Annotated in this window: 67 protein-coding genes and 2 tRNA genes (2 of these 69 cut by a window edge); 34 read left to right on the forward strand and 35 right to left on the reverse strand. The window is 59.8% G+C overall.

The window, feature by feature from the left end:
* A protein-coding gene (gene rpsD / locus HQL44_13245; GenBank protein MBF0269545.1) for a 30S ribosomal protein S4 crosses the window boundary here: on the forward strand, window positions 1-204 show its 3' end. 411 nt of this gene lie to the left of the window's left edge; only the last 204 of its 615 coding nucleotides appear in the window; its start codon lies off the left edge, out of view; its stop codon occupies window positions 202-204.
* Between the two features lie 513 nt (window positions 205-717).
* Here rpsD and HQL44_13250 read toward each other — a convergent pair.
* The 7 genes from HQL44_13250 to HQL44_13280 form a co-directional block, all read right to left on the reverse strand.
* Window positions 718-1,077 (reverse strand): DUF86 domain-containing protein, encoded by a 360-nt coding sequence (locus tag HQL44_13250; GenBank protein MBF0269546.1) that lies wholly within the window; start codon window positions 1,075-1,077, stop codon window positions 718-720.
* Window positions 1,067-1,363: a nucleotidyltransferase domain-containing protein gene (locus tag HQL44_13255; GenBank protein ID MBF0269547.1), complete on the reverse strand. Its 297-nt coding sequence runs from the start codon at window positions 1,361-1,363 to the stop codon at window positions 1,067-1,069. The genes HQL44_13250 and HQL44_13255 overlap by 11 nt, the downstream gene beginning before the upstream one ends.
* An 83-nt stretch (window positions 1,364-1,446) precedes the next feature.
* Window positions 1,447-1,779 (reverse strand): Grx4 family monothiol glutaredoxin, encoded by a 333-nt coding sequence (gene grxD / locus HQL44_13260; GenBank protein MBF0269548.1) that lies wholly within the window; start codon window positions 1,777-1,779, stop codon window positions 1,447-1,449.
* A gap of 211 nt (window positions 1,780-1,990) precedes the next feature.
* Window positions 1,991-2,875 carry an EamA family transporter RarD gene (gene rarD, locus HQL44_13265; protein MBF0269549.1) on the reverse strand — a complete coding sequence of 295 codons (885 nt, stop codon included), beginning with the start codon at window positions 2,873-2,875 and terminating at the stop codon, window positions 1,991-1,993.
* Entirely contained in the window at window positions 2,872-3,111 is a 240-nt protein-coding gene (locus tag HQL44_13270) for a BolA family transcriptional regulator (protein ID MBF0269550.1), read from the reverse strand. The genes rarD and HQL44_13270 overlap by 4 nt, the downstream gene beginning before the upstream one ends.
* Window positions 3,112-3,124: 13 nt before the next feature.
* Window positions 3,125-4,300, reverse strand: a complete 1,176-nt coding sequence (locus HQL44_13275) for a DUF1501 domain-containing protein (GenBank protein ID MBF0269551.1) — start codon at window positions 4,298-4,300, stop codon at window positions 3,125-3,127.
* Between the two features lies 1 nt (window position 4,301).
* Window positions 4,302-5,732, reverse strand: coding sequence for a DUF1800 domain-containing protein (locus HQL44_13280; GenBank protein ID MBF0269552.1), 1,431 nt, complete (start codon window positions 5,730-5,732; stop codon window positions 4,302-4,304).
* Between the two features lie 187 nt (window positions 5,733-5,919).
* On the opposite strand from HQL44_13280, the gene guaB reads away from it, so the two are divergent.
* Genes guaB through HQL44_13315 form a run of 7 tightly spaced genes read left to right on the forward strand, consistent with a single transcriptional unit; the run spans window position 5,920 to window position 11,445 of the window.
* Window positions 5,920-7,383 (forward strand): IMP dehydrogenase, encoded by a 1,464-nt coding sequence (gene guaB / locus HQL44_13285; GenBank protein ID MBF0269553.1) that lies wholly within the window; start codon window positions 5,920-5,922, stop codon window positions 7,381-7,383.
* 4 nt (window positions 7,384-7,387) lie between these two features.
* Entirely contained in the window at window positions 7,388-8,659 is a 1,272-nt protein-coding gene (locus HQL44_13290) for an RsmB/NOP family class I SAM-dependent RNA methyltransferase (protein ID MBF0269554.1), read from the forward strand.
* A 39-nt stretch (window positions 8,660-8,698) separates the two neighbouring features.
* Window positions 8,699-8,977: a type II toxin-antitoxin system RelE/ParE family toxin gene (locus HQL44_13295; GenBank protein MBF0269555.1), complete on the forward strand. Its 279-nt coding sequence runs from the start codon at window positions 8,699-8,701 to the stop codon at window positions 8,975-8,977.
* Between the two features lie 10 nt (window positions 8,978-8,987).
* The gene (locus tag HQL44_13300; protein ID MBF0269556.1) at window positions 8,988-9,275 is read left to right on the forward strand and encodes a HigA family addiction module antidote protein; all 288 of its coding nucleotides are present in this window, start codon (window positions 8,988-8,990) and stop codon (window positions 9,273-9,275) included.
* 12 nt (window positions 9,276-9,287) lie between these two features.
* Window positions 9,288-10,841, forward strand: coding sequence for a glutamine-hydrolyzing GMP synthase (gene guaA / locus HQL44_13305; GenBank protein MBF0269557.1), 1,554 nt, complete (start codon window positions 9,288-9,290; stop codon window positions 10,839-10,841).
* A 7-nt stretch (window positions 10,842-10,848) separates the two neighbouring features.
* On the forward strand, window positions 10,849-11,094 hold the full coding sequence (locus HQL44_13310) for a hypothetical protein (protein ID MBF0269558.1): 246 nt from the start codon (window positions 10,849-10,851) through the stop codon (window positions 11,092-11,094).
* Window positions 11,095-11,445 (forward strand): ArsC family reductase, encoded by a 351-nt coding sequence (locus HQL44_13315; GenBank protein MBF0269559.1) that lies wholly within the window; start codon window positions 11,095-11,097, stop codon window positions 11,443-11,445. It abuts the gene before it with no gap.
* On the opposite strand, the gene HQL44_13320 is transcribed toward HQL44_13315, so the two are convergent.
* Window positions 11,435-11,809, reverse strand: coding sequence for a DUF423 domain-containing protein (locus tag HQL44_13320; GenBank protein ID MBF0269560.1), 375 nt, complete (start codon window positions 11,807-11,809; stop codon window positions 11,435-11,437). The two genes, HQL44_13315 and HQL44_13320, sit on opposite strands and share 11 nt — an antisense overlap.
* Before the next feature lie 3 nt (window positions 11,810-11,812).
* Window positions 11,813-13,126 (reverse strand): DUF1566 domain-containing protein, encoded by a 1,314-nt coding sequence (locus tag HQL44_13325; protein MBF0269561.1) that lies wholly within the window; start codon window positions 13,124-13,126, stop codon window positions 11,813-11,815.
* Window positions 13,127-13,267: 141 nt separating this feature from the next.
* On the opposite strand from HQL44_13325, the gene HQL44_13330 reads away from it, so the two are divergent.
* Window positions 13,268-13,343 (forward strand) — tRNA-Ala (locus tag HQL44_13330).
* Between the two features lie 345 nt (window positions 13,344-13,688).
* On the opposite strand, the gene HQL44_13335 is transcribed toward HQL44_13330, so the two are convergent.
* Complete coding sequence (locus tag HQL44_13335) at window positions 13,689-14,171, reverse strand: hypothetical protein (protein ID MBF0269562.1); 483 nt, start codon at window positions 14,169-14,171, stop codon at window positions 13,689-13,691.
* 75 nt (window positions 14,172-14,246) lie between these two features.
* Between HQL44_13335 and HQL44_13340 the strand changes: the two genes are divergently transcribed.
* The gene (locus HQL44_13340; GenBank protein ID MBF0269563.1) at window positions 14,247-15,770 is read left to right on the forward strand and encodes a 5'-nucleotidase C-terminal domain-containing protein; all 1,524 of its coding nucleotides are present in this window, start codon (window positions 14,247-14,249) and stop codon (window positions 15,768-15,770) included.
* 17 nt (window positions 15,771-15,787) lie between these two features.
* Here the strand turns inward: HQL44_13340 and HQL44_13345 are convergent, their stop codons facing one another.
* Both HQL44_13345 and HQL44_13350 read right to left on the reverse strand, forming a co-directional pair.
* Window positions 15,788-16,249, reverse strand: a complete 462-nt coding sequence (locus HQL44_13345; protein MBF0269564.1) for a DUF3592 domain-containing protein — start codon at window positions 16,247-16,249, stop codon at window positions 15,788-15,790.
* 70 nt (window positions 16,250-16,319) lie between these two features.
* Entirely contained in the window at window positions 16,320-16,736 is a 417-nt protein-coding gene (locus HQL44_13350) for a hypothetical protein (protein MBF0269565.1), read from the reverse strand.
* 200 nt (window positions 16,737-16,936) lie between these two features.
* On the opposite strand from HQL44_13350, the gene HQL44_13355 reads away from it, so the two are divergent.
* Both HQL44_13355 and HQL44_13360 read left to right on the forward strand, forming a co-directional pair.
* On the forward strand, window positions 16,937-17,353 hold the full coding sequence (locus HQL44_13355) for a hypothetical protein (GenBank protein ID MBF0269566.1): 417 nt from the start codon (window positions 16,937-16,939) through the stop codon (window positions 17,351-17,353).
* A 230-nt stretch (window positions 17,354-17,583) separates the two neighbouring features.
* Window positions 17,584-18,300, forward strand: coding sequence for a helix-turn-helix transcriptional regulator (locus HQL44_13360; GenBank protein ID MBF0269567.1), 717 nt, complete (start codon window positions 17,584-17,586; stop codon window positions 18,298-18,300).
* Between the two features lie 596 nt (window positions 18,301-18,896).
* Here HQL44_13360 and HQL44_13365 read toward each other — a convergent pair.
* The gene (locus HQL44_13365) at window positions 18,897-19,508 is read right to left on the reverse strand and encodes an RICIN domain-containing protein (protein MBF0269568.1); all 612 of its coding nucleotides are present in this window, start codon (window positions 19,506-19,508) and stop codon (window positions 18,897-18,899) included.
* A gap of 147 nt (window positions 19,509-19,655) precedes the next feature.
* Here HQL44_13365 and HQL44_13370 point away from each other — a divergent pair, with 147 nt between their 5' ends.
* The 3 genes from HQL44_13370 (at window position 19,656) to HQL44_13380 (ending at window position 20,914) form a co-directional block, all read left to right on the forward strand.
* Window positions 19,656-20,069 (forward strand): hypothetical protein, encoded by a 414-nt coding sequence (locus HQL44_13370; protein ID MBF0269569.1) that lies wholly within the window; start codon window positions 19,656-19,658, stop codon window positions 20,067-20,069.
* Window positions 20,070-20,270: 201 nt separating this feature from the next.
* Window positions 20,271-20,705, forward strand: coding sequence for a CBS domain-containing protein (locus HQL44_13375; GenBank protein ID MBF0269570.1), 435 nt, complete (start codon window positions 20,271-20,273; stop codon window positions 20,703-20,705).
* Between the two features lie 119 nt (window positions 20,706-20,824).
* Window positions 20,825-20,914, forward strand: a tRNA-Ser gene (locus HQL44_13380).
* A 4-nt stretch (window positions 20,915-20,918) separates the two neighbouring features.
* Here the strand turns inward: HQL44_13380 and HQL44_13385 are convergent.
* A complete protein-coding gene (locus HQL44_13385) occupies window positions 20,919-21,104 on the reverse strand; it encodes a hypothetical protein (protein MBF0269571.1) in 186 nt (61 codons plus the stop codon).
* 229 nt (window positions 21,105-21,333) lie between these two features.
* Here HQL44_13385 and HQL44_13390 point away from each other — a divergent pair, with 229 nt between their 5' ends.
* The 6 genes from HQL44_13390 (at window position 21,334) to HQL44_13415 (ending at window position 26,049) form a co-directional block, all read left to right on the forward strand.
* A complete protein-coding gene (locus tag HQL44_13390; GenBank protein ID MBF0269572.1) occupies window positions 21,334-23,379 on the forward strand; it encodes a PAS domain S-box protein in 2,046 nt (681 codons plus the stop codon).
* Window positions 23,372-24,199: a bifunctional DNA-formamidopyrimidine glycosylase/DNA-(apurinic or apyrimidinic site) lyase gene (gene mutM / locus HQL44_13395; protein ID MBF0269573.1), complete on the forward strand. Its 828-nt coding sequence runs from the start codon at window positions 23,372-23,374 to the stop codon at window positions 24,197-24,199. Before HQL44_13390 ends, mutM begins: the two co-directional genes overlap by 8 nt.
* Before the next feature lie 14 nt (window positions 24,200-24,213).
* Window positions 24,214-24,573, forward strand: a complete 360-nt coding sequence (locus HQL44_13400; GenBank protein ID MBF0269574.1) for a hypothetical protein — start codon at window positions 24,214-24,216, stop codon at window positions 24,571-24,573.
* 20 nt (window positions 24,574-24,593) lie between these two features.
* A complete protein-coding gene (locus tag HQL44_13405) occupies window positions 24,594-25,370 on the forward strand; it encodes an enoyl-CoA hydratase (protein ID MBF0269575.1) in 777 nt (258 codons plus the stop codon).
* Window positions 25,371-25,454: 84 nt separating this feature from the next.
* Complete coding sequence (locus tag HQL44_13410) at window positions 25,455-25,754, forward strand: YggT family protein (GenBank protein ID MBF0269576.1); 300 nt, start codon at window positions 25,455-25,457, stop codon at window positions 25,752-25,754.
* Between the two features lie 4 nt (window positions 25,755-25,758).
* The gene (locus HQL44_13415) at window positions 25,759-26,049 is read left to right on the forward strand and encodes a DUF167 domain-containing protein (GenBank protein ID MBF0269577.1); all 291 of its coding nucleotides are present in this window, start codon (window positions 25,759-25,761) and stop codon (window positions 26,047-26,049) included.
* A 110-nt stretch (window positions 26,050-26,159) separates the two neighbouring features.
* Here the strand turns inward: HQL44_13415 and HQL44_13420 are convergent, their stop codons facing one another.
* On the reverse strand, window positions 26,160-26,588 hold the full coding sequence (locus tag HQL44_13420) for a hypothetical protein (GenBank protein MBF0269578.1): 429 nt from the start codon (window positions 26,586-26,588) through the stop codon (window positions 26,160-26,162).
* Between the two features lie 120 nt (window positions 26,589-26,708).
* Window positions 26,709-26,891: a hypothetical protein gene (locus HQL44_13425; GenBank protein MBF0269579.1), complete on the reverse strand. Its 183-nt coding sequence runs from the start codon at window positions 26,889-26,891 to the stop codon at window positions 26,709-26,711.
* 250 nt (window positions 26,892-27,141) lie between these two features.
* On the opposite strand from HQL44_13425, the gene HQL44_13430 reads away from it, so the two are divergent.
* Window positions 27,142-27,759 (forward strand): NnrU family protein, encoded by a 618-nt coding sequence (locus HQL44_13430; GenBank protein MBF0269580.1) that lies wholly within the window; start codon window positions 27,142-27,144, stop codon window positions 27,757-27,759.
* A gap of 181 nt (window positions 27,760-27,940) precedes the next feature.
* On the opposite strand, the gene HQL44_13435 is transcribed toward HQL44_13430, so the two are convergent.
* Genes HQL44_13435 through HQL44_13445 form a run of 3 tightly spaced genes read right to left on the reverse strand, consistent with a single transcriptional unit; the run spans window position 27,941 to window position 31,697 of the window.
* The gene (locus tag HQL44_13435; protein MBF0269581.1) at window positions 27,941-28,783 is read right to left on the reverse strand and encodes a fumarylacetoacetate hydrolase family protein; all 843 of its coding nucleotides are present in this window, start codon (window positions 28,781-28,783) and stop codon (window positions 27,941-27,943) included.
* The gene (locus HQL44_13440; protein ID MBF0269582.1) at window positions 28,780-31,305 is read right to left on the reverse strand and encodes an EAL domain-containing protein; all 2,526 of its coding nucleotides are present in this window, start codon (window positions 31,303-31,305) and stop codon (window positions 28,780-28,782) included. The genes HQL44_13435 and HQL44_13440 overlap by 4 nt, the downstream gene beginning before the upstream one ends.
* Window positions 31,275-31,697, reverse strand: coding sequence for a response regulator (locus tag HQL44_13445; GenBank protein ID MBF0269583.1), 423 nt, complete (start codon window positions 31,695-31,697; stop codon window positions 31,275-31,277). Before HQL44_13445 ends, HQL44_13440 begins: the two co-directional genes overlap by 31 nt.
* A gap of 325 nt (window positions 31,698-32,022) precedes the next feature.
* Between HQL44_13445 and HQL44_13450 the strand changes: the two genes are divergently transcribed.
* Genes HQL44_13450 through HQL44_13460 form a run of 3 tightly spaced genes read left to right on the forward strand, consistent with a single transcriptional unit; the run spans window position 32,023 to window position 34,193 of the window.
* Complete coding sequence (locus HQL44_13450; GenBank protein ID MBF0269584.1) at window positions 32,023-32,286, forward strand: hypothetical protein; 264 nt, start codon at window positions 32,023-32,025, stop codon at window positions 32,284-32,286.
* 29 nt (window positions 32,287-32,315) lie between these two features.
* Entirely contained in the window at window positions 32,316-33,329 is a 1,014-nt protein-coding gene (locus HQL44_13455) for a sulfite exporter TauE/SafE family protein (protein MBF0269585.1), read from the forward strand.
* Between the two features lie 12 nt (window positions 33,330-33,341).
* Entirely contained in the window at window positions 33,342-34,193 is an 852-nt protein-coding gene (locus tag HQL44_13460; GenBank protein MBF0269586.1) for a universal stress protein, read from the forward strand.
* A gap of 33 nt (window positions 34,194-34,226) precedes the next feature.
* Here HQL44_13460 and HQL44_13465 read toward each other — a convergent pair whose 3' ends face one another.
* The 12 genes from HQL44_13465 to HQL44_13520 all read right to left on the reverse strand — a co-directional run bounded on the left by HQL44_13465 (window position 34,227) and on the right by HQL44_13520 (window position 42,264).
* A complete protein-coding gene (locus HQL44_13465; protein ID MBF0269587.1) occupies window positions 34,227-34,502 on the reverse strand; it encodes a hypothetical protein in 276 nt (91 codons plus the stop codon).
* Window positions 34,499-34,765, reverse strand: a complete 267-nt coding sequence (locus HQL44_13470; protein ID MBF0269588.1) for a BrnA antitoxin family protein — start codon at window positions 34,763-34,765, stop codon at window positions 34,499-34,501. Before HQL44_13470 ends, HQL44_13465 begins: the two co-directional genes overlap by 4 nt.
* A complete protein-coding gene (locus HQL44_13475) occupies window positions 34,749-35,051 on the reverse strand; it encodes a BrnT family toxin (protein ID MBF0269589.1) in 303 nt (100 codons plus the stop codon). Before HQL44_13475 ends, HQL44_13470 begins: the two co-directional genes overlap by 17 nt.
* 31 nt (window positions 35,052-35,082) lie before the next feature.
* Window positions 35,083-36,345 (reverse strand): adenosylmethionine--8-amino-7-oxononanoate transaminase, encoded by a 1,263-nt coding sequence (locus HQL44_13480; GenBank protein ID MBF0269590.1) that lies wholly within the window; start codon window positions 36,343-36,345, stop codon window positions 35,083-35,085.
* Window positions 36,342-36,950 carry an ATP-dependent dethiobiotin synthetase BioD gene (bioD, locus tag HQL44_13485; GenBank protein MBF0269591.1) on the reverse strand — a complete coding sequence of 203 codons (609 nt, stop codon included), beginning with the start codon at window positions 36,948-36,950 and terminating at the stop codon, window positions 36,342-36,344. The genes HQL44_13480 and bioD overlap by 4 nt, the downstream gene beginning before the upstream one ends.
* Window positions 36,947-38,059, reverse strand: coding sequence for an 8-amino-7-oxononanoate synthase (locus HQL44_13490; protein ID MBF0269592.1), 1,113 nt, complete (start codon window positions 38,057-38,059; stop codon window positions 36,947-36,949). Before HQL44_13490 ends, bioD begins: the two co-directional genes overlap by 4 nt.
* A gap of 38 nt (window positions 38,060-38,097) precedes the next feature.
* A complete protein-coding gene (locus HQL44_13495; protein MBF0269593.1) occupies window positions 38,098-38,466 on the reverse strand; it encodes a rhodanese-like domain-containing protein in 369 nt (122 codons plus the stop codon).
* A 159-nt stretch (window positions 38,467-38,625) separates the two neighbouring features.
* Window positions 38,626-39,147: a translation initiation factor IF-3 gene (locus tag HQL44_13500; GenBank protein MBF0269594.1), complete on the reverse strand. Its 522-nt coding sequence runs from the start codon at window positions 39,145-39,147 to the stop codon at window positions 38,626-38,628.
* Between the two features lie 60 nt (window positions 39,148-39,207).
* On the reverse strand, window positions 39,208-41,151 hold the full coding sequence (thrS, locus tag HQL44_13505) for a threonine--tRNA ligase (protein ID MBF0269595.1): 1,944 nt from the start codon (window positions 41,149-41,151) through the stop codon (window positions 39,208-39,210).
* Between the two features lie 85 nt (window positions 41,152-41,236).
* Window positions 41,237-41,518 (reverse strand): DUF2442 domain-containing protein, encoded by a 282-nt coding sequence (locus HQL44_13510; protein ID MBF0269596.1) that lies wholly within the window; start codon window positions 41,516-41,518, stop codon window positions 41,237-41,239.
* A gap of 10 nt (window positions 41,519-41,528) precedes the next feature.
* Window positions 41,529-41,777: a DUF4160 domain-containing protein gene (locus HQL44_13515; GenBank protein MBF0269597.1), complete on the reverse strand. Its 249-nt coding sequence runs from the start codon at window positions 41,775-41,777 to the stop codon at window positions 41,529-41,531.
* Between the two features lie 154 nt (window positions 41,778-41,931).
* Window positions 41,932-42,264: a DUF1491 family protein gene (locus HQL44_13520; GenBank protein ID MBF0269598.1), complete on the reverse strand. Its 333-nt coding sequence runs from the start codon at window positions 42,262-42,264 to the stop codon at window positions 41,932-41,934.
* Between the two features lie 96 nt (window positions 42,265-42,360).
* Here HQL44_13520 and HQL44_13525 point away from each other — a divergent pair, with 96 nt between their 5' ends.
* From HQL44_13525 to HQL44_13535, 3 genes are read left to right on the forward strand one after another with little or no spacing between them, the layout of a single operon-like run.
* A complete protein-coding gene (locus HQL44_13525; GenBank protein MBF0269599.1) occupies window positions 42,361-43,383 on the forward strand; it encodes a response regulator transcription factor in 1,023 nt (340 codons plus the stop codon).
* A complete protein-coding gene (locus HQL44_13530) occupies window positions 43,380-43,787 on the forward strand; it encodes an HIT domain-containing protein (GenBank protein MBF0269600.1) in 408 nt (135 codons plus the stop codon). Before HQL44_13525 ends, HQL44_13530 begins: the two co-directional genes overlap by 4 nt.
* Window positions 43,784-44,335, forward strand: a complete 552-nt coding sequence (locus tag HQL44_13535) for a hypothetical protein (GenBank protein ID MBF0269601.1) — start codon at window positions 43,784-43,786, stop codon at window positions 44,333-44,335. Before HQL44_13530 ends, HQL44_13535 begins: the two co-directional genes overlap by 4 nt.
* A gap of 8 nt (window positions 44,336-44,343) precedes the next feature.
* Here the strand turns inward: HQL44_13535 and HQL44_13540 are convergent, their stop codons facing one another.
* Entirely contained in the window at window positions 44,344-47,361 is a 3,018-nt protein-coding gene (locus HQL44_13540; GenBank protein ID MBF0269602.1) for a hypothetical protein, read from the reverse strand.
* Window positions 47,362-47,567: 206 nt separating this feature from the next.
* Between HQL44_13540 and HQL44_13545 the strand changes: the two genes are divergently transcribed.
* The 5 genes from HQL44_13545 (at window position 47,568) to HQL44_13565 (ending at window position 50,666) form a co-directional block, all read left to right on the forward strand.
* Window positions 47,568-48,098, forward strand: a complete 531-nt coding sequence (locus HQL44_13545) for a DUF1285 domain-containing protein (GenBank protein ID MBF0269603.1) — start codon at window positions 47,568-47,570, stop codon at window positions 48,096-48,098.
* Entirely contained in the window at window positions 48,050-48,727 is a 678-nt protein-coding gene (locus HQL44_13550) for a CoA pyrophosphatase (protein ID MBF0269604.1), read from the forward strand. The genes HQL44_13545 and HQL44_13550 overlap by 49 nt, the downstream gene beginning before the upstream one ends.
* Window positions 48,724-49,476 carry a TlyA family RNA methyltransferase gene (locus tag HQL44_13555; GenBank protein ID MBF0269605.1) on the forward strand — a complete coding sequence of 251 codons (753 nt, stop codon included), beginning with the start codon at window positions 48,724-48,726 and terminating at the stop codon, window positions 49,474-49,476. The genes HQL44_13550 and HQL44_13555 overlap by 4 nt, the downstream gene beginning before the upstream one ends.
* A 35-nt stretch (window positions 49,477-49,511) precedes the next feature.
* On the forward strand, window positions 49,512-50,084 hold the full coding sequence (locus HQL44_13560) for a peroxidase-related enzyme (protein MBF0269606.1): 573 nt from the start codon (window positions 49,512-49,514) through the stop codon (window positions 50,082-50,084).
* Window positions 50,085-50,321: 237 nt separating this feature from the next.
* Window positions 50,322-50,666, forward strand: coding sequence for a hypothetical protein (locus tag HQL44_13565; protein MBF0269607.1), 345 nt, complete (start codon window positions 50,322-50,324; stop codon window positions 50,664-50,666).
* 13 nt (window positions 50,667-50,679) lie between these two features.
* On the opposite strand, the gene HQL44_13570 is transcribed toward HQL44_13565, so the two are convergent.
* Genes HQL44_13570 through HQL44_13580 form a run of 3 tightly spaced genes read right to left on the reverse strand, consistent with a single transcriptional unit; the run spans window position 50,680 to window position 53,302 of the window.
* Window positions 50,680-51,477, reverse strand: a complete 798-nt coding sequence (locus tag HQL44_13570) for an ABC transporter ATP-binding protein (GenBank protein MBF0269608.1) — start codon at window positions 51,475-51,477, stop codon at window positions 50,680-50,682.
* Window positions 51,474-52,289 carry a cobalt ECF transporter T component CbiQ gene (gene cbiQ, locus HQL44_13575; GenBank protein ID MBF0269609.1) on the reverse strand — a complete coding sequence of 272 codons (816 nt, stop codon included), beginning with the start codon at window positions 52,287-52,289 and terminating at the stop codon, window positions 51,474-51,476. Before cbiQ ends, HQL44_13570 begins: the two co-directional genes overlap by 4 nt.
* Window positions 52,289-53,302, reverse strand: a complete 1,014-nt coding sequence (locus HQL44_13580) for an energy-coupling factor ABC transporter permease (GenBank protein MBF0269610.1) — start codon at window positions 53,300-53,302, stop codon at window positions 52,289-52,291. Before HQL44_13580 ends, cbiQ begins: the two co-directional genes overlap by 1 nt.
* Before the next feature lie 197 nt (window positions 53,303-53,499).
* On the opposite strand from HQL44_13580, the gene HQL44_13585 reads away from it, so the two are divergent.
* Window positions 53,500-53,509 carry the 5' portion of a response regulator gene (locus tag HQL44_13585; GenBank protein ID MBF0269611.1) on the forward strand. The gene runs 2,687 nt beyond the window's last position, so the window shows 10 of its 2,697 coding nt (coding positions 1-10); it begins with the start codon at window positions 53,500-53,502; its stop codon lies beyond the right edge, outside the window.

Raw genomic sequence — 53,509 nt, forward strand, 5'->3', positions numbered from 1 at the left:
GACGAAATCTCGGCTCGCAAGAAGGCCAAGGAAATGGCGCTGATCATGGGCTCGCTGGACAGCAACGAGCGCGACGTGCCCGACTATCTGGAAATGGACAACAGGGAAATGAAGGGCAAGTTCATCCGCGCCCCCAAGCTCTCCGACGTGCCTTATCCGGTGCAGATGGAACCCAATCTGGTCATCGAATATTATTCGCGCTGATCCGGTTTAGGTTTTTTGGAATGCCAAGGCCCGGCCAAAAGCCGGGCCTTGTTGTTTTTTGGAAAGCCGTAAATGCAAACGAAAAGGGCGGCCCGTTGGGACCGCCCTTCTGTTTAGTTGACCAAGGCAACGAAGCCAAGAACGAGCCATTTGACAAGTTCGGCAACGTCTACCCTGACACTCACGTCGACCTTCATGGCCGAAGCCTTTCAGATCGCGACGCGCCGCGAACCTAAGAGGGGTTCGTGGAAAAGATCTCCTGTTCAACGAAACAAGCCTCGTTGAGGGCAATGGCCACCGCTTCGAACATCTAGAACATCCTCGGCGGCCACCGGCTGACTTCAGACTCCTCTGCCTTGTGGGGCGAGGCTACCTGTCCGGTGCTTTGCAACTTGTCTTTAGGTGTATCGGTTGTCAGCCGACTCCATCAAGGGTTGCAAGTTTGCCCAACATATAGACAGCCCGACAGAATGTCAACACCATATGTAGGCACCCTATCCGCGGCGGCCTAACCTAATTTTCCGTCTGGATTAGCGCCTGTTTGGCAGCCTCACGCAGCACTGGGAAATCGGTTTCCCACGTATCCCAAACGATGGCGTGATCGACACGGTCATAGCCGTGACGCAGTCGGTTGGCCATGGCGTACAAAGACCGCCACGGCGCATCCGGCGACATCGTTTCCAAATCCTCGAAACCGATTTTAGCCGCCGCCTCGGCAATGCGCAGAATATTGCGCTCAAGGATATCCTGGGCTTTGGTGTCGGACAGATAGGTCGTGTAATCGCCGACATCCAATTCGACGAATGAAACTTCTACCCGCTCAATGAAGGACAGGATTTCCTTGAACCGCTCGGTCTTGCGTTCAGAAGGCACGCACGCTCTCGCGTTCGATGCTTGAAGCGAAGTCCTCGGGCAGCGACAGGTCGGAAACGATATCCGCCCGGCAGCCCAACGCGCTTTCAATGGCCTCGCACAAGGGAATGAAGCGGCTGGCTGGCATCGGGCGCTCGACCGTGATGGCGACGTCCACGTCCGAGCCTTCATCTGCCTGCCCACGGGCCACCGATCCGAAGATAGCGGCATGGCGAACCCCCAGCGCATTCAATCTGCGCTGATTCTTCTGAAGCCGTCCAAGAGCATCCGCCAATGAAATCGCCATACGGGCAGTCTACCCCGAACCGGACCAAACGAAAAGGGCGGCCACAAAGGACCGCCCTTCCAAAACGTTAAGACCTGCCGTCCCTACTTATGCTCGACGCCCTTTTCGTCGAGCAAACGGGCCAGTTCGCCGGTCTGATTCATCTCGCGCACGATGTCGCAGCCGCCCACGAATTCGCCCTTCACGTAAAGCTGCGGGATGGTCGGCCAGTTGGTGAATTCCTTGATCCCGTCGCGCAGGCCCGGATCGGACAGCACGTCGACGCCCTTGAACTTGACGCCCCGCTCGCCCAGCACCTGAACCACGGCGGCCGAAAAGCCGCACTGGGGAAACATCGGCGTTCCCTTCATGTACAGCACCACCGGATTTTCAGTGATATCCTGCTTGATGCGGGCGAAAACCGGGTTCTCGTTCATGAAGGAAGGCTCCTGTTGGTGACGATGAATATTCATGACCGATATGGGGGTTCTGGGCGGCCCTGTCAACCCGGCCCCTTCTTCTGCCTTTTTGCATTAATCGCAACCGATTAATGCAAGCCTCAAGCGCCGGGCGGGATGCTCCGCATCCCTTGGCTCCCGCGCCTTCGGGCGCGCGCGGGCCTTGCCCGCGTCCAAGCGGCAATGAGATTTATTCCTTCTGCCGCTTGGTATTCCAAGCCCCCCAGGAATAAAGCGCCAGCGCCGTCCAGATGAAGGCGAAAGCCAAGCCATGAGCCTTGGTGAAAAGCTCGTCATACAAGAAAACGGCAATCACGAACTGCAATGTCGGATTCACGTAGAACAGCAGCCCCAGCGTGGTCAGGGTGAGCTTGCGGGCTGCACGGGCGAACAGCATCAAGGGAATGGCCGTCACCACGCCGCCCAGCAGCAACAGCGCGTCCAGGCCAAGAGACTGATGCAGGAAGGCGGCCTGACCGCTTATCTGCAGCCACAGGATATAACCCAACGCCAGAGGGGCCAGCAGCAGGGTTTCGGCCAGCAGGCCCAGCAGGGATTCAGCAGGGGCCTGCTTGCGCACCAATCCGTAAAGGGCGAAAGACAGGGCCAGGACCAGCGAGATCCAGGGCACCTGCCCCAGGGCCAGGATCAGAACCCCCACCCCAATCGCCGCCAGCCCAATGGCCAACCATTGGCGGGTCGAGGGGCGCTCCTTCAGCAGCACCGCCCCCAGCGCCACCGAAACCAGGGGAAAAATGTAATAGCCCAGCCCCGATTGCAAAATTTGGCCGTTGGTGGCCGCCCAGATGAAGCCGCCCCAATTGACGGCGATCAGCAAGCCCGAGGCCAAAAACCAGCGCAGACGCCTAGCGTCCTTCACCAGGGCCAGCCCATCGGCCAGCTTGCCCATCAGGGCCACCGCCAAGGCCACGAACAGAAGCGACCACAAGGCGCGGTGCGCCAGCACTTCCAGCGCCGAGACGCCTGTGAACTGGTGGAAATAGACGGGGAAAAATCCCCAGATCAGATTGGCGGCGGTGGCGTAGATCCCGGCTTGGCGGTGGGTGATGCTCACGCGCCCTCGGGCGTTTCCGTCGTGAGGGCCAGGGCGTGCAATTCGCCCCCCATGCGCCCACCCAGCGCCGCATATACCATTTGGTGCTGGGCGACGCGGCTTTTGCCCTTAAAGGCCGCCGAGACGATACGGGCCTGATAATGGTCGCCGTCGCCCGCTGTGTCCTCGATGCTGATCTGGGCATCGGGCAGGGCTTCCTTGATCAGGGCGACGATGGCGTCAGCGGCCATGGGCATGCTGTATTCCTTTCTATCCCAGTGGGCCGGACAGGGGCTTGAAGCCGGGAATGCCCGGCACGCGCCACCAATGTTCGGCGATTGCATTGTAATACGACCTGAAATCCGTGGTGAAAACGAGGTCGTTGTCCTTGGCCTGGGAAAGTGGGGGCTGTACGCCGTAAAGTCCACCCCTGACCTGACCGCCGATCATGAAATGCGGGGCCGCCGTGCCGTGATCGGTTCCCTGGCTGGCATTTTCCTTGGCCCGGCGTCCGAATTCCGAATAGGTCATCACCAACACACGATCCCAAAGGCCCGCTTTGTCCAGGGCGCTGCGCAGGGCGGCCAAGGCTTGGGCGAACTCGCCCAGCAGCTTTTCATGCGTGGCCAATTGATTGGCATGGGTGTCGAAACTGCCCAGCGACAGTTTGATCACTGGCGGCATGATGCCCGCCAGCAGCAGGCGGGCGACATTTTCCATGGCGTTTCCGAACACGCCTTGCGGAAAACCGGCCTGCATCTTCACCTGGGCCAAGCGTTCGGGCACGATCTGCTGGGCAGCCCGCATATTCATGGTTCGCACGGCCAGGATATGATCCAGCGCGGGATTGTCCATGCTTTCGCCGCCCTTGCGCTCCTTGCCCTGCTGGCGCGGCCCCTGGCCCTTGCGGTCCAGCGTGACCACGGCCAACTGCCCGCCCTCGAACGGACCCGACGAGCCATTGCCCATCACCAGCGCATGCGCGGGAATGGCGGGCGTTCCCGCCTTGGGCAACCGCGCTTCCGGCAACAGGACCGCCACCCAACCCTGATCCTCGACCTCATCGGAATCGGAAGCGCTTTCCCAGATTTCGATCGAGCGGAAATGCGAGCGGTTGGGCATGGGATAGCCAAGACCCAGCGCCACCGCGACTTCGTTTTGCTTCCAAAGCGGCATCAAGGGTTCCAGCGCCGGATGCAGCCCCAGTTCGTGATCGAGATGCAAGACCTTGGCGCGCGGGATGGCCAGCTTGGGGCGCAATTGGGCGTATAAAGGCTCGTCATAGGGAATGACGGTATTCAATCCATCATTGCCACCGTTGAATTCGATCATGATCAGCGTGCGGTCCCAGGCGGGTGAAGCCAAGGCACTGCGCGGCAAAAAAGCTGTTCCCGCCACCCCCAGACAAAGGGCCAGAAGATCGCGCCTGGACGGATGCGTCTTCATCTCATTTCACCTGATAGGCCGGATCGAGAAGCAAATGCAGGGCGGACTGTCGCAACGACAAGCCCTCGGCGGGCTTCGGCGGATCGACAGGCGGCACGGACAACAGCAGGCGCTGCATGGTCTGAAGGGCTTTTGGCGTGGCGGCGCGGTCCAGATCGGCCAGCGAGGGCATGACGCCTGGATTGTCGATGGCCAGCGGATTGAAGCTCGCCCCCAGTCCCTCGTCCTGCCCCTCGCCCTCGCGGCCCCGCAGAACGCGGCGCAGGAATTGTTCGCGCATCGACAGGGTGGCCGTGGTGATCCAGGCCGTTCCGCCCGGCCAGCCTTTGACATTGGGAGGATCGAAGAGGTCTTGCCCAAGCTGGCGACCCAGTTGCGCCAGACGCTTCTCGTCGGTCTTGCGATAACCCAATAGTCTCAGCGTGCCCACGATCACATCGACGGGCGATTTGACCAGCACGCCCCGATTCTCGGGCGCCCAGAAGGCGTCCATGGTCAACATCGCCTTCAACAACGGGCGGATTTCATAATTGCCGTCGCGCAACAAGGCCGCCAGACGTTGCACCTCGACCTCGTCGGGGTCGGGCGAGATGAGGTCGCGCCACAGTTTTTCGACCAGACGGCGGGCGGTTTCGGGTCTTGCCAGCAAAAGATCGATCACGTCATCGCCCGATTGCACGATCTGTCCCAGCACTTTTTTCGAGCCGGCATCGTGCTTTCTGGGATTGAACGTCACCTCGCCCCGCTTGGGATCGAATGCCCAGCCGGTAAAGGCCCTGGCCGCTTCCTTGACGTCCTGCTCGCTGTAATGACCTTCGCCCAACGTGAACAATTCCATCAGTTCGCGGGCGAAATTCTCGTTGGGCTGGCCTTTGCGATTGGACTGGCTGTCCAAATACAAGACCATGGCGGGGTCCCTGACGATCTCCCTTAGCAACTGGCCGTAATTTCCCAACGCATGCTGGCGGAACAGCAGATTTTGGCGGTACATGAAGCCGGGCCATTTCACCTTTTTCAGGCCCGAGGTGAAATAATTGTGCCAAAACAGCACCATATGCTCGGTAAAGGGCGAATCGGCGGCCAGCATTTCGCCCCACCACCAGGACTTAAGCGCCAGATTGCGCTCGTGCATATCCTGGCGAAAATCCTTTTTCTCTTTATCATCCATGGACTTGCGACTTGCCTGCGTGGGCAGGGGTTCGTCGATGTCGGATGGCGGTTGGGTCTTCGGCTGCGAAAGGACGAGACCGAATATTTCTTCGACCGCCGATTCGTGGGAATATTGCATCAGGCGTTCGATTTCGAAGCGGGCGGGCTGGCCGAATCCAGTGCGCGCCAACAGATGCCTGGCTTCATCGAAGGTCAGGGCCAGGGCCGGGGTTGCCCCCAGGACCGACATCAGCAAAACAAGGGAAAACAGCCGTTTCATCACGGCACGATCCTAGCGCATGACGCCATTCCAGGCCATAGGGCTGATGGGACTTGAGCAATGGACTTTCCTGTGTATGATGCCTCGCCACATCAGGGCCGCCCAAACGACCTGAGACCCCGTCCATTTACTCGGCGCGATGGGGTTGGCGGGGCGGCCATCGCGCCGAGGAAGACGAGAGGTGGCAGTCATGGATATCAAGGAAGCCCTGGCGTTCGACGACGTGCTTCTGGTCCCGGCTGCCTCGGAAGTGCTTCCGGCCGGGGTCGATACCCGCACCCGCTTCACCCGCACCATCGATCTGAACATCCCCCTGGTTTCCGCCGCCATGGATACGGTGACCGAAAGCAGGCTGGCCATCGCCATGGCCCAGGCGGGCGGCATCGGCGTCATCCATAAGAATTTGGACATCGCAGCCCAAGCCGACGAAGTGCGCATGGTCAAGAAGTTCGAATCGGGCATGGTGGTCAATCCCTTGACCATCCATCCCGACCAGACGCTGGCCGATGCGTTGAAACTGATGGCCGATTGGCGCATCTCGGGCATTCCGGTGGTCGAGCGCAATTCCGGCAAACTGGTGGGCATTCTGACCAACCGCGACGTGCGTTTCGCCTCGGCCCCTAATCAGCCGGTCAGCGAACTGATGACCAAGGAGAAGTTGGTCACGGTGCAGGAAAACGTGAAGACAGAAGAAGCCAAGCGCCTGCTGCATCAGCACCGCATCGAAAAGCTGCTGGTGGTCGATGACGCGTTTCGCTGCATCGGGCTGATCACGGTGAAAGACATCGAGAAGGCCAAGATGCATCCCAACGCTTGCAAGGACGACAAGGGACGTCTGCGCGTGGCCGCCGCCACCGGGGTTGGCGATTCGGGCAAGGAACGCGCGCGCGGGCTGATCGCGGCGGAAGTGGACGTGATCGTGGTCGATACCGCGCACGGCCATTCCAAGGGCGTTCTGGACACCGTTTCCTTCATCAAGAAACTGTCGAATTCGGTGCAGGTGGTGGCGGGCAATGTGGCGACCCCCGAGGGCGCCAAGGCCTTGATCGACGCCGGCGCCGATGCCGTCAAGGTGGGCATCGGCCCCGGCAGCATCTGCACGACGCGCATGGTGGCTGGTGTGGGTGTGCCGCAATTCACCGCCATCATGGAAACCGCCGAAGCCTGCAACAAGGCGGGCGTGCCCTTGATCGGCGACGGCGGCATCAAATTCTCGGGCGACATCGTCAAGGCCATCGCGGCAGGCGCTTCCACCGTCATGATCGGATCGCTTCTGGCCGGAACCGAGGAAAGCCCAGGCGAAGTGTTCCTCTATCAGGGCCGCTCTTACAAAAGCTATCGCGGCATGGGGTCGTTGGGCGCCATGGCCCAGGGTTCCGCCGACCGCTATTTCCAAGCCGAAGTGCGCGATGCGCTGAAACTGGTTCCCGAGGGCGTCGAAGGCCGCGTGGCCTATAAGGGACCGGTCAACAACGTCCTGCACCAGCTGGTGGGCGGTCTTCGCTCGGGCATGGGCTATACCGGCAGCCGCACGATTGCCGACCTGCAAACCAAGCGCGTGTTCAGGCGCATCACCGGCGCGGGCCTGAAGGAAAGCCATGTCCATGACGTCGCCATCACCAGGGAAGCGCCGAACTACCGGACCGAGAGCTGATTTCGTGACTCCGGGGGCGCGCATCCAAGCCGCCATCGAGCTTCTGGAAGAGGTCGAAGGATCGCCGCGTCCGGCCGATGGCGTTATCGCCAATTGGTTCAGGGCCAGGCGCTATATCGGCTCCAAGGACCGCAAGGCGATCCACGAACGTCTGTACGACGTGCTGCGCAGGCGCGCCCATCTGGGTTGGTGGCTTGATCGCATTGGGGTAGAGGCATCGGCCCGCGCCCGCCTGCTGGCCCATCTGACGCTGGCCGATCACGCCAAGCAAGACGTGTTGAACGGCTTGTTCGACGGCGAGAAATTCTGCCCGGCCCGCATGTCTTCGGACGAGCGTAAATGGACGGTGGAGCTGGAGCGCCAGCGCCTGGAACATGCCGAGATGCCCGATTGGGTGCGCTTGGAATATCCCGAATGGCTCGACGATAAGCTGCGCGCCCGCTTTGGCGAAAGCCTTGACGTTGAAATGCGCGCCCTGCTGCTGCCCGCTCGCCTTGATCTGCGCGTCAACGCGCTGAAGGCCACGCGCGAGGACGCCATCCACGCCTTGGCCCAGGAAGAAATCATCGCCCAACCGACCGAACTGTCGCCCTGGGGACTGCGCATTCCCGAACGCGTCAACCTGATGGCGAGCAAGGCCTTCAAGGACGGCTTGGTCGAAGTGCAAGACGAAGGCTCGCAACTGGCGGCGCAATTGGTAGGCGCCGAGCCAGGCATGTCGGTCTGCGATTTTTGCGCTGGCGCTGGCGGTAAGACGCTGGCCCTGGCTTCGACGATGAACAACAAGGGCCGCTTGGTCGCCTGCGACGTTTCGGAAGGCAGGCTGTCGCGCTCGGCGGATCGTTTGAAGCGGGCGGGCGTGCACAATGTCACGCGTCATGTGTTGGACGCCACGGGCGCCAAATGGGTCAAGCGCCAAGCGGGCAGTTTCGACCGCGTGCTGGTCGATGCGCCCTGCACCGGCACCGGCACTTGGCGGCGCAACCCTGACGCCAAATGGAAAATGACGCCCACGGATTTGGCGGAACTGACCGTCAAGCAGGGCGAGATTTTGGAGCGCGCCGCGCGGCTGGTGAAGCCCGCAGGCAAGCTGATTTACGTCACCTGCTCGCTGCTGCCAGACGAAAACGAAGCGCAGATCGAGGCTTTTCTGGCCAAGGCCAAAGACTTCGCCTTGGAACCCATCTCGGCCGAACGGCCCTATCTGCATCTGACGCCCGCCCAGCATGGCACGGATGGATTCTTCGCCGCCAAGCTGGTAAGAACCTGCAATTAGCCCCCTTGTTTCTCTACGCCATACGTATTACGATTTGGCATGATTGCTTCCTTTCGCTGCAAGGAAACCAGGGCCATCTGGCAGGGCGGCGTCGTTCGCCGCTTCCAGGCCATTCACAGACAGGCGCTACGCAGGCTCGATATTTTGAACGCCGCCACCAGCTTAGAAGACCTGATGCGAAATCCAGGCAATCATTTCGAGGCCTTGCGAGGGAATCGGAAAGGGCAGTTCAGCATACGCGTCAACCTGCAATGGCGGATTTGTTTTACCTGGAACGGACACGAAGCCCATGACGTCGAAATTGTCGATTACCACTAGCCCGTCTGCCATGCGCCAGAATGCGCCGATCCACCCGGGCGTGACCTTGCTTGAAGACTTCATGGAACCCCTGGGACTTAGCGCCAACCAATTGGCGCAAATGTTGGCGGTGCCGCAGAATCGGGTCAGTGAGATCGTTCGTGGACGACGTTCCATCAGTGCCGACACGGCGCTTAGGCTTGAGCGCGCCTTTGGCGTTTCCGCTCAATTCTGGCTGAATCTTCAACAGCAGTACGAACTGATCCTTGCCAGGCGCAACGCCAAGGGATTATCACGCATTAAACCCATCGCCGCTTAAGGAGCCGACCTGATGTCCGACCGCATTCTGATCCTCGACTTCGGCTCGCAAGTCACGCAATTGATCGCCAGGCGCGTGCGAGAATCCGGCGTTTATTGCGAGGTCCATCCCTTCAACAAGGTGACCGCCGACAGTTTGAAGGCTTTCGGCCCCAAGGGGCTGATCCTGTCGGGCGGGCCTTCCTCGGTGCTGGACGCCAATGCGCCGCTGCCGCCCCAATGCGTTTACGATTCAGGCCTGCCCATTTTGGGCATCTGTTACGGCCAGCAGTCGATGTGCCATCAGTTGGGCGGCAAGGTCGAAGCCGGACACGAACGCGAATTCGGACGCGCCTATGTCGACATCACCGGCGACTGCGCGCTGTTCCACGGCGCCTGGGCCATGGGGGGGCGCGAACAAGTATGGATGAGCCATGGCGACCGCGTGACCGCCATCCCGCCCGGTTTTCGTTCCGTCGGCACGTCGGAGGGCGCCCCCTTCGCCGCCATCGCCAATGACGAGAAGCGCTATTACGGTGTGCAATTCCATCCCGAAGTGGTGCATACCCCGCACGGCGCCAAGCTGCTGGCAAATTTCGTGCACGGGGTTTGCGCCTGCAAGAATGATTGGACGATGGCCGCCTTCCGCGCCCAGGAAATCGCCAAGGTCAGGGCGCAGGTAGGGGCTGGCCGGGTCATTTGCGGCCTGTCGGGCGGCGTCGATTCATCCGTCGTGGCGGCCTTGCTGCACGAGGCCATCGGCGACCAACTGACTTGCGTTTTCGTCGATCACGGCTTCATGCGCATGGGCGAGGCCGAGCAAGTGGTCAACGTTTTTCGCGACCGCTTCAACATCAATCTGGTGCATCGCGACGCATCCGAACTGTTCCTCTCGAAACTGGCGGGCATGACCGACCCCGAGAAGAAGCGCAAGACCATCGGCGGTTTGTTCATCGACGTCTTCGAGGAAGAGGCCAAGAAAGTGGGCGGCGCCGATTTTCTGGCCCAGGGCACGCTGTACCCGGACGTCATCGAATCGGTCAGCTTCATCGGCGGACCAAGTGTGACCATCAAAAGCCATCACAATGTGGGCGGCTTGCCTGCGCGCATGAATATGAAGTTGGTCGAACCCTTGCGCGAATTGTTCAAAGACGAGGTGCGCGCCCTGGGCCGCGAATTGGGACTGCCCGACGAAATGGTGGGCCGCCACCCCTTCCCCGGCCCTGGCCTCGCCATCCGCATTCCCGGCCAGGAGATTACGCGCGACAAACTGGATATCTTGCGCAAGGCCGACGCCATCTATCTGGAAGAAATCCGCAATGCGGGCCTGTACGACGCCATCTGGCAAGCCTTCGCCGTGCTGCTGCCGGTGCGCACCGTGGGCGTGATGGGGGATTCGCGCAGCTACGATTACGCCCTGGCCTTGCGCGCCGTGACCAGCACCGACGGCATGACCGCCGATTTCTATCCCTTCGACATGAATTTCCTGGGCCGCACGGCGAACAGGATCATCAACGAGGTCAAGGGCATCAACCGCGTGACGTTTGATGTCACCAGTAAACCGCCGGGAACGATTGAGTGGGAATGAGCCGGGCGTGGCGAAAACGCCTTGGTTTCATGAATTCAAGGCCGAGATCGAGCGAGACGCAAAGGAATTGCTGGCCGCCCGCGATGCCCGTCCGCCCGAGCGCTGGTCTTACGATGAGGCCGCCGCCCGCACCCGTGATTTCTATGTCGAGCGCATTATCGGCTACGCCACTTGCCTTAGCATCACCGTGCCAGAGAGAGATGAATTGCTGGGGTTGATCGACGGGCTTTGGCCCCCTTCCGAGAACGGTTGAATGAGCATCACTATCTTCGGCATCAAAAATTGCGACACCATGAAAAAGGCTTTCGCTTGGCTGGACGAGCATGGAGTCGCCTATGTCTTCCACGACTACAAAAAGCAGGGCGTGGCGAAGGCCGACCTTGAACGCTGGTGCAAGGCGCTGGGCTGGGAGAAGGTATTGAACCGCGCGGGCACCACCTTTCGCAAATTGGCCGAAGACAGGCAGAAGAATCTCGACCAAACCAAGGCCATCGGCCTGATGCTTGAACAGCCAAGCATGATCAAGCGCCCGATCATCGAGGGCGAAGGCATCCTGGATCTTGGCTTCAAGCCCGAGCGTTACGCATCCATTTTCAAAACTTAGTTTTCCGCCGCCCCCCAATCCCCATCACCACCAACACAATCCAGCCGCCGATAAGGGCAAAGCCGCCGGTGGGCGTGATCATGGGCCAAGCTAGCTCGCCGGTCAGCGCCTTCAAAGCCAGCGAGCCTGAGAACAGCAAAATCCCCGCCAAGAACAACAAGCCAGACAGATGCGCCAAGCGCTGTCCACCCGCCGCCAGCCGGTCAACGGCCAAAAGGGCAAGCGCATGCCACAGCGCGTAATGCGAGGCCTTGGCGGCGATTTCCGATTCATAGCTTCCCGGCGCAAATCCATGCGCGGCATAGGCGCCGAAGGCCACGCCAAAAGCGCCCGCCAGGCCTGCCGCGATCAGCCAAGGGCGCATTTTCTATCCTCTAACACAACGGACGAAATTATAGATGCGCAGCACGTCGCCCTGCGGCCCGGCCCCCTTGGGCAAGCGGGATTCGTCGCCGCTTTTGGGGCTTGAGCGCTGAGCGCCCGCGCCATGCACATCTGTCAATTTCAGATTGGCGGAAGACGAGGGGCCACCCATCATGCCTCCCGGCGGAAAGCCGCCCATACCTCCGCCCGGAGGACCACCCATGCCACCGCCCGGAGGACCGCCCATACCTCCGCCCGGAGGACCACCCATCATGCCGCCGCCGCCCAGATGGCCCTGCGCCGTGCCAAACGAAATATAGACTGCGAAATCGCCCGGTCGCCGTCCGTCGAGGTGAGAGGTGGAGGTCCAGAAATAGGGCCATTCGCGCTTGCCATCGTCATCCCTGATGGCGGTGATGGCGAAGATGGGATCAAGCGCCGCCGACTGCGTAGCCGAAGGCGCGCGCGCATAATCGACGATGCTGTGCAATTCCTTGGCGTTGGGCAGGCGCCAATCATTCTGTCCAGCAAGGGAAAGGCTTTCACAATAGGCTAGGGCTTGGCCCCAATCCAGCCCCTTGCCGCTGTCGGATTTGGTCCAGACGAGGCCGGTGGCGAGATCGGCGATCGTGCCGTCGCCATTGTCCCTGAAATTGTTCTGCCCATAGGACGGATTGCCGCGCACATAGCGCGCATACCAGACGCGACCGCCCGGCCCGCCATCCTGCGGATAGGCCTTGATCCGCCCATCGGCGAAGTTGACCCCGAAGAAGGAACGGTCGCGCCCCATGGTCAGGCCCAGATAGGCGGTGCTGGTCACATATTGCGCGTCGATGAAACGCCCCTGGCTGGGATATTCGAAATTGAAATAGCGCGTATCGATATAGGGCTTGGCGTCGGCGGGGGCACCCTGCGTTCCAGGTCCGGCGCTGCCCGTCGCCCCTTGGAAATTCATCAGCGAATATAGTTCCTTGATAGTGGGCACCCGCCAGTCGGCAAATCCTCCGGTGCGGGCAGCCTGTGCCTGGGCGGGCGCTCCGGCAAAACTGGTTCTGCTGAACGCCTTCTCCCACATCAGGCCGGTCACCAGATCGCTGACCGTGCCGTCGCCATTGTCGCGATATTGCGGGACCAGCCCTTGATATTGCGCATCCTGGCCGAAAAAGGCCTGACCGGACGATGGGCAGCCGACCCGGCCCATGTCGTCGTAACATTGCCTTTGGCCGGTGTCTGGGACGGCATAGGAGAGTTCGCCCGCCTGGGCCAATCCGCCCGCCAGGCATCCAAAAACGACCAAAAGACAATTGCCGCCTCGCATTACCTTGCCTCCCCAGCCTTAAAACCGTCCCAGCTTGGTCATCAAAGCTCAAGATTTCAAGGAAAAGCCGATCCAAAGGCCCGTTCCCGGCCTTGACAGGCTGGGGGGGCGAAGCCATTATCCCGCCCTGCCTTCGGGCATGGGGCCGTAGCTCAGTTGGGAGAGCGCCGCAATCGCACTGCGGAGGTCGTGAGTTCGAATCTCATCGGCTCCACCATTTCGAAATTGGCTCGGTCTCAAGGACCGGGCCTTTTGCATTTCCGGGAAAGTCTTAGGCATAGCTAAAGGTTCAGTCTTCCGACTTGTACACTTCGGGATGAATGCCGTGACGAGGCCAGGATGCGTGAGGGTAAAGTTTTTCAAGAACGGACGGATGGCCCGACGCCCCACGGCGGAACCTATTCGATTGCCTATTTCCGCGATGAACATGGCCGCCCAACCCTTAGGGACGATGCGGCAATAATCGAGATCGTTGAATATGACGAAACGGACCGAGAGATTTTCCACACTCGAATGGTTCAGAACCCGCTAGGCAGAGGTGACGCAGACGGCGCCTAACCGGCTACATGTACACAGTCTGAAAAACCCATTCCTTGAAGGTATCCTTGTAGAAGCAGAAGCCTTCATTGGGAACCGTTGGGTTCCATTCGCCTCTTTTCCGTTCCTGGGGGGCGTGCTGTTTATGATTGATGATCACGCGGACATTGGCCTTCACCGGCCAGCAGTTTTCGGCAAGTTTTCCCCACTCAAGCTGCATTTGTTTGATTCCGCCAATGCGGATATCCTTCACTTCGATCTGCACGCTGGCGACCCCGCCGCCCTCATCGTTGTAGCTTGACGTATAGTGAGGAATGAAACTCTTCTCGATCGATTTGATGATGTCGCCTTCGGAAATCTTCGGCAGGCCGTCTTCGAAGCACCCCGCCAAAAGAAAGGCAACGGGCAACAGCGCAACAAGTGATTTTATAATTGCCATCTCTGCGTTCTCCCAATAGCCCAGAACCAAACGATGTTTCCGCAAGATAGCACCCTCCTCTTTCACCATTACCCCTCAAATGGGGGGGGCGAAACTCCAGTCATAAGGCTTGAATTCAAATCACTTTAGGGGAGCGACACTGACATGATGAGATTGGCCGTTAGAAACCTTGGCTACGCAGCCTGTTTCGCCAGCTTGGTTTTCACCTTCGAGGCAATGGCCGAAAGCAAGAAAATTACCTTCCTGCATGTCAACGACATCTACGAATTTCTGCCCGGCGACAGCCGCGGCGGCTTGGCAGAGTTGAAGACCCTCATCAAGGACGAGAAGCGCCGCAACCCCAGCGCCATGGTCACCTTCTCCGGAGACTTGCTTTCGCCGTCGGTCGCCTCGAGCGTGACCCAGGGAAGCCATATGATCGAGTTCTTCAATCGAATGGATGTATCGGCGGCGACGCTGGGCAACCACGAATTTGATTTCGGCGCCGATCAGCTTCGCCAACGGATGAAAGAGTCGACCTTTCCCTGGGTCGTCAGCAATGCCTTCGAACAGGATGGCAAGCCGTTTGGCAACGCCCAGGAATTGCGCGTCATCGAAGCCGAAGGGATCAAGGTTGGATATTTTGGTCTGCTGACATCCGAAACCGCCCATATGTCGGCTGGCGCCAAGCAAGTAACGTTCCGGCCCGAAATCGAAATCGCGCGCAAGTCGGTGGCGGCCCTCAAGGAAAGGGGGGCCGATGTCATCGTCGCCTTGACGCATCTTGACCTGGACGAGGACAGGAAACTGTTGCGCGAGGTTGGAGGAATCAATCTGATCCTTGGCGGTCACGACCATAATGCCGTCATTCTTGAGGAAGACGGCGTATTGATCGTCAAGGCGGGCGAGAACGGCACGCACCTGGCGGTGATCGAATTGGCGTTCGAAACGCAGAAGGGCAAGGACGGCAAGGTTTCGGCGAAAGTGCGGTCCGATAGCTGGGGATTCCGTCCGACCAAAGGGGCCGGTGCCGATCCTGAACTTGAAAAGCTGGCGATGAGGTACGATACCGAACTGAAAGGCGCGCTTGATCAGCCGCTCACGACCCTTGGCGTGCCTTTGGACAGCCGGGAGGAGATGGTCCGCGGGCGTGAAACGGCAATCGGCAATCTGGTCGCCGATGCCTTGAAATCAGCCCTTGGCGCCGACATCGCCTTGATCAACGGCGGAAGCTTGCGCGGCAACCGGCAGTATGAAGCGGGAGCGGTATTCACGCGAGCCGATGTCCTTCGGGAATTTCCCTTCAGGAACAGTGCCGTGCTGATTGAAATCAAGGGCAGTGATTTGCTGGCGGCTCTCGAGGCGGGCGTTTCAAAGGCGCCGGCAAAGGCAGGACGCTTCCCTCAAGTCGCTGGAATCAAGTTTTCCTACAGCCCGGCAGCCGAACCGGGAAAGCGCGTGCGCAAGGTTTCCGTCGCGGGCAAGCCACTGCAGCCTTCAGCAAGCTACCGGCTGGCTACGAACAGCTATCTGGCCGACGGGGGCGATGGCTATGAAGCCCTCAAGAAGGGCAGAATGTTGGTTGACCGCATGTCGGCGCCGATATTGACAACCCTGGTCATCGACGCGCTGGCAAGCATGGGCAGCGTTCAGACGCTCGTCGAAGGCCGCATTCTGGAAACCAATTGAGGCAAGAAGCTCGGCGCTTATTCAGGCGAATAGAGAAGGGCAAAAGCGAAGACGCCAACCAGGATGCACAAGCCAATGCACCACAGGGCTGAGACATAAACGCCTGCCCTGGCATTAAGCGCGGATATGGCCGGATTGGCCGGGTTGTAAATGGCGAAGGCGGGCAAATTGTCCAGCAGGGCGCGGGTCTGCTCCTCGGCTTTTTTTCTTGTCATCGGCGTCTGCTGGCCAAAAAGCAGACGGTCTCCAGTCCATGTCTGCCCGTCTGCCTCGAAGGCGTAGGAGACCTTCGTCGCGTAGGATGGTACGCCCTGGACGCTGCGTTCCACGACCGAGGCATCCAAGCTGCTGCAGATGGCACGCGGCCATGAACGGGCTAGGTGCGCCATTCTCAGATCCCGAAACAAACGGTATACGTGAAAGGCGAAAACGCCGGCTGAAATCAGCAGCGAAATGGCGGACTGCGCGGAACTCAACACGTCTTTATTTCTCCCGCATAAAGATTGAGTCACGGTTGGCAGGCGGAAGGAATGGCAATCCGCAAGCCGCCTATTCCTGGCAGGTCATTTGGACAGTCAAGGAACCCGGCTCTGGCTTATGCATAACTTCAATATATACTTTCCCGGCCTTGTCCTGACTGTATCTGGTTTCGGTAATACGTGAAGGAGCCTCGGAAAAGGGCTTGAACGGGCCATTCCAGGTGACAAGATTCTTGGCGCCCGCCTTTTCGACCGTGTACGTCCCCTTCGAATGCATGTTCTTTCCGTCCGGCGTACCGAACTTATAGCTGTTTCCTGCAATCTCCAACTTGCCGATATTCGTCAGCATCCGCCCATAGGTGGCCGTGCAACGATAGCTGCCCGAAAGAATTCCGCCATCAGCCGCATGGCCCTGCTGGGTTGCGAACTGGCCAGCCGTCAAGCCAAGGGCGGCAATCAAAGCAGACTTGAGAAAGCTCTTCATCATGGGCGTCCCCGCCACCTGGAATGAATCGATTTTGTACCCGCAACACCGGCTGGGATGAATGTCTGTCACCCACCCGAGCCGACGACATTATGGGGCATCGCTAATGCATCCCCACCCCCCATTTGAGGGGCTGCTTGCTGGGGCGATTGGGTTAGCCTGGAATTCCATAGGCGGCGCAACAAAGTGATATCGGAGGATAAATGGTCTTCAGTTGGAAACGATTTGCTCTACTGCCTCTCTGCGCCGTAGCGCTAGCAGGATGTTTTGGCGACAAATTGCCGAAAATTTCCGAAGACGAGATCGTCAAAACGATACAAAGCGAATTTGGTTCTTACTATCGAGCAACCAACAATCTGTACGGTGGCGGCGTCAAGGATGTGCAGGTAGACGTATCCGCAGTCAAAATTGGCCCAATTACCGAAATGCAGTTATTCTACGGAAAAAATGCTGAGCCCTGCTGGCCCGTGAAGGCCAATGTCAAAATTACCGTCATTTTCAACTCGCATGCGCCAAGCGAATCTTTGCGTGGCGGATTGAACACAAGCTCGCCCGGCGAAGGCTTTTGCTTCTATAAAAACGAATTCAAGGAATGGAATTTCAAAACCCCAAGCTTCTGATCGCTTTCTGGAGAGACGATATTTTCAATGCTCCAAACATATTGGGATGGAATTATCGCCCTAAAAATAGTATGGTCTTTACTGTCCGCTAAATAGCAGATATTTCGACTAAAATCAAGAAGATACGAGCCATATAACCGCCATATTATACCTTAATTTTACCTTATTTCTTTGGCATAAAGGCATGACTTCCAAAATGAACAACTGGAAGGCTCGAATTGGAGAGCATCATGGAAGATGCCGATCAAGGGAACGGACAAGAATGTCAGACATGCCTGTACAACGCCTCGCCTCGCCCAGCCACATCACCTGAATACCCGGCAATCTGCAATTCTCTTTTGGATCTCCTGGGCGTTGGCGTCATCGTCTTTGCGGATTCGAAGGCCGTTTATGTCAACCAGCAGGCGGATGAAATCCTTGCCAGCTGCGATGGGCTGCGGCTGGACGGTGGCGGCCGTTTGCGCGCGGCCAAGCCGGACGAAGACCGGGCGTTGCAGAATTTGCTTCGAACGCCGCACCATCCGTCAGCGGGCACGCAAGAGCGTGAGCGGTCCTCCCTGACGATTTCCAGGCATTCTGAAAAGCTGCCATACCCGATTACAATATCCCATTTGCCGATCGCAACGGGCCAGACGCAGCCCAGTCCAAGACAGGTTGCGGCATTCATCCGCGATCCAAACCATATCGGAACCATTGCGTGGGAGGCGGTCGCCGGAATCTTTGACCTAACGCCGACCGAGGCAAAACTGGTTCGCCACCTCGTCGAGGGCCATTCGCCTGAAGACGCCGCCAAGCTGATGGGCATCAATGTCAGCACGGCCAGATGGCATCTGAAGCAGATTTTTGAGAAAACGGCGACAAACCGACAAACCGAACTCGTCCGCTTGATTCTTGGAATGGCGATGCCTTTGCGGTCGTTTGGAACTGTCGACATCCCTCCCAAATGAGGGGATCGCCTGCCTCACCCGTCTGCTTTCATTCACATAACTTGAAGCGATCCATCTAGAAAAGTAACGGGAGGAAAGGATGGACTCTGGCGTTGTTGCGCTGCTTGCCGTCATTGGTGTGATCGGATATCTCATCTATCGCAGAGTCAAGAATGGCCCTGATGGCTATAGCGATGACAGCGAAACTTTCCGCGACCATTGGGACCGGGATTGACGCTACCTGCAGGGTGATGCGCTCTCTGTGGAATAGCTGGCACAGCCCTGAAGCCTGTCAATCGTGATGGAAAGAACGCGGGGCGAAACGGCCGGATCGCCGCCGCAGACGTCATCATGCTTCTCGCGGACATCGATTGTGTAATACCGGCTTGTTGCCTGGGGTGCTGCAACAAAAACCAAACACTGCGCGGAAATCTCAAGAACCGGCTTTTTTGTATAGGCCGCAAGCGCCAGATCAAGCGCCTGTTCCTCGTTACCGATGATGCGTCCCGTGCAGTATCGTTCCGAAGCCTGGCTTGCCCCACCCGTAGTCAGGAAAGCAAGGGCGAAGAGTCCAAGACCCTTCGCCCAAGTTTTCCCGCAATGTCTTTTCGGGGCCGTCAGTTTGCCCCGCCCATGGCGATGACATTGGCGCCGCCGATGGCGATGACATTCGCACCACCCATGGCAACGACATTGGCGCCGCCCATAGCGACGACATTGCCGCCGCTGCTTGCCAACTTCTGATTTATGGCGCTAGCCTTCTGCTGGACGTCGGCCGGAAGACTGCCCAAGGGCTGCATCTGCCCCTTCCTGAATTTCTGATTGATGCCGCCATGACATTTCCAGGCAATGATCTGTGAACCAGCCCGGTCTGCCTGGCCTTTTACATCCATGCACCAGCCTTCTTCATTATTGACCTGGCCGCCGCTCATCGCCCACTTCTGGCTCTTTTTATTCGGGTCGCAGGATTGAACGGCAAGCGACCTCCCCTCGCCTTGGCTTTCCACGCAACGCCCATTCATCATCAGCGGACCATAGCCGTTAAAGGAAACTTGCTGATTCGAGCCGCCATGGCAGTTCCAGAGAATCAGATCGCTTCCACCGCCGCGCACATCGACGCACATGGCGGATGGCATGCCCGTGCCCATAAAGAATGTTTCAGCCAGTGCGGGCGCGGCGCTCAGGCTTGTCGCAAGGGCCGCCAACATAATGACCAGTGACTTTCTCATTGCCGATAACCTCCGAGTTTGTTGATCTCCTCATAAAAGCAGTTGAAGTTACAGCGCGCCCCTCCAAAATTAGAGGCGTGCATGACGCTGGCGCAGATAACATGGCTAGTCGAAAGTTGCTGCCCACTGGATGCCAGGGAAAGTTTGATGACCAGCACAAACCTTGTTTTCGCCGCAACCATTCTAGCCTGTGCAACCACGGAATCGCTTGCCGGTCCCAAGGGCATCGTCACAAGCTATGAAGCTGTCTTTGAGGGTGAGATGCATGACCGCAGCGCGGATCAGAAGCACTCGTTGCGACTGGTCATGCGTCAAGATGGCGAAAGGCTTGAAGCCAGAACGGATAGTTCTGCTTCCGGCATGCTGAAAGGCTGGCGAAGAAATGGCTTATGCAGCTTGAAGGGCCGGATTGAAGGAGTCTATCTGGTGCTTTTGGGGGACTGTTCCGACAAAAGCTATAAGGGCAACTTTACGCAAATTGTAGAAGGCGGGAATCTGGAGGGGGTCTTCCAGTTGGAAGCCGTCTCTGGAAATCTAAAGCCTGTTTCAGCCCGAAAGTGAGAAAGCCGCAGAAATCCATGCTTTCTACGCATGGACTGCGCCTCATCGGCTCCACCATCATTTCCTTCAATGTAGCGGCACCCGTTCGGGTAGGCCCCACCCTGACCGGCTGGGGCGGTTGATTCTTTCCATCAAAGGCGCATGCTGAATTTACGAATTGAGACCGGATAACCGGCTCGGACATCCTGGGAGGAGTGAATAATGACCATTGAAGCGATTCTGCGCACAAAGGGCAAAGACGTTTTCACGCTGCGCCCTGAAAGTTCGGTTGGCGACGCGACGGCCCTGTTGGCCAGCAAGCGCATCGGCGCCGTTGTGGTTTGCGATTCCAAAGGCCGCATCATGGGCATGCTGTCCGAGCGCGATATCGTGCGCGGCATGAGCCAGTATGGCAAAAGCGTCTATGACATGCCGGTGCGCAATCTGATGAGCAGCCCCGTGACCACCTGCTCGCCCAAGGATAGCGTGAAGAAGATGACCAGCCTGATGAACAGCAAGCGTTTTCGCCACCTGCCGGTGGTCGATAACGACGAGTTGATCGGCATCGTTTCCATCGGCGACCTGGTCGGCGCCAGAATCAGCCATGCCGAGATGGAAATGGGCGTTCTGAAAGACATCGCCTTCGCCAGACGCTAAGGCCCGCCGCCTCCCCTGCCAGGATCAGCCCCGGCAGGGGAACAGGGTGGATTTTATACCCTGCAAGAGGGTTGCAGCCTGGGAAGAGCTGAGCTAAAGTCCGCGCCCGCTCATAAGCCGGAAGGGTGGCAGAGTGGTCGATCGCACCGCACTCGAAATGCGGCGTACCCGTAAGGGTACCGGGAGTTCGAATCTCCCCCCTTCCGCCATCTCCTACTTCACTTTGGCTCTGGCTTCGGCCAGGGCGGCATAGGCGGCGCGGGTCTTTTCGGCCACCTCCAGAATGCGTTCCCAGCCCAGCGGCAGCTCCTCGGAGAGATCGTGCAATTCCATTTTGGCGGCAACCGCCCGGGCCGACAGTTTGCGGATTTCATCCTTCAGCGCAGCATTCTCGTCCATGTTTTCACGGCCTCACCTTTGTCTCAAAGACAGGAATGCAAAGCGCCTGCCATAGTCAGTCCATTGATTTTAAAAGATTTTCAAAAGCAACCTGCGTCACATTCCCGACAAACCTGACGCCAGGGCGCTCTTGGCGGAAAAATGGCATTGAAATCGCCAACAATTTGCCCGCTGCTCAGGAAATGTCCTATAACGGGGGCAGTTGGGGTCAAGCCGCATGAAGCCTCTCATGTCAAAAGACGCATCGCCGCACATACCGGCTCGCCGCCTGGCGTTGCTGACGGGAATGCTGTTCGCGCTGGCCTTCAACATCCTGCTGGGCGCTTGGCTGATCGGCCTTTACCAATCGATGCTGGAGAGGGGACGGGCCACCGCCGAAGGCTTGATCGCCGTCTTCAGAACCCATACCGAAAGGATTCTGGGCGAAATCGACCGCACGGCGCTGGAATTCAGGAACTTTCCCGTAAAGCTCGACCCAAGCGAGCTTGAGCGGATCATGCTCTACAAGCGGGAACAACAACCGGCCATCTTGAACATCTTCCGCCTGAATGCGCGCGGAGAAATCACGACCTGGACCGGCGGGGACTGGCGGCCCGAAGTGTCGGACCGCCCCTATTTCACCAAACATCGCGACAATCCTGAACTCGAGCGTTTCGTCGATGGCCCGCTGCGCTCCCGTCTTTCGCCCACGAAATGGTTTTTAAGCCTTAGCCATGGCGTTAAAACGCCAAGGGGCGCCTTCGACGGCTCGATCGTCGTCACGATCGATCTGGTCAATCTGGCGCAGGAATACCAAGCCATTCTGGATACGCCCGGCGCCTCGGTCGTCATGACGGATTTGAAGGGGCGCGTTCTGATGCGCCAGCCCGAGGTGGAAGGTGCTGTGGGCACCATACTTCCCTCCTTCCAGGGAAGAGAAAACGGCTATCCGGAATTGACGCATTGGACAGCCCTTTCGCCCATCGACCGGCAGGAGCGACTGATCGCCTTTCGCAATCTGCCGGGCTATCCGCTGAGCATCGGCGTCACGCTGCTTAAAAGCAAAGTCCTGAGCGGCTGGTACACCTACCTTGCCCTGGCCCTATTTCTGTCGCTGGCCGTGACCTCGGCCACGTTCCTGGCCAGTCGGCGCATCGCAGGCTCGTTGGCCAGGCGCGAGCACGCCATTCGGCGCCTGCGCGAAAGCCGCGCCATCGTCACCGCCCAGCTTCAGTACCAGCAGACATTGCTCAACGCCATTCCGGTTCCCATCGCGACCAGCGACACCAATGGCGTCTTCATCCAGTGCAACAACGCCTTTTTGCGCTGGACCGGCCATTCGGTCACCGAAGTCCTGGGCCGAACCTGCCAGGACATTCTGCCCGCCAACGTCGTCGAGAAATACCGGCAGAGTTTCGAAGATCTGTTGGACGCTGGCGGACAAATTCAGTTCGAGACAGCCTGGGCGGATCGGCATGGCACCGAGCGCAGGGCCGTGGTCTATCGCACGGCGCATCAGGGCATTGAAAGGCTGGGATCGGCGGTCATCAGCATCGTCATCGACGTCACCTCGCAAAAACAGATCGAGGACGAGTTGAAGCGCTCGAACGCCGAGCTTGAGCAGTTTTCCTACGCCATCTCGCACGATCTACAGGAACCCTTGCGCATGGTCTCCAGCTATCTGGCGCTGGTGGAGCGGCGCTACAAGCAGGTGCTGGACAAGGACGGGCTGGAATTCATCGACTTCGCCGTCGATGGCGCCAAGCGGATGAGCGGCATGATTCAAGGCCTGCTTGAATATTCCCGCGTCAACCGCAAGGGCCAAAGTTTCCGCCCCGTCGATCTGGCCCAAGCCGCGCAGGACGCCATGGTCAATCTGGCCCTGGCGATCAGCGAAAGCGCAGGCACGGTCGATGTGCAAAGCCTGCCCACGGTCAATGGAGATCCGGGACAATTGATGCGCCTGATGCAAAACCTGATCGGCAACGCGCTGAAATACCGAAAGCCCGACGAGCCGCCAAAAGTGACCATCTCGTCGGCGCGCCAAGACGATCACTGGACGATCACGGTGGCCGACAACGGCATCGGCATCGCGCCGGAAAATACCGACCGTCTGTTCAAAGTGTTCCAGCGCCTGCATTCCAGAACGCAATATGAAGGCTTCGGCATCGGACTGGCCGTGTGTCGGCGCATCGTCGAACGCCATGGCGGGCGCATCTGGGTGGAAAGCGAAACCGGGCAAGGATCGCGCTTCATCTTCACCCTGCCCGCTTTGCCCAAAGCCGCCGATGCCTGAACTGCCCGAGGTCGAGACGGTCGCCCGCGGCCTAGCCAAGATTCTTGAAGGCAAGACGATTGAAAAAGCCTTGGTGCGCAGGCCCGATTTGCGCCTGCCCTTTCCAAAGGGCCTGGCCGCCAAGCTGAAGGGGCTTCGCGTCCTTCATATCGGCAGGCGAGCCAAATATGTCCTGATGCATCTTTCAAATGATCTTGTGCTGCTGATCCATCTTGGCATGTCGGGGCGCATTCTTCTGGGGCAAGGAACGGTTCCCACGGGCAAGCACGCCCATTTCGTCTTGCTGATGCAAGACGGCGCCTGGGCCTGTTTGGAAGATCCCAGAAGGTTCGGCTGCGTCGATCTACTCGATGCCGACAGCCAAGACAGGCATCCGCTGTTGGCAGGGCTTGGCCCCGAGCCGTTCGATTCGAAACTGGACGCCCGGTTTTTCATGCAGCGGCTGGCCCGCAAGAAGGGGCCGATCAAGCCCGCCTTGATGGATCAGGCGCTGATCGCCGGGATCGGCAATATTTACGCTTCGGAAGCGCTGTATCGCGCCCGACTGTCGCCGGAGCGACCCTGCAACAGCCTGACGGAACAGGAATGCGAAGCCCTGCTGCAGGCCCTGCGCCAAGTGCTGGAAGAGGCCATCGCCAGCGGCGGCTCGACCTTGCGCGATCATGTGCGCCCGGATGGGGAATTGGGCTATTTCCAGCATCATTTCGCCGTTTACGCTAGGCAAGGAGACCCATGCCCCCGCTGCAAGTCAAAAGCCAAGATCCAGCGCATCTTGCAAGCGGGCCGCAGCAGCTTCTATTGCCAGCGCTGTCAGCGGTAAGGTAGAAACAGGGCATGAAATGGCTTGCCCTTCCCGCCCTGCTTCTCGCCCTCAGCGCCCCGGCACTGGCCGAAGGCGGTTTTTTGTCCGGCATCAGCGATCTGCCCCTGATGCAGGGCTTAAGCGAAGACGCGCAGGCGGCCTTGGTGTTTGAAACGCCCGAGGGACGCATCGCCCAATTCGCCGCCAAAGGCCAGGTTTCGCCAGACAGCATCCGGCGCTTTTACGGCGACACCCTGCCCGAACTGGGATGGACGCCCAAGGGCCAGGGCCGCTTCTGGCGCGAGAAGGAAGAACTGCGCTTGATCGTAAAATCGCTTCCAGCAGGCCATTCAGAAGCCCGCTTCGAACTGACGCCCATTAAATCCAAATAAAAACCACCAGGAGATACGCCATGAGCTATGAGAACATCATCGTCGATACCAAGGGCCGCGTCGGCCTGATCACGCTGAACCGTCCCAAGGCGATGAACGCGCTGTCCAGCGCTTTGATGATCGAACTGACCAAGGCGCTCGATGGCTTCGAAGCCGACCCGGAAGTGGGCTGCATCGTGCTGACCGGCAGTGAAAAGGCCTTCGCCGCCGGAGCCGACATCAAGGAAATGGCGCCCAAACAATATATGGACGTCTATCTCGAAGATTTCATCACCAAGGATTGGGAGCGCGTCACCCGCTGCCGCAAACCGGTGATCGCCGCCGTGGCGGGCTATGCGCTGGGCGGCGGCTGCGAACTGGCCATGATGTGCGACTTCATTCTGGCCGCCGACAACGCCAAGTTCGGCCAGCCGGAAATAGCGCTTGGCATCATTCCGGGGGCTGGCGGCACGCAACGCCTGACGCGTCTGGTCGGCAAGTCGAAGGCGATGGAAATGGTGCTGACCGGGCGCAACATGGACGCCGCCGAAGCCGAGCGCGCCGGCCTGGTCAGCCGCGTCATTCCGCTGGCGGACCTGCTGGAAGAGACCATGAAAGTGGCCGAGCGCATCGCCGCGATGTCGCTGCCTTCGGCCATGATGGCCAAGGAATGCGTGAACCGGGCGTTGGAAACCACCCTGGCCGAGGGCGTGCGCTTCGAGAGGCGTCTTTTCCATTCGCTGTTCGCCACGCAAGACCAGAAGGAAGGCATGGCGGCCTTCGCGGAAAAGCGCGCCGCCGACTTCAAGCACCGTTAACGCCAAAGGCCGGGCGGCGGCTCCATCTTGCATGGAGCGCCCGCCTTGGCTATGGTCGCTCAACTTCGGCCTGGGGAAAAGTTCATGGATGTCGTGCTGATACCGTTGGTCGGTCTGATCAATATCCTGATCGAACTGTATATCTACGCGCTGATCGGCGTTGTGATCCTAAGCTGGCTGGTCGCCTTCGGCGTGGTCAACAGCTACAACCAGTTCGTCGCCACGGTGCAGCGTTTTTTGAACCGCATCACCGAACCGGCCCTGGCCCCCATCCGGCGCATTCTGCCCGACCTGGGCGGCGTCGATCTGTCGCCCATGGTGCTGATCCTTGGCCTGTGGTTCTTCCAAGGCATGCTGGGCCGACTTGTCTCCCGTCTTTTGTGATCCCCTGCCCGAGGGCTTGCGCCTTTACGTGCGCCTGACGCCCAAGGCGCGGGCCGAGCGCATCGAAGGCGTGATGGAGGATGGCGACGGGCGCTGGCGACTGAAGATCGCCATCACGGCCCCGCCCGAAGACGGCAAGGCCAATGCGGCGCTGATCGCCTTTCTGGCCAAGCGGCTGAAAATTTCCAAATCCTCGATCGATCTGGATATTGGGGCCACCAGCCGCTTGAAGACCCTGATTCTTAGCGGAGACACGGACGAACTAGCCGCCAAACTGGCCGCCCTGGCGGGGTAAAATTGAGGTCAGGTGGGATCGACTCAGTGACTCTGACCCCAATTTCCAGCTGACCCCAATTTCCAGACCCCAATTTCCAGACCCCAATTTCCACCAATTTCCCAATTTCCCTATCCCAACCATTTAGCCCGCAAACGGCGCATTAACGTCCTTGAAATAAAGCCAATTTTTTCAGAAATTATTATCAAGCCAAAATAACCGATTGATGTACCTACTGCATAAGCAATTCCAGATCGACACAGTGATAATTCTTCTGCGTGTGACATTAGATCGCTAAAGTACAAAGCATGCATGATTAGCATTAAGCAGACAACTAATACCAATAAGGCTAATAGTTCTTTATTCTTTTTACAAATCAACCCCCTGTCATTATAACCAACAGCAAATGCTATAACAGACATAACAATACCGACATTAATTAGCAATAATGACATAAGTACAATTGGCACAGCCTCACTTCCGCATGAATTTATAATACTAAACGCCTTAATCGATTGCCCTGTAATAAATAAATCTGCAAGAAAATATGTGCTGTACATAATATATATTAAGCCACTTAATGCCGGCGCTTAAAAATATGGCAGAAATTATATTTATTAATGCTGGAGACAGCATTAATGCTCTAATCACATAACTAGAGCCAAAATTATCGATTCTTTTTATAACTCCTTCCCGTGGCGAAATTGGGAAATTGGGGTCAGAGTCGATTTATGACCCAGCACCTCGGCGGGTCCATTGGGCTGACGCAGGGACGTTGGTTGGGCTGGCGGCTGTGCCGCCTCAACAGCTTTGGCCTCAGTTTGCTCGGCGGATTTATCTTTTGAACGAACCTTGCCGGACATGCAGATCCCCCGATGAACACATGCTCAACCGCCAGAGATCGCCTATTCCACTCGGAATAAGGCACCTCTTTTCAGCGCATATATGGTCCCGCAGGTAGGCTTGTTTTTGTTTGATAAGCTGGATTTGAACTCTAGCCAAAGCCCCAGATGAGTCAATGGCGAGAAATGGGTGTCCATTTTCATCCGTCTGTTGTCAGTTTAACGACGATCAAGGCCTGCCAAAGATCAAGCCCCTATCCTCCTAATCATCATGACCCTGCTGATCCTGTCCATCGCCCTGTTCCTGGCCCTGCATATCCTGCCTTCCCTGCCCGGCCCACGCGCTCGTCTGGTGGGTTGGCTGGGCGAGCGGCGCTATCTGGCGGCCTATGGCCTTTTGTCGCTGGCCCTGCTGGTCTTGGTGGGATTGGCCTACGCGCAGGCCGAAAGCATGCCGCTGTGGGACATGCAGCTTTGGATGCGCCACCTGACCCTGGCCCTGATGCTGCCCGCCTGCTATCTGCTGACCGCAGCCTTCACGACGCCCAATCCCTATTCCATCGGCATCGGCGGCAAGGGCTTCGATCCTGACAATCCCGGCCCCTTGCGCCTCACGCGCCATCCGCTGCTGGCGGCGCTGGCCTTGTGGGCGGGCGCGCATCTGCTGGCCAACGGCGACCTTCCCTCGCTTGTCATGTTCGGCTTTTTTCTGCTGCTGGCCCTGGCGGGTTTTCCGATGATGAAGGCCAAACGGCGGGTAGAGCCATTTCCCCGCAAACCGCTGCGCTTTTCCGATATCGGCTTATGGCGGATCGCGCTGGCGGCGGCACTTTACGCGCTGCTGCTCTGGGCGCATCCCCATGTGATCGGGGCCGATCCTTTAGGCTGAGGCTCCTCGACGTCTCTCGTGGATTTGCCAATCTTTCAACACATCGTCATGCCCGGCCTTGAGCCGGGCATCCACGCCTTGCCTTCCGGTGCTTATGTAAGAAAATCGTGGATGGCCGGGTCAAGCCCGGCCATGACGGAATAAATACATCCGACTAATTCCACTTTCAGCGTCGAAAAGCCTAGGCTGAGTACGCCTTGACCATCTGGCGCTGCTGGCCCAGCCCCTCGACCCCCAGCGTCATCACATCGCCTGGGCGCAGATAGCGCCCGCGCTTCAAGCCCACGCCGGCGGGCGTTCCGGTGGTGATCACGTCGCCGGGCTTCAGGGTCAGGAAACGGCTGACATAGGAAATCAGGAAGGCGACCGGGAACACCATGTCGCAGGTGCTGCCGTTTTGCATGCGCTCGCCGTTCAGGTCCAGCCACAGTTTCAAATTCTGCGGATCGGCGATGTCATCGGCCGTGACCAGCCAGGGACCCAGCGGGCAGAAACTATCCGCCGACTTGCCCTTGATCCACTGACCGCCCTGCTCCAGTTGAAAGGCGCGTTCCGACACGTCGTTGCAGATCAGGTAACCGGCCACATGCGACAAGGCCTTCGCCTCGCTCACCTGAAAGGCGGGGCTGCCGATCACCAAAGCCAGTTCCACTTCCCAATCGCCCTTGATGGCGCCGGGCGGCAGAATGACCGGATCGTTAGGCCCGGAAAGCGACCCGGCGGCCTTGCTGAACAGCACAGGCTCGTCAGGCAGGGCCATGCCCGCCTCGGCGGCATGGTCGCGGTAATTGAGGCCGATGGCGAAAATGTCGCGAATGCCGGAAACGGGAACCCCCAGACGCACGCCATCGGGGGCCAGAGGCAAGGTTTCTGGATCGATGGCGCGCAAGTCGCTTAAGGATGATGGCGACAGGTTCTCAGGGCGGATATCGCCCAGATGGGCCGACAGATCGCGAAGGAGGCCCTTGGCGTCGATCAGGCCGGGCTTCTCGCCGCCCGCATCGCCAAAGCGCGCCAATTTCATGAAGCACTCTGGCTCTTGAGAAGGGCCTCGAATTCCGGCCCCGGCACCGGCCTGCCGAACAAATAACCCTGGGCCAGTTCGCAGCCCTGGCGGATCAGGAATCCCTTCTGCGCTTCGTTCTCGACGCCCTTGGCGACCACCTTGCGCTTCAAGGAGCGGGTCAGACCGATAATAGCCGACACCATCTTCGCCTCGTCTCCCGGTTCCTTCACGTCGCGCAGGAAGGAATGGTCGATCTTGAAACATTCGGCGGGCAGACGGCCAAGCTGGGCGATCGACGAAAAGCCAGAGCCGAAATTATCGAGCGCCAGATGCACGCCCAGGGCCTTCAACCGTTCCAGCCCCAGCATGTCGCGATGACCGGCGGGAACCAGGGCGGATTCGGCCAGATCGACTTCGACGGCGTTGGGCGAAAGTCCGCTACCTGTCAATAAGGCGGCGAATTTCGCGACGAAGGCTTCGTTCTCCAACTCCTCGTCGCCCAGATTGAGAATCAACCCGACCTGATAGCCCGCCTTTTGCCAGCCAGCCACTTGGGCGATGGCTTTTTCGGATACGCGCACAGCCAGTTCGGGCATCATGCCCGCTTGGCGCACGATATCCAGAAACGCGCCGGGCTGGGCCAACTGACCGTCGGCTTGACGCCAGCGCACCAAAGCCTCGGCGGCGGCGATCTTGCCGTCTGGCAAGGCAACCACCGGCTGGTAGTAAACTTCGATCTCGTCGCGCTCCAAGGCCTCGGCCAGTTTGCGCTCCATCACCAAACGTTCGATGGCCCGTCCGTTCAAATCGTCGCAGAAGAAACGGGCGTCGTTGCCGCCCATGCGCTTGGCCTTGTACATGGCGGTATCGGCCGCCTTGTAAAGCTGAACCGCCTCCAACCCATCATCGGGATAAAGGGCGATGCCGATGCTGCCGTTCAGCTTGATGGCGTTGCCTTCGATGTGGAACGGTTCCTTCAATGTATCCAGGGCTTTTCTGGCCACGGTGGCGGCGATGCGAAAATCGTCGATGTCCTCGACCACCAGCAGGAATTCGTCGCCCGAGATGCGGGCCACCGTGTCGCCCTGGCGCACGCACAGCGTCAGCCGTTCGGCCAGACGTTGCAGCAGCACGTCGCCCACCGGATGGCCGAAGCGCTCGTTGATGCTTTTGAAGCCGTCGAGATCGAGGAACAGCAAAGCCACCTTGAGCGCCGCCCGCTTGGCCCGGGCCAGGGCGCGCTCGATGCGCTCTTCGTACAAGATGCGATTGGCCAGCCCGGTCAGGGGATCGTGATTGGCCAGGAAGGTTAAACGTTCCTCGTTTTGCTTGCGCGCCGTGATGTCGTGGAAGACGGCGACGTAATTGACGATTTCGTCGCGCTCGTTGCGCACGGCGCTGATGTCCAGCCAGCAGGGAAAAACCTCGCCCGATTTCCTGCGGTTCCAAAGCTCGCCCTGCCATGCGCCCGCCGAAGCCAGCGCAGCTTCCAGACGTTCGAAGAATTCATGGGAATGACGGCCCGAGGCCAGTAGATTGGGCGTTTGGCCCACGGCTTCATGGGCCTCGTAGCCGGTGATGCGCGAGAATGCCGGATTGACCTGCAAGATCACCCGCTTGGCGTCGGTTACGAAAACGCCTTCGCTGGCCGCCGCGATGACCCTGGCGTCGAGGCGCATGCGCTCTTCCAGCTTCTTGCGCTCGTCGATGTTTTCCACGATCGCCAAGCCCAGCTTGGGCTGGCCCTGCGCATCGCGAACCAGCGACAGGGAAAGGCGGCCCCACAAGGTGGTTCCGTCCTGACGCAGGAATCGCTTTTCCTGGCTGGCATGGTCGCGCCGCCCTTCGATCAGTTCGCTGGCCAGACGCGTGCTCTCCGCCGCGTCGTCGGGATGGGTGAACTGATCCGAGGTGCTGCCCAGCATTTTGCCGGATTCATAGCCCAACATGCGTTCGATGGCGTGATTGGCCGCCACCAGCTTGCGGTCGAAACCGAACAAGGTGATGCCCAGCGCCGCCTGCTCGAAAATGGCGCGGAACATCGATTCGCTTTGCTTGAGCTTTTCTTCGGTGCGGCCGCGCTCGATGGCGTAACGGATGGCGCGCTGCAAAGCCTCGGCGCCGCCCCAGCCCTTGACCAGATAATCCTGAGCGCCCTGCTCCAGGGCGTCGAGCGCCATGCGGTCGTCGGAATTGCCGGTCAAGATCACGATAGGCAGGCCGGGGGCCGCCGCCATTACGCGCTTTAGCGTATCCAACCCCAGTGAATCGGGCAGGCCAAGATCAAGCAGGGCGACGTCGAAACGTTCTTGGGATAGCAATTGCAGCGCATCGCCCAGCCGGGCGGCCTCGCTGGCCTCGAAAGGGACCGGACTTTCCGACAGCATGACGCGGACCAGCCTAGCGTCGCCCGGATTGTCCTCGACCATCAGCACGCGCAATGGGCGTGTCCCCGCCGGTCCCGAAGCGACCGGCCCAATCGCACCGGTTTCGGCAGACGACGGCATGTTCAGCGTGGAGGCAGTTTGACGGTCTGACACCAGAACCCCTCGATCGTTTTGACCACGTTGATGAACTGGTCAAGATCGACAGGTTTGGTGATGAAGCAATTGGCGTGCAGTTCGTAGCAGCTCATGACGTCCTGCTCGGCCTGCGAGGTGGTCAGAACCACCACGGGAATGCGACGAAGCTGGGGATCGTTCTTCACCTCGGCCAGCACCTCGCGCCCATCCTTGCGGGGCAGGTTAAGGTCGAGCAGGAGAAGGTCGGGCCTTGGCGCATCGCTATGCGGGCCTTCCCGCTTCAAGAAAGCCATGGCTTCGACGCCGTCCTGCGCCAGATGCAACTGCACCTTCGCCCCGCCTTCGCGCAGAGCTTCAACTGCGAGACGGGCGTCACCCGGGTTGTCCTCAACTAAAAGTACATTCACCATTATATCCCCGGTACCGTCCTTATTATTTTCATACTCCCATACAATAAGACACGACATGACAAATCTCCCAGCCTTTTTTTCTTATTCTTTACTCGCCCCCTAAAATCCCATTCGCCAAGCAGGGCGGCTCCTGGCGGGGATCGCTGGACGTGTTGCATTTTGCAAACATGTAACTGCTGCAAATTGCAAATAACATACTGATTTTCCAAGATATTTCTTGTTACATCACCACTCCATCATATAAGTTCTTTCCACAATTGACTTTGCACAAGCGCAAGGCGGGGCTTCCGGAAAGTCGGGAACCCCATGGAGAAGGATATTTTCGATGGCAACACCATCATCCGTCGTCACATCGCAGAATCTACGTACCCTCCTTCTGGGGGCGGTTAGCTTGATTCTTTATGTCGTCTTGTTTTCGAACGAAGCGGCCATCCTGGAACTCAGCCTGTCCGGCGGCTGGGGCTTTGTGGTCCCCATCGCCATCGCCTTCCTGTTTTCCTTCGTCCACGGCGCTTTCACGGGCGGCTTCTGGGACATGCTGGGATTGAAGGCGCAAACCAGAAAGGAACCCAAGCGTTGGAGCAAGTAACTCAGTTCATCGCCCTTGATTGGACGGGGATGACCGGCCTGTTTCTGGTCGGGTTCGTGGGCGGCATGGTTTCCGGCTTCATCGGTTCGGGCGGCGCCTTCGTGCTGACGCCCGCCATGATGACCATGGGCGTGCCCGGCATCGTCGCCGTGGCCAGCAACATGTGCCACAAATTTCCCAAGGCGCTGGTGGGGGCCTATAAGCGGGCCAAATACGGTCAGGTCGATGTGAAGCTGGGGCTGATCATGGGCGTTTCAGCCGAGGCGGGCGTGCTGTGGGGCGCGCATCTTCAAGAACTGATCAAGGCCGCCTTCGGCGACACCGGATCGAACCTTTACGTCAGCTTCGTCTTCGTGGTCACCCTGGCCATCGTCGGCACTTTCGTGCTGAAGGACGCCTATAAACAATACAAGCTGGGACCGGCGGGCAATGACGAGAAGCCCACCAAGTTCGCCCTGTGGGCGCGCACCATCAACATCCCCGGCACCATGGTCTATTTCAAAAGCATCGACGCCAAAGTGTCGTGGTTGGTTACCGTGCCGATGGGATTCTGCACCGGCCTGTTGGCCGCCACCATCGCGGTGGGCGGCTTCATCGGCGTGCCCTCGATGATGTACGGGCTGGGCGTTCCCTCGCTGATGGCCTCGGCCACCGAACTGGTCATCGCCTTCGTCATGGGCCTGGGCGGCAGCATCAAATTCGCGCTGTCGGGTTATGTCGACATCCGCTTGGCAATGATCATCCTGGCCGGATCGCTGTTCGGCATCCAGATCGGCGCCATCGGCACCACCTATGTCAAACCCTTCATGATCAAGCTGGTCATGGGGCTGATCATGGTAACCGTGCTGTTCTCGCGCCTGTTCGTGATCCCGGTCTATCTCAGCCAGTTGGAGATGATCGCGCCCATGAGCGCCGAATTGTCGAACGCCTTGAAGTCGATCAGCTTCTGGATCATGGTTTTTGCCCTGTTCATGGGCGCCTCCGTCATCTTGAAGGCGATCTGGAGCGGCATGAAGGAAAGTCGGCAACTGCAAGCCGCATAGGGAGAATGCGTCATGATGGATCAGCTGTCGCCCACCGGGCGTTTCGAGCGCATTTTGCTGGCCACCGACGGCTCGGAATTTTCCCTGGGCGCCGAACGCGTAGCCATCGAGATGTGCGTCAAGAGCGGCGCTTCGCTCACCGTGACCACTTCGGTTCTGTCCAGCCCCGAATTCGACACGATGGGGGCCGCCGACGCCATGGCCCAGAAGGAAGCCGAGGCTGAAGCCAATCTGAACCGGATCGAGGCCGAAGCCACCAGCCGTGGCATTGCCTGCAGCAAGGTCATCCGCTTTGGCGACGATCCCTACAAGGACATCCTGGCCGAATCGGAACATATCAATGCCGACCTGATCGTGGTTGGGCGCAGAGGACGGCGCGGCCTGGCCCGCCTGATGCTGGGCGACGCCACGCTGAAGGTGATCTCGATGGCCAAATGCAGCGTCATGGTGGTGCCCAAGGCGGCCAGGATGTGGCAGAGCCGGGTGTTGCTGGCGACCGACGGCTCGCGCTCGTCGGACGCGGCAGCCGTGGCGGCGGGGCGCGTCGCCCATTGCTGCCAAACCCCCGTCACGGTTTTGTCGGTGGAAGTGCCCGGCCATTCCGCCGAGCGCCAGGCCGAAGCGCGCCAGATCGTGCAGCGCGTGGCTAGGCTGTTGAAGGAAGGCGGCGTCGAGGCCGAACCGCTGGTCGAGCGCGGCGACACGCATCATGTGGTGCTGGACGCGGCGCGCGAGAAAGGTTGCGACCTGATCGTCATGGGCAGCCATGGACGCACCAGCCTGGGCCGCCTGCTGCTGGGCAGCAATTCCGAACGCGTCATCGGCCGGGCCGAATGCCCGGTGATGGTGGTGAAGGGCGGCTGAAATGCAACGCCCCTCGCATCCCACCCGTTGTTCCTAAACATGTGGCGCAGCAAAGCCGTGCTGGGCAAAATGGAAATCAAACAGTATTACGGCATTACCCATTGCCTTGACGCTGAGTTGGCGCTGAGTTGCGAAATACAGGGTCGGATTTGAAATCGCTTTGGTTTTTGTCGCCAAGATCGCTGCGGCAAGAACCAATCGCTTACCCATTTCACGGGTGCCAATGATGTCGGCGAATTTTGCGACCAAGTCATCAACCGGCAACCCGTTCGAATCAAGTGCCGGAGCGTTACCACCAAGCATATTCACGCCGCATCCAGCTTCTCGGCCAGCCAGACCTTAATCAGAGACTGATAGGGGACGTCGCGCTTGTTGGCAGCGGTCTTGATGCGTTCGAGCAAATCCACCGGCAACCTCAGCGAAATCGCCTTGGTCGAAGGCATCAGATTGGGCATGCGCACGCGGCTTGCCTTGCTCCAATCGACATGCCCGCTCGAATCATGGCTTTCCCAATAGGCCCGCTCCTCGGCCTCGTTTTTGAATTTGGGCAGTAGATTACGTTTCTTGTTCATAGCGGCCTCGTTCTTTGCGATGCATGTCCCTGGCAGAGATCACGCGTATTCTGGTTCCACCTTCCCGAAGGGTGAAGGTGACATGCAGCAGGCGTGCTTCATGGGTGATGCCCAGCGCATGAAATCGCGTCTCGTCCTGACTATGCCGTGAATCGTCAACGACCAGCAGGGGCTCGTTGAAGAAAATCTGCTCAGCCTCGCTTTGGCTGACGCCATGCTTGGCAGCGCTTTTGCGGGCGTTACCCTCATCCCACTGAAATCCGATCAGCCGTTCGAAATCGATCATTCGTGTATATTGCCATGATATACACGAAAACTCAAGAGCCAACAAAACCGGCTGATGCCGCTTCCCCCACCGCCGCCCACACTTTGTCCAACTGCGCTTCTGAAATGCAGTAAGGCGGCATGAGGTAGATGGTGTTGCCAAGCGGGCGCAGCAGAACGCCCGAGGCGATGAAACGCTCGTACAATTTGGGGCCGATGCCCGCCAGATAGCCCTGGTCGGAAACCTTCACATCCAGGGCGGCGATGGTTCCCAACCGGCGCACCCGCTCGAACCGCGTATCGTTCTTAAAAGCCGCCAGACGTTTCTCCTGCATTCTGCCCAGCGCTGCCACGCGCTCCAACACAGGTTCCGTCTCCCACACATCCAGATTGGCGTTGGCCGCCGCACAGGCGATGGGATTGGCGGTGTAGGAACTGGAATGGAAGAAGGTCTTGGTTCGATCTTCGGAATAATGCGCTTCAAAGATATCGGCACGGCACAAGGTGGCGGCCAGCGGCACGGCGCCGCCGGTGATGCCCTTGGCCAAACACAGGATATCAGGCGAAATCCCCGCCTGCTCGCAGGCGAACATTGAACCGGTGCGTCCAAAGCCGGTCATCACCTCGTCGGCGATGAACAGCACGCCGAAACGTTCGCAAATGCGCTTCATCTCGGCCAGCACTCTGGGCGCATAGATCAACATGCCGCCCGCCCCCAAGATCAGGGGTTCCACCACGAAACCCGCCACATCGCCCGCCTTGCAGGCCGCTTCCAGCGCATCCAGACAATCTTGCTCGCATCCCTCGGATGGGAAGGGAATATGCGTCACCTGAAACAGCACCGGCTCGTAGGCCTGCGTGAACACGCCCCTGGCGCCCACCGACATCGTGCCCACCGTGTCGCCGTGATAGCCGCCCGCCAGCGCCAAAAATTTAGTGCGCGTCTGGCCCCGGTTGCGCCAATAGCCCAGCGCCATCTTCAGCCCCACCTCAACGGCGGTGGAGCCGCTGTCGGAAAAGAAAACATACTCCAATCCGGCGGGGACGATTTTCACCAGCCGCGCGGCCAAACGTTCGGCCTGTTCATGCGTCAGCGCGGCGAAGATCGTTTGATCGAGCTTGGCGGCCTGATCCTGGATGGCCTTGACGATTGGCGGATAGCAGTGCCCATGCGTGATCACCCACCAAGACGAGATGGCGTCGATCAGTTCAGCGCCATCGGCGCAGCGCAACACCACCCCCGTGGCGCGCTCGATCAGCGGCATCTTTGGATGCAGCGCATGCTGGGTGAAGGGATGCCAGACCCGCGACGTCATGGTACAAAATTCCGCATGTCGAAATTCTCACCAATGGCCTTGGCCAGGTTTTGCGCGGTCAGCGGATCAAGCCAGGGCAATCGCCCCAGGCGCATAACAGCGCCGAAATCGCAGATGCTTTGCTCGCTCGCCTCATTGGCCTCGCCGATGAAGACCATGCCCAAAACCGAAACGCCCCGCGCCCGCAAGGCTTCCAGGCTCAGCAGGCTGTGATTGATGGTGCCAAGCGTCGTGCGGGCGCACAAGACCACCGGCAATTTCCAGCGCTGCAGCAGATCGGCAAACAACCGTTGACTGGAAAGCGGCGTCAGCACGCCGCCCGCCGTTTCGATCACCAACGGGCTGGCATCGGGCACGGCCAGCCCATCGACATCGATCTGAAGTCCATCCCTGGCCGCCGCCAGATGCGGCGATAGGGGCAGGTTCAGGCGATAGGCCTCGGGCAGAATCTTGGCACCCATGCGGGCGGCGAAAGCGCTGTCGGTTTCGCCCTCCAGCCCCGCCTGAACGGGTTTCCAATAGCAAGCCTTGAGCGCGCAGGCCAGCCCGGCGGCGAAGACCGTTTTTCCGATGCCGGTATCGGTGCCCGCGACAACCAGCTTCATGGCGACCAGACCTGGGCCAGATCATCCAACATGCGCCCCATGATCTCTTCATCCACATGCAGCGTGATGGCCAGACGCAGGCGCGACGTGCCCTCGGGCACGGTGGGCGGGCGGATGGCGCGGATATCATGGCCCTTGGCCTGCAGCTTTTTCGCCAGCGCCACGGCGGCGTTGGGCGCTCCCACGATGATCGGCTGAATCTGCGTACCACTTGGCGTGATGCCAATTTTTCGCAAGCGCTGTCCGGTGAAATCCACCAGGGCCGCCAAACGTTCCCGTCTTTGCGGTTGTTCCTGGCACAGCTTCAGGCTGGCCCGCACCACCGAAGCCATCAAGGGCGATGGGGCGGTGGCGAAGATGAAGGGCCTTGCGCGGTTGATCATATAGTCCTTCAAAGGCTTGGCCAGGCAGACCAGCCCGCCCATGGCCCCCAGCGCCTTGCCGCAAGTATGCAGGCAAATCACGTTCTCGGCCCCTTCAAACGCCGACGTCAAACCGCGCCCGCTTGGCCCCAGCACGCCGGTGGCGTGCGCCTCGTCGATCACCAGCATGGCTTGATGGCGGCCCGCCAATTCCATCAATTGGGCAAGGGGGGCGACGTCGCCGTCCATGCTGTACAGGCTTTCCACCGCCAGCCAGACCCGCCCCCTGCCCTTATGCGCCTTCAACGCATCCTCGAAAGCCTGCGGATCGTTATGGGCGACGGATTGGCGCTCGGCCCGGCTCATGCGCATGCCGTCATGCACGCTGGCATGGATCAGTTCGTCGTACAAAATCAGGTCGCCCGCTTGCGGCAAGGTGGCGAACAGGGCGCTGTTGGCGGGAAAGCCCCCCCCGAAATAGATCGCACTTTCGGCGCCGAAGAAACGGGCCGCCTCTTCTTCCAACGTTTCATGTTCTTGATGATTGCCGCGCAAAAGGCGCGAGCCGCCCGCCCCCACCGGCACGCCCTGCGCCAAAGCCGCCTGAACCGCCTGGGCAAGCTCGACCGATTCGGCTAGGGCCAGATAGTCGTTCGAGGAGAAATCATGGCCCAGCCTGGGGGCCAGCGCCCTCAGCCGCCCATCATGCTCCAGGTCCGACAGAGCTTTTCGATAGATTTCCAGCATGCCGATCAGTTACTGGAAAAGCGGCCAACGGTCAAAGATTACTGCCCGCCGACGATCTCGCCGCCCGCTTGCGCCCAAGCCATGATGCCGCCCGACAGGCGGTTGATCTCGCCCGCATAGCCCGAAGAGGCCAGCAGCATGGCCGCCATGCCGCAACGCGCCCCGCTGCGGCAATGGATCAGGATCTTCTTGCCTTCCGCCACCTGGGGAATGGCCGCCGGATTGAAGCGAGACAGCGGCAAAAGGCTGGCTCCCGGGATATGTCCGGCCAGAAACTCGTTTTCCTCGCGCACATCCACCACCACGGCCACGCCTTGGCGCACCCAATCCTGGGCCGTCTGGGCGTCGATCATCTGGATATTGTCGAAAGCCGGAGCCTGTGAAGCGCCAAGATACTGTCTGAACATGGAGGAATGCACCGGTCTGTGGTTTGGATATATATTAGGTAGTTCTTATATTGTAGTCTGTCAAGACCTACCCGCCCTTCATGTGGGATGGGCCGGACCAAAAACAAGAAGGGCGGCCTGCCTTGAGACCGCCCCTCGTTCCATCTGCAAGACGGCGCCTTATTTGGGCGCCATCACCATGACCATCTGACGGCCTTCCATCTTGGGGAACTGTTCGATCTTGGCCAATAGATCAAGCTCGTCCTTCACCCGATCCAGGACCTTGACCCCCAGTTCCTGATGCGCCATTTCGCGGCCCCGGAAACGCAAAGTGACCTTCACCTTGTCGCCTTCCTCCAGGAACTTCTTCATGGCCCGCATCTTGACCTGATAGTCGTTCTCGTCGATGCCCGGACGCAGCTTGATCTCTTTGATTTCGATCACTTTCTGCTTCTTGCGGGCCTCGTTCTTCTTTTTCTGTTCCTCGTATTTGTACTTGCCGAAATCGAGGATTTTGCAGACAGGTGGCTCGGCATTGGGCGACACCTCGACCAGATCGAGTCCGGCCTGCGCAGCCTTTTCCAGAGCTTCACGGATTTGAACGACGCCCAGCATTTCACCGTTCTCATCGACGAGTCGCACGCTGCGTGCGGTAATCTCGCCGTTAATGCGCGGCCCATCCTTAGAGGGCGGCGCGGGCAGTGGTCCTTTAACGATCAGAAACCTCCATCGGTTGCGTTAAACATTCGGCGCACGATCCCGTTACGCCACGTCCCGCCGGATATCGGGCGGGGTCGATTCCGCCTTAAGCATAGCCACAGCCTCATCAAGCGCAAGCACTTCTTGCTTCTCGCCGCCCAGTCGGCGCAGGGCCACCTGACGGTTTTCGGCCTCGCGCTTGCCGACTACCAGCATAAACGGCACTTTTGCCAGTGAATGCTCGCGGACCTTGAGGTTGATTTTTTCGTTGCGCAGGTCGACGTCCGCCTTCAGGCCAGCCTTCTTGAGCGCCCAACGCACCTCTTCGGCATAGGCGTCGCCATCGCTGGTGATGGTGGCGACCACCGCCTGGGTAGGGGCCAGCCATGCGGGCAGCCTGCCCGCGTAATTTTCGATCAGGATGCCGGTGAAGCGCTCGAGCGAGCCGAACAAGGCCCGGTGCAGCATGACCGGGCGGTGCTTGGCTCCGTCCTCACCCACGTAATTGACGTCGAAACGCTCGGTCAGGTTCATGTCGACCTGCAGCGTGCCGCATTGCCAATCGCGCCCGATGGCGTCCCTGAGCACGAATTCCAGCTTGGGGCCATAGAAAGCGCCCTCGCCGGGATTCAGCGTGTAGGCCAGCTTCATATGGTCCAAGGCGCCCTTCAGCGCCGCTTCCAGCTTGTCCCACACATCGTCGGAACCGATGCGTTTTTCGGGCCGGTCCGAGAATTTGATGCGCACCGCATCGAAGCCGAAATCCTTGTAGATGTCCAAGATCAGATCGACCACCTTCTTGCACTCGTCTTCCATCTGATCGAGCGTGCAGAAGATATGGGCGTCGTCCTGGGTGAAGGCGCGCACGCGCATCAAGCCGTGCAAAGCGCCCGAAGGCTCATAGCGATGCACTTTGCCGAATTCGGCCATGCGCAAGGGCAGGTCGCGATAGCTTTTGATGCCTTGCGCGTAAACCTGAATGCCGCCCGGGCAGTTCATGGGCTTGACGGCATAGATGCGCTCTTCCTCGCGGTCGGGAAAGAAGCGGGTGAAGAACATGTTTTCGCGGAACGTGTCCCAATGGCCGCTGGTCATCCACATCTGGCGGTCCATCAGTTCGGGCGTGTTGATTTCCACGTAACCCGCCTCGTCCTGCCGGCGGCGCATGTAATCCATCAGCGTGCGAAACAGGGTCCAGCCCTGGGGATGCCAGAAGACGGCCCCCGGCGCTTCTTCCTGGAAGTGAAACAGGTCCATCTCGCGGCCCAGGCGGCGATGGTCACGCTTTTCGGCCTCTTCCAGCATGGTGGTATAGGCGGTCAGCTCTTTTTCGCTGGCCCAAGCAGTGCCGTAAATGCGCGACAGCATGGCATTCTTGGAATCACCCCGCCAATAAGCGCCCGCCACTTTCATCAGCTTGAAGGCCTTGCCCAACTTGCCGGTGCTGGGCAGATGCGGGCCACGGCACAAATCCATCCAATCGCCCTGGCGATAGATGGAAATCGGCTGACCATCCGGGATGGCGGCGATCAGTTCGGCCTTGTAATGCTCGCCGATGCTTTTGAAATGAGCGACCGCTTTGTCGCGCTCCCACTCTTCGCGCACCAAGGGCAGATCGCGGTCCACGATCTGTTTCATGCGCTCTTCGATCTTGGGCAGATCTTCCAGCGTGAAGGGCGTGGCGCGGGCGAAATCGTAATAGAAGCCGTTCTCGATGGCCGGGCCGATGGTGACTTGCGTTCCAGGGAACAGTTCCTGCACCGCCTGAGCCATGACATGGGCCGCGTCGTGGCGGATCAGTTCCAGCCCCTCGGGGTCCTTGGCGGTCACGATGGCGACCTTGGCGTCGCTTGCGATGCGGGTTGAAAGATCGACCAGCGTCCCATCCAGCTTCAGGGCCAGGGCGGCCTTGGCCAGACCAGCGCCAATGCTGGCGGCCAGTTCGGCCCCCGTCACAGCGCCATCGAAGGAGCGGACGGAACCATCGGGAAGGGTAATCGCAACCATGGGCGGAACTCTTGATTTAGAAGGGCTTCAGGACCGCGCAGAGTAGTCCCTTTGGCCGCTCTGTCAAGATTGGGAGGGATATAATTCAAGCCGCGCGGGGCTTCGACCCGTCTTCCCAGGACATCGCCTTGCCGGTGGCTAGGCGATAGGCATATTCCGGGGCCAAGGCAAAACCGCAAGGCCAAACGACCGTGGGCCATTCGTCCAGCCCCACCCGCTTGAATTCGGCAAGATCGTTCAAAGGTTCGGCCCCAGGGGCGCTTTTAACAATCTGGGATAAATCGGCAACACCCTCGTCTCCGTTGCTGAAGCTCATCTTCAGCCGGTAACCATCGAGATAGCTGACCTCTCGAACGGACAGAGGCATTGCCAAGCTCCTACACCAACGGGGCGACAGCGTGGAATCGCTTGCTGGCCCACATTTCAAGCAGTTCATCTTGATGCAATTCCACCCATTCCGCAATCAGGCCCCGCACCCGGGCGGGCAAGCGGCCATCCAGAATGTTCATGGTCCGCAGTTCCACCACGGCCATGAATTCGTTGTATTTCACATGGATATGGGGCGGGTTGTGCTCGTTGAAATACATGAAGATCACGATTCCCAGAAAGCGTGATATTTCAGGCAATGCGCATTTCCCGCTTTAATTGCTTGTCCAGCCTACGTAGAATTGATTGCCTGTCAAGGCAGAAGGAAAGAAATGGGACCAATATACCCGCTTACTCACCTCTGTCGGCGACCACCAAACAGCTTTTCCCGTCCATCACCAGCCGCAGCCGCTCTCAAAAAACACTCTCATCGGGGCTGAACTGGCGCTTGGGGTCCTCGATCTCGATCACCCACTGGTCGGGGTCGATATCCAAGCTGCGGGCGATGTAGGACTCGGTTTTTTCCTCGGGCACCGGATCGTTGCCGGTGGCCTTCATCCAGCCCGAATGCCCCGCCCCGTCCTGAACCTGCGACAGGATGGCGGCGGTGCCGTCAAGATATGTCAATTTCAGAAGAATGCTTCCGGAATCGGCATCGCCACGTTTGCGCACGACGACCGCCGTTGCCGAACGGTCCAACCGCCACAGCAGCGCCTGCACCCACAAGCCGCTTTTCACCCGCGCCATGCCGCTTCCTTTTCATTCTTGAATTCATCCACTATAATCCAAACATGCACCAAGGGAAATCGCACCCCGAAAAGGCCAAAGAGCAACGGGAACGACATGTTCGAACTTATACCGCCTGACGCCCGCAGTTCGATCCGCATCATGTTGGTCGAACCGGATGTGCAATTGCGCAACAATTTGCGCCAAGCCCTGATGGGGGCCAATTTCCGCAATGTGATGGACTACGGCACCATCGAGAAGATGAAGCCCGACTTTGATCGCGAAGCGCCCGATCTATTGTTCATCGACGCCCATACGCCCGGCGGCGACGCCTGCGAACTGGTGCGCAACGTCCGCTTCAACAAGGGCGTCAACAACCCCTTCATGTCGATCGTCCTGACCGTCTGGCAAACCAAGATCGAAGACATCGAAAAGCTGGTCAATACCGGCGCCGATCACATCATTCTGAAACCGGTGTCGCCGCAGGTGATGTTCAAGCGCATCGAGGCCTTGATCGAGCGGCGCAAACCCTTCGTCGCCACTTCGGGCTATATCGGACCCGACCGCAGGCGCGGCCCGCGCGAAGGCACCGAAGTGCCGCATTTCCATGTGCCCAACACGCTGAAACTGAAGGCGGCCAAGCGCAAGGTGGATACCGGACAGTTGCAAAAAGCGGTCGATCTCGCCCTGGGGCGAATGAATGAAGAAATGGTGGTTCGCTTGGCCTTCCAACTGGCCTTCCAGGCCGAACGGCTGGCGCCATTGGCCGAAAGCGCTTCCAAGGAGGCGCCCTTCGCGCTCAAGGACCTGAAATGGGCCTTGATGGAATTCATGCATCGCATCGACGAGGAAAGCAACGCGCAGATCGTCAAGCTGGCCAATACGCTTGCCGAGACGGCGGATCGCATCGGCTTGGCCTTTCCGGGCGTTCCCGAGGGCAAGGAAATCGAGTTGCTCAGAAAATTGGCCCAGGCGATCAATATCGGACTGCGCAGCGCAGCCTCGCCCGATGAATTGGCCAGCCAGGTCAACGCCGCCATCGAGAAATCCGAAAAGCGCAACAAGGCCAAGAGGGAGGCGGCAGCCATCGCCCGCCAGACGCAGGCCACCGTGGCTCAGGCAAACGCCCAGGGATTATGAGCTTCATCCTTCACCCCAGGCTGGAAGCCGACACCGTGCCGGTTAAAAACCTGGGACTGTCGCGCCTGCTTATGATGAACGATCAAACATGGCCTTGGCTGATCCTGGTTCCCGAGCGGGCGGATGTTCGGGAAATCCACCAGTTGGTTCCGGCGGATCGCTTGGTCCTGATCGAAGAGATCGCCTATGTCGGCGAAATCCTGGAGCGGCTTTTCAAGCCAGCCAAGATCAACGTGGCGGCGTTGGGCAACATGGTGGCGCAACTGCATGTCCATGTCATTGCCCGCTTCGAGAACGATCCCGCCTGGCCCAAACCGGTCTGGGGCGCCTGCCCGCCCGCCCCCTTCGCGCCGCAAGCGCTCCTGGACAGGCTAAGAGCGCTGCACGAGGTTTTTGACCGATGAAAATCGTTTCGGCGTTTTTCGCGGCTATGCTGCTGGCGATCTCGGCGGCAAAGGCGCAAGACATCAAGCTGGGCGCAGATTTCGGCCCCGAAGGCTGGGGATACCGCATCAACTATCCCGTCGATTGGATCAAGGTTGAACCCACCGACTATTCGGTCGTCTTCAGCGGCCGCGAGGGAACGGCGGCCTACAACACGACGGTCAGCATCCAGAATGTGCATACGCAAGATTCCAAGGACAAGCCTGCCGCCGTGATGGGCGAAATGGCCCGGCTTGAAGGGCGCATGCAAGATCAGACCTCGGGCTTGGAAGTGCTGACCCGCCATCCCTTCGTTTATGAAAAGGGCGGCGTGAAAATCACCGGCGGCCAGATGGTGGCGGAATTCTCCAGGCGCGGCGACACATTCAGGCAATGGATCGTCATCCTGCCCAGACCGAAAGCCCCCGTCTTGCATGTCTGGATTTTCACCGGCCCCGCCGAGGACTTCCCCCACGCCCTGCCCACCGCAAAGGCGATGCTGAATAGCCTGACGATCAAGGGGGAGTAACTTCCCCCCTACTCGATGCGGCCCAGCACGCGGGCCAGAACGATGTACAGTTTGCCGACTTCGGACGCCGTGAAGGTGGCGGTCAGAACGTCGGCGCGGTCGGCGGCCTTGGCCCTGGACAGCAGATTCTCGAACTCGTTGACGTAGCGCACCACATAGTCGCGGAACTGCCCGTCATCGGCCACCTTGCGCCTTGCCGCATCGATCTTGCCGCGATCAAGCTGCTTTAAGAGACGGCGCACGAAAATGGCCTGATCGCCCTTCTGGAAACGACGCCATGTGTCGTCATCGATGTCGGGTTGCATCAGGCGCGCCACATCGACGGCCAAGGATTGCAGGCGCTCGACCACGAAGGCGGCTCCTTGCAGGAAGGTTTCCAGCCCCACTTCGGAGCGCATCTGTTTCAAGGAAGCGGCCTGCTGGGCCGCCGCGTCCGAGGTGCGGATCAACTCGCCCACTTGGCGTTCGAAGACGCCGCCCAGTTCCTGGGCCTTGGCGGCAACGCGGTCGCCGGTGGCAAACAATTCGCCGGTCTGCGATTTGAGCTTGCCGTAGACGTCTTCCACTTCGCGCACGGCGCCCTCGGCGGTGTTGCCAAGATCGGCCGCTTGGCGGCGGAAACTTTCTCCGGCGGCGCGCACATGCGCCACCGCGCGCTCGGACGATCCCACCAATTCGCGCATACTTTGACGCAGCATGTCGTTGACGGCGGCCACATTGGCCGAAGTGCGACCAGCGCTTTCGCCGAAATCCTGGCTGGACTGGCGCAGCATGTCGGACAGGCTGCGGCCTTGCATATGGGCTTGGTCCGAAGCCTCGGCGACATCGTGCGACTGCTGGCGCAGCGCCTCGTTGAAGGCCTTGAGCAAGGCCAGCGATTCGCCCGAGACGCGCGACAGCGATTCGCTTTGACGCTCGATCTGCGATCCGGCCTCCTTGACCTGTTCTTCCGCCTGATCGGCCACATGGGCCAAGGCCTCACCCTGTCGCTTCAGGGTTTCGCCCACGGTTTGCAGCCTGGAGGTGGCCGTATCGGACAGTTCGGCCAATTGCTGGGTGCGCCGCTCCAGCGATTCGCCCATCACATTGGTGCGCGTCGCCGCCTGTTCCGCGGCATCCACCATTTCCGACGCCCGGGTGCGCAAGGCTTCGCCCAAGGCCTCAAGGTCGAAGGCCACCCGGCTGGAGGTGGTGGTCAGTTCGCTGGTCGAGCCGCGCAACACTTCTCCAATCGCCTTGATCCTGGCCATCGCCTGATCGGAGGTGGCGGTCAGATGGCGCGACTGCTGGGCCAGCGAGGATTCCGAGAGTTTGGCTTGCGCCGACACCACATTGGCGATGTCCTCCAGCTCCTGGGCCTGCTTCTTCAAGGTGGTGCGTATCTGCTCGGCCAAACGGTTCGACTGATCGCCGCCGCGCGACAATTCCGAAATCAGCTCCTTCATGGAGGTGGACAGATCGCGGCTTCTGGCGGTCAGGCGCTCGTCCGCCTCGGCCAGCAGCTTGGCCTGGGCCTGATAGCTTTCGCCTAGGCTTAGCATGCCTGCATTGGCCTTTTCCGTGCTGGCGTTCAGTTCGTCGGCCCGAGATTGCACCAGCCCGCCGATTTCCGTGATGCGTTCCTTGGCGTCGGCGCTGGCCTCTTCGAGGGCGCGCTTCGAGCGGCCAAAAGATTCCTCGATTGAGCGGAAACGCTCCAGGGCCGTATCGCTGGCTTGGCCCAGTTCCCGCGACTGGACCGACACGGCTTCTTCCACGATCTTCACGCGGCCCAGAACGCGGCCCGAAACCTGCTCGATCGCCTCGACCTGCCGACCCAGCATGGCGTCGATGCGCTCGCCCGTTTCGCCGATCCTGCGGCCCACCTCGTCAAGCGACAAGGCGCGCAAGTTCAAAAGCTCATTCGACTTGCCGGTATCTTCGGCCAACTTGGCGCTAAGCTGCCCCACATGCTGGGCCGCCGTGGCGCAAGACGCCACCAACTTGCCCGACTGCTCCTCGATGGCGCGGGTAATCGTCTGGGCTTCGCGGCCAGCCACTTCGGCGGCTTTGGACAGGCTTTCCTGCTGCTGGCGCGTCAGTTCGGAAATCGCGCGCGTGCGGCTCTCGGCTTCCAGGCCCGCCTGGGTCAGGTTTCCGGCCAGCGTGCGCAGCAAGCCCTCGGCGTCGCGCACGCGCAAGGCGGCCGCGTCCGAAGCCGACGACACTTCGCCCACCTGATGGCGCAGCATGGCCTCGGCCTCTCTGGCCCGGCCCGAAGCCGCCTCGGCCACGCCGGAGAATTCGCGCACATGTTCGCCCAGCACGCGCACCGCCGTTTGCGCCCGTTCCTCGACCGATTGCGCGGCCCCCGACAAATCGTCGGTATGGCGCTTCAACTGATTGCCAACCGCTGCCACGTCCTGGACGGCGGAATTGACGGCACGCGTCAGCTGAGAGGCTTGGCGGGCCAGCGAATCGGCAATCATTTTGGCCCTGGCCTCGCCCTCCTCGTCGGGATAAAGCAGCAAACCCAGGCGCTGTTCCAGATTGCGCAGGTTGGCGCTTTGCCCGCCCTGGCGCTCGAACTGAAGCAAGATAAGCCACAAAAAGGCCGCAGGCAGGGCGACGCCGCCCAGAAGCCCGCCGAATTCGTGCGGCAGCATCGAAAACAGGTTGGAGAAGCCTACCGATTCCTGAACATAGGAAAAGGCCAGAGCGAACCAGAACAAGGTGACGCCCAAGCCGCCCCAAACGCGCAAGCGGCGCGACCGGTCGGCCCTTGTCGCCCGCCAGTGCTGGGAATGGGAACCCGAAAGCGCCAGTTGCTCTTGCCGATGATCCTGCGAAGGCGACGCTGGTTCAGCGGGCAGCACGGAAGGGACCGGTTCGGGCATGGGGTCGGGGGGAGGGGCGACGGCCGCCTCGGCTTGGGAAGGCTGGGAATTGCTGGGCGCAGCCTCCCCCGCCAACGCCTTTTCGGCGTCGTAGGCGATTTTCAGCGGACTGGTGCCCATCCCTGGGCGCGGACGCAATTCTTCGGCCATCATTTTTCCTTTTGAATCGTCCAAGGGTCCGACTCTTCCCCTTATGCGTCAATGAATTTCTGCTATAACCCGGCTGCCACAAGACCTGGGCCACATTCGGATATAACCCACAGAATGATGGGCGGCTTGTATCCCCTGGAAGGTCGTCCCACTTTAAGACGATAGGGGAAACCTGACATCGCGATCTTTTCAGCCAACAGCCAGTCATGACCGACATTTGTTCAAACAGACGACCGCAAGACGCCGGCCCTGAAAATTGCGGCGATATCGACATGCGCATCACCCGCGACGGCGCCTGGCTGTACAAAGGGTCGCCGATAGGACGCAAGGAAATGGTCTGCCTGTTCGCCCAGGTCCTCACCCGCAGGCAAGACGGCAGCTATTGGCTGATCACGCCCGCCGAAATGGCCCGCATCGAGGTGGAAGACGCGCCTTTTCTGGCCGTCGAACTGTTTTCCTGCGGATCCGGCCGCGACCGCGTGGTCAGCCTGCGCACCAATGTCGATGAGTTGGTGACCGTCGATTCGGCCCATCCTTTGCGTCTGGCCCCCGACCCCAGGAGCGGCGAACCCGTTCCCTACGTGCTGGTGCGCGACGGACTGGAAGCCAAGCTGTCGCGTCCGGTATATTACGAGATGGTGTCGCTGGGGCACGAGGAAGAAAGCGAAGAGGGAACCCGGTTCGGTCTATGGAGCAGCGGAACGTTCTTCCTACTGGGCAGTCTGGACGATGCGTAGTGGATCCTGGCATCTACACGCGCCCCTTCCTTTATGACCGTTTGGCAAGCAACAAGCCCGGCCAGCGCCGGTCTCCCGGCCTTGACGCCGCAGGGCGCGGCGACGCCGACCTCAATCCCGGCATGGCCCTGCCCCCAACCCTAAGGCCAGCCGCCGTGCTGGTGGGATTGGTCGAGCGCACCGAAGGTTTCACGGTTCTTCTGACCAGACGCACCGAACATCTGCAACATCATGCGGGCCAGGTCAGCTTTCCCGGCGGGCGGATCGAGGAGCGGGACGCAACACCCGCCCAGGCGGCGCTTCGCGAAACCGAGGAGGAAATCGGCCTTCACCGCTCGCAGATTGACCTGATCGGTCGTTTGGACGATTACATGACCGGCACCGGCTTTTGCGTGACTCCTTTGGTCGGGCTGATCCGCCCCCCTTTCGACCTGCAACCCGATCCGTTCGAAGTGGCCGAGGTCTTTGAAGTCCCCCTGCCCTTCCTGCTTGATCCGGCCAATCACCAAACATGCGAGAAAGAGATCAGGGGCCAACAGCGGCGCTATTTCGCCATGCCCTATGGCCGCCATTACATCTGGGGCGCCACGGCTGGTATCTTGATGAATCTGTACGAAGTCTTGCGATGACGAAGCCCCAAAAGATCCGCCTGGATCAGTTGTTGGTCGAACGCGGGCTGGTGGAAAGCCGCGCCAAGGCCCAGGCCCTGATCATGGCGGGACTTGTCTTGTCTGAAAGCAGGCGGCTGGACAAACCGGGCATGACGTTGCCCGCCGATACGCCCCTGGACCTCAAGGGCCAGGAACATCCCTGGGTGTCGCGCGGCGGCCAGAAACTGGCGCATGCGCTGGCCCATTTCGCCATCGACCCCAAGGGCTGGCTAGCGATCGATGTCGGGGCCAGCACGGGCGGCTTTACCGACGTGCTGCTGCAAAGCGGGGCGGCCAAGGTGCATGCCGTCGATGTCGGCCATGGGCAACTGGCCTGGAAGTTGCGCAACGATCCGCGCGTGGTGGTGCAAGAGCGCGTCAACGCCCGCCATCTGTCGCAAGCCGAGGTGCCCGATCCGGTGGATATGGTGGTGTGCGACGCCAGCTTCATCGGGCTGGAAACCATCCTTCCCGCCCCCTTGGCCCTGACCAAGCCGCAGGCTTGGCTGGTCGCCCTGATCAAACCGCAATTCGAGGTCGGCAAAGGCCGGGTCGGCAAGGGCGGCGTGGTGCGCGACCCCGCTTTGCATTCCGAGGTCTGCCAGCGCATCCAAGATTGGGTGAACGGCCTGCCCGGTTGGCGGGTGGCGGGGATCGAACCAAGCCCGATCCTGGGACCCGAGGGCAATGTCGAATTTCTGTTGGCGGCCAGGAAGGGCAACGGCTAGCCTGGGACAAACAACGCATCAGGAGCGACGCCGCCATGCCCCAGCCCGATCACATCGTCCGCATTCCCCTGCCCGCCCAAGAGAGTTTGGACGACGACCTGCGGAAATATTTCGGCAAATGCCAAGAAAAGCTGGGGATGATCCCCTACGTGCTGCAAGCCTATACGGCCCGGCCCAACAAATTGCGCCACTTCATCAGCTATTACAACGAGCTGATGCTGGCTGAATCCGGCCTGTCCAAGCTCGAGCGCGAGATGATCGCGGTTGCCGTCTCGTCGCATAACCGCTGCTATTACTGTCTGGTTGCTCACGGCCAAGCCGTGCGTCAACTTTCGGGCGACCCGCAATTGGGCGAGATGATGGTCATGAATTACCGGGTGGCCGACTTGTCGCCCCGCCAGCGCGCCATGCTGGATTTCGCCTGGAAGCTGACCAGCGATCCGCAAAGCATCCAGGAGAACGACCGCCAGGGACTGCGCGATGTCGGTTTCAGCGAATCGGACATTTTCGACATTTGCGACGTGACCGCCTTTTTCAACTACACCAACCGCATGGCGCACGGGCTGGACATGATGCCGAACCCCGATTACCACGCCATGAGCCGGTAGACGCAACCTTAAATGATATCTAGATAATATATCACCCTACTGAATCGTCACAGTTTTCACCCTGGCGGAGCACCTAATTGCGGCAGATCAAATCAACCCCTTGCAACAACGGGAGAAAATGCGTAGATTGGAACATCGTGTTCTAGAATGGAACGCATGGGGGCAGATATGAAAATTGCACCATTAGACAGCCCACCCCGGACAGTGCAGCGGCAAGAAGCCGTAAAGCCTGATCCTATGCCACAACCGGAAGCCAAGCATGCCGATGCTGGATTGGGCTATATCAGCCCTGTCATCCACGTCGACAGCGAAGCGGGCGTTGCCATCTTGCAATACCGCGACAACTCTTCCGGCGATGTCACCGCTCAGTTTCCTTCCGAGACGGTGGTCAAGCGTTACCGCGAAGGAGAGGTGATCGCCCATCAGGGGCAGAACACTTCTTCGGATTCCCGCGCCGGCTCGTCCGGCGGAGAAACCAGCGCGGCGCCCACACCAGCGCCTTCGACGGGTGATGGCGGCGGCAGTGGCGGAACGTCTTCCGAGGGCGGATCTTCCGGCGGCGACAGCAGCGCCAAGAGCTAGGCTTACGCCTTTCCTAGCAAGAAGTCGCCTGCAGGCTCTGGCCTGCGGGGCGGTTGGCGTTTGTCTTTCCACAAGACAAGCATGGCCTGAGGCTGGCGGGCACTTCAAGGCCCGCCCGGTTCATGAGCGGCGCATCCAAAAGCAGGTCGTCCGTTATGCCGTCGGCCGCCACCTTGCCCTCGTGCAGAATGATCGTGCGCGGGCAAAGATCGCGCACCAGTTCCAGATCGTGGCTGACGATGATCTTGCTATGCGAGAATCCCTTCAGCAGCTCGATGATCTGGCGGCGTCCCTTGGGGTCCAGCCCCGTCGAAGGTTCGTCCAGCAGCAAGATTCCGGGCGACATGGCCAGCACGGCGGCAATCGCCACCCGACGTTTTTCGCCACCCGACAATTGATGCGGCGCTCGTTCCCTCAGATGCCAAGCACCCACTTGCTCCAGGCATGACTGAACTCGGCTGGCGCAGTCTTGCGCCTCCATGCCGAAATTCAGAGGCCCGAAAGCCACGTCTTCGAACACGCTGGGCATGAAAAGCTGATCGTCCGGATCTTGGAAGACCGTGCCCACGGCTTGGCGCACATGAGCCAGCGTTCCCGGACCGACCTTGACGTCGCCAACTGCGACATGTCCGCTTTCCGGCAGTAAGATTCCGTTCAGATGTTTCAGCAGCGTCGTCTTGCCCGCCCCGTTGGCGCCCACCACGGCGACGGACTCGCCGTGCCCAATCTCGAACGACACGCCATCGAGAACCGGCCCGCCGCCAGGATAGGCGAAACGCACATCCTGAACGCTGATCTTGTGATGGCTCATGGCAAGACTTTCAAGATCGCGTGGCCGATCCAGGGCGCCGGATGCAAGAAGCGCAAGGCGCTCACAAGGCAAAGCCAGAAAATCAAGAAACGCCAATCCCGACCTGTGAAGGACAGGCCAGAAAGGCTGCGGATGTCGCCGTCGAAGCCGCGCAGCAACATGGCAAGATGGACGCGCCTAGCCCGCTCCAGCGAGCGCAGAAGCAGTTGGCCAAGAATGGCCGCAAAGACGCGCCAAGAGGGCGGCTTGGCATTCGCCGAACGCAGACGAAAGGCCAGATAGGTCCGCCCGGCCTCGTCGGCCAGCAAGAAGAGATAGCGGTAAAGCCCCTGCATCTGGGCCACGAAAACACGGGGAACGCCCAGCCGCTCGGCGGCCATGCTCAGTTTCGGAATGTCCGTCGTCGCCACCAGCAGCACCAGGGCGCTGATGGTCAGCAGGCCGCGCAGCAGAATCGAGGCGAAGGAAATCCAGCCGCCGGAAATCGCTGCGCCGCCAAGCGTCAGCAAGGGCTGGGTATCAAGCAGCGGATTGAACAGGCCAACCATGGCGGCAAAGGGGGCAACGGCCAGGACGCGCCTTGCGACCAAACCGGCGGGCACCCCCGAGCGCGCCCACAAAAAGATGGGAAAGGCGAAAAATGGCAATTGCTCGCCCAACGCATATTTATCCAACGACACCACGGCCAAGGCAAAAGCCAGAACCGCAATCAACTTGGCCCTAGGATCAAGATCGTGAATGGGAGACTGCGCCCTGGCCCAGCGGTCCAGCGTGCCTAGATCGCCGGGATGGGTGGCGCAACCGGCCCCCATCAGGCGGCTTCGGGGCGGCGCTTCAGCAGCAGCCCGGCCAAAATGGCGAAGGCCAGCACGATCAGCCCGCCCACCAATCCCGAAAGCGTGGTTCCGGCATCGGGATGAACGAATGCGCCATCATCGCTTTTGGCTTCTTCCGGCGCCGGAAAATTGTAATCAGGCAGGAAGGACAGTTTTTCCTGAAGGCTGGCGGCCGCCTGATGCAGGCTGCTAGAGGCCCCCGTCAATGTTGCTTCCTCGCCGGTCAGCTTGGCGATCGACCATTCCAGGCCATCGGGATTGGACGAAGCGAACCACGAAAACAAACCGCCCGAAACCATGGCCAGGACCGCCAGAGCCGCCAGGGCGCGCTTGCCCGCCAGCAGGCCGGTCGGCGTCGATTGGCTGCGGGGCAAGATGCCCGGTTCGGCGCGCGTGATCAGTTCGATGACTGCCAGGGTGATCAGCCCCTCGCCGATGCCGATGGCCAGATGAATGGGCTGCATGGCCAGCATGAAGGCGGCAAGCGGCAGTTCCGCAATGCCTGACACCGCCGTCTGGACCACCACGCCAAAAGCTCCCAGCTGCAGCGCCAAAATGGCCGCCATCCAGGTGACGGCGCGGCTCATGCGGCCCTTGGCCAGCGGCTTGTAGATGAAAGGATAGACGACGTAGCAGGCCAAGAAACCCATGTTGAAGATATTGGCCCCCAGGGCCAGCAGGCCGCCATCGGCAAAGAACAGGGCTTGAACGGTCACCACCGAGGCGATGGTCAGGAAACCCGCATGCGGCCCCAAAAGAATGGCCAACAAAAGCCCGCCCGCGAAATGGCCGCTAGAGCCGGTGCCGGGAATAGCGAAGTTCAGCATTTGCACGGCAAAGACCAGAGCGCCCAGAATGCCCATCAACGGCACCTGGCGGTGGTCGAGCGAGCGCTTCATCTTGTTCGAGGCGACGGCGATGGCAACGCCCGTGGCGGCCCACATGGCCCCGCCCACGGCAGGTGAAAGCAGCGCATCTGCCATATGCATGAGAACACCGCGTATGAAGAAATCAAAAATCGTATGACGAAATCTATCCCACCCATCCGGGGGGCGTCAAGGCGTGATCGCAAAGTTAGAGCTACTGTATGATTCGAGCTTAAGTCCTTAGAGAAAATAGTTGTTTGTAGTTAAGCCCCCTCAATTTATAAGGAGAGAAATTTGGGGGCATGCAAAGGGGATCTGGCGTGCGCAGAA

This window comes from Alphaproteobacteria bacterium (assembly GCA_015231795.1).
GTDB lineage: Bacteria > Pseudomonadota > Alphaproteobacteria > Rhodospirillales > WMHbin7 > WMHbin7.

Bases quoted from the DNA above. Each gene is read 5' to 3' on its own strand.
- HQL44_13255 (MBF0269547.1), bottom strand. From the start codon at position 1,363: ATGGCGATTTCATTGGCGGATGCTCTTGGACGGCTTCAGAAGAATCAG.
- grxD (MBF0269548.1), bottom strand. From the start codon at position 1,779: ATGAACGAGAACCCGGTTTTCGCCCGCATCAAGCAGGATATCACTGAA.
- HQL44_13270 (MBF0269550.1), bottom strand. From the start codon at position 3,111: ATGCCCATGGCCGCTGACGCCATCGTCGCCCTGATCAAGGAAGCCCTG.
- HQL44_13275 (MBF0269551.1), bottom strand. From the start codon at position 4,300: ATGAAGACGCATCCGTCCAGGCGCGATCTTCTGGCCCTTTGTCTGGGG.
- guaB (MBF0269553.1), top strand. From the start codon at position 5,920: ATGGATATCAAGGAAGCCCTGGCGTTCGACGACGTGCTTCTGGTCCCG.
- HQL44_13295 (MBF0269555.1), top strand. From the start codon at position 8,699: ATGATTGCTTCCTTTCGCTGCAAGGAAACCAGGGCCATCTGGCAGGGC.
- HQL44_13300 (MBF0269556.1), top strand. From the start codon at position 8,988: ATGCGCCAGAATGCGCCGATCCACCCGGGCGTGACCTTGCTTGAAGAC.
- guaA (MBF0269557.1), top strand. From the start codon at position 9,288: ATGTCCGACCGCATTCTGATCCTCGACTTCGGCTCGCAAGTCACGCAA.
- HQL44_13315 (MBF0269559.1), top strand. From the start codon at position 11,095: ATGAGCATCACTATCTTCGGCATCAAAAATTGCGACACCATGAAAAAG.
- HQL44_13320 (MBF0269560.1), bottom strand. From the start codon at position 11,809: ATGCGCCCTTGGCTGATCGCGGCAGGCCTGGCGGGCGCTTTTGGCGTG.
- HQL44_13325 (MBF0269561.1), bottom strand. From the start codon at position 13,126: ATGCGAGGCGGCAATTGTCTTTTGGTCGTTTTTGGATGCCTGGCGGGC.
- HQL44_13335 (MBF0269562.1), bottom strand. From the start codon at position 14,171: ATGGTGAAAGAGGAGGGTGCTATCTTGCGGAAACATCGTTTGGTTCTG.
- HQL44_13340 (MBF0269563.1), top strand. From the start codon at position 14,247: ATGATGAGATTGGCCGTTAGAAACCTTGGCTACGCAGCCTGTTTCGCC.
- HQL44_13350 (MBF0269565.1), bottom strand. From the start codon at position 16,736: ATGATGAAGAGCTTTCTCAAGTCTGCTTTGATTGCCGCCCTTGGCTTG.
- HQL44_13355 (MBF0269566.1), top strand. From the start codon at position 16,937: ATGGTCTTCAGTTGGAAACGATTTGCTCTACTGCCTCTCTGCGCCGTA.
- HQL44_13360 (MBF0269567.1), top strand. From the start codon at position 17,584: ATGGAAGATGCCGATCAAGGGAACGGACAAGAATGTCAGACATGCCTG.
- HQL44_13365 (MBF0269568.1), bottom strand. From the start codon at position 19,508: ATGAGAAAGTCACTGGTCATTATGTTGGCGGCCCTTGCGACAAGCCTG.
- HQL44_13370 (MBF0269569.1), top strand. From the start codon at position 19,656: ATGACCAGCACAAACCTTGTTTTCGCCGCAACCATTCTAGCCTGTGCA.
- HQL44_13375 (MBF0269570.1), top strand. From the start codon at position 20,271: ATGACCATTGAAGCGATTCTGCGCACAAAGGGCAAAGACGTTTTCACG.
- HQL44_13385 (MBF0269571.1), bottom strand. From the start codon at position 21,104: ATGGACGAGAATGCTGCGCTGAAGGATGAAATCCGCAAACTGTCGGCC.
- HQL44_13390 (MBF0269572.1), top strand. From the start codon at position 21,334: ATGTCAAAAGACGCATCGCCGCACATACCGGCTCGCCGCCTGGCGTTG.
- mutM (MBF0269573.1), top strand. From the start codon at position 23,372: ATGCCTGAACTGCCCGAGGTCGAGACGGTCGCCCGCGGCCTAGCCAAG.
- HQL44_13400 (MBF0269574.1), top strand. From the start codon at position 24,214: ATGAAATGGCTTGCCCTTCCCGCCCTGCTTCTCGCCCTCAGCGCCCCG.
- HQL44_13405 (MBF0269575.1), top strand. From the start codon at position 24,594: ATGAGCTATGAGAACATCATCGTCGATACCAAGGGCCGCGTCGGCCTG.
- HQL44_13410 (MBF0269576.1), top strand. From the start codon at position 25,455: ATGGATGTCGTGCTGATACCGTTGGTCGGTCTGATCAATATCCTGATC.
- HQL44_13420 (MBF0269578.1), bottom strand. From the start codon at position 26,588: ATGTACAGCACATATTTTCTTGCAGATTTATTTATTACAGGGCAATCG.
- HQL44_13425 (MBF0269579.1), bottom strand. From the start codon at position 26,891: ATGTCCGGCAAGGTTCGTTCAAAAGATAAATCCGCCGAGCAAACTGAG.
- HQL44_13430 (MBF0269580.1), top strand. From the start codon at position 27,142: ATGACCCTGCTGATCCTGTCCATCGCCCTGTTCCTGGCCCTGCATATC.
- HQL44_13435 (MBF0269581.1), bottom strand. From the start codon at position 28,783: ATGAAATTGGCGCGCTTTGGCGATGCGGGCGGCGAGAAGCCCGGCCTG.
- HQL44_13445 (MBF0269583.1), bottom strand. From the start codon at position 31,697: ATGGTGAATGTACTTTTAGTTGAGGACAACCCGGGTGACGCCCGTCTC.
- HQL44_13450 (MBF0269584.1), top strand. From the start codon at position 32,023: ATGGCAACACCATCATCCGTCGTCACATCGCAGAATCTACGTACCCTC.
- HQL44_13455 (MBF0269585.1), top strand. From the start codon at position 32,316: ATGACCGGCCTGTTTCTGGTCGGGTTCGTGGGCGGCATGGTTTCCGGC.
- HQL44_13460 (MBF0269586.1), top strand. From the start codon at position 33,342: ATGATGGATCAGCTGTCGCCCACCGGGCGTTTCGAGCGCATTTTGCTG.
- HQL44_13470 (MBF0269588.1), bottom strand. From the start codon at position 34,765: ATGAACAAGAAACGTAATCTACTGCCCAAATTCAAAAACGAGGCCGAG.
- HQL44_13475 (MBF0269589.1), bottom strand. From the start codon at position 35,051: ATGATCGATTTCGAACGGCTGATCGGATTTCAGTGGGATGAGGGTAAC.
- HQL44_13480 (MBF0269590.1), bottom strand. From the start codon at position 36,345: ATGACGTCGCGGGTCTGGCATCCCTTCACCCAGCATGCGCTGCATCCA.
- bioD (MBF0269591.1), bottom strand. From the start codon at position 36,950: ATGAAGCTGGTTGTCGCGGGCACCGATACCGGCATCGGAAAAACGGTC.
- HQL44_13490 (MBF0269592.1), bottom strand. From the start codon at position 38,059: ATGCTGGAAATCTATCGAAAAGCTCTGTCGGACCTGGAGCATGATGGG.
- HQL44_13495 (MBF0269593.1), bottom strand. From the start codon at position 38,466: ATGTTCAGACAGTATCTTGGCGCTTCACAGGCTCCGGCTTTCGACAAT.
- thrS (MBF0269595.1), bottom strand. From the start codon at position 41,151: ATGGTTGCGATTACCCTTCCCGATGGTTCCGTCCGCTCCTTCGATGGC.
- HQL44_13510 (MBF0269596.1), bottom strand. From the start codon at position 41,518: ATGCCTCTGTCCGTTCGAGAGGTCAGCTATCTCGATGGTTACCGGCTG.
- HQL44_13520 (MBF0269598.1), bottom strand. From the start codon at position 42,264: ATGGCGCGGGTGAAAAGCGGCTTGTGGGTGCAGGCGCTGCTGTGGCGG.
- HQL44_13525 (MBF0269599.1), top strand. From the start codon at position 42,361: ATGTTCGAACTTATACCGCCTGACGCCCGCAGTTCGATCCGCATCATG.
- HQL44_13530 (MBF0269600.1), top strand. From the start codon at position 43,380: ATGAGCTTCATCCTTCACCCCAGGCTGGAAGCCGACACCGTGCCGGTT.
- HQL44_13535 (MBF0269601.1), top strand. From the start codon at position 43,784: ATGAAAATCGTTTCGGCGTTTTTCGCGGCTATGCTGCTGGCGATCTCG.
- HQL44_13540 (MBF0269602.1), bottom strand. From the start codon at position 47,361: ATGGCCGAAGAATTGCGTCCGCGCCCAGGGATGGGCACCAGTCCGCTG.
- HQL44_13545 (MBF0269603.1), top strand. From the start codon at position 47,568: ATGACCGACATTTGTTCAAACAGACGACCGCAAGACGCCGGCCCTGAA.
- HQL44_13550 (MBF0269604.1), top strand. From the start codon at position 48,050: ATGGAGCAGCGGAACGTTCTTCCTACTGGGCAGTCTGGACGATGCGTA.
- HQL44_13555 (MBF0269605.1), top strand. From the start codon at position 48,724: ATGACGAAGCCCCAAAAGATCCGCCTGGATCAGTTGTTGGTCGAACGC.
- HQL44_13560 (MBF0269606.1), top strand. From the start codon at position 49,512: ATGCCCCAGCCCGATCACATCGTCCGCATTCCCCTGCCCGCCCAAGAG.
- HQL44_13565 (MBF0269607.1), top strand. From the start codon at position 50,322: ATGCCACAACCGGAAGCCAAGCATGCCGATGCTGGATTGGGCTATATC.
- HQL44_13570 (MBF0269608.1), bottom strand. From the start codon at position 51,477: ATGAGCCATCACAAGATCAGCGTTCAGGATGTGCGTTTCGCCTATCCT.
- cbiQ (MBF0269609.1), bottom strand. From the start codon at position 52,289: ATGGGGGCCGGTTGCGCCACCCATCCCGGCGATCTAGGCACGCTGGAC.
- HQL44_13580 (MBF0269610.1), bottom strand. From the start codon at position 53,302: ATGCATATGGCAGATGCGCTGCTTTCACCTGCCGTGGGCGGGGCCATG.